Below are 55328 nucleotides of genomic sequence, written 5' to 3'. Positions count from 1 at the left end.
ACGATCCCGTCGCGCGCACCTATAGCGGCGTCTGGGATGGGACATTTAAGCAAGCCTGGACTAACAATCCTGCGTGGGTGACGTACGGCATCTGCACTGCCGACCGCTTTGGTCTCGGCAAGCGCATCAAGCCGTTCATGGTCGACAAGTGGGAGCTGTACCGAATCGCTCAGTACTGCGACCAGCTCGTGCCGGATGGTGTGGGCGGCCAGGAGCCGAGATTCCTTTGCGACATGAATCTGCAAGGGAAGCCGGACGCATGGACGCTGTTGCGCGATATCTCTGCCATTTACCGAGGCATGACCTACTGGGCTCAGGGCCAGCTTGTAATGCAGGCGGATATGCCCCGCGCGCAGGATTTCGACTACGTCTTTACCCGCGCCAATGTCATTGATGGGGAGATGAACTACGGCAGCGCTTCGGCGAAAACACGCTACACGCGCGCGATCGTCAGCTACGACAACCCGGCTAACAACTACGACACCGACGTGACTGCCTACTCCGATTTGGCGCTGCAGCGTCGTTTCGACGATAGACCTACTGAGATCAGTGCTATCGGCTGCACGCGCGCGTCTGAAGCCCAGCGTCGTGGCAAATGGGTGGTAATGAGCAACAACCAGGACAGGACTGTCACGTTCAAGACTGGCATGGAAGGCGCTATCCCCTTGCCCGGCTACATCATCCCGATCGCGGATTCACTGCTGGCTGGGCGCGAGATCGGCGGGCGTATCTCTGCCGCCTCTGGCCGTGTGGTGACACTGGACCGTGATACCTCGGCTAAGGCCGGCGACCGCTTGATTATCAACCTGCCGAGCGGCCATGCGGAGGGCCGCACTGTCCAGTCGGTGAACGGTCGGGACATTACTGTCACCACCTCATATAGCCAAGCCCCGGACGCGCAGCTTCAATGGGCGCTCGACGCCGACGACCTGGCCATCCCGCTGTTTCGAGTGTTGAGCACTAAGCGCACCACCGAAGGCGACTATGAAATCTCAGCCCTACAGTACGAGCCGAGCAAATTCGCTTACATCGATACCGGCGCGCGTCTGGAAGAGCGCCCTATCAGCGTCATCCCGATCACCGTAGTGCCGGCGCCCGCGAGCGTCACGCTGACGTCGCACTCCGCGATCGATCAGGGTATCGCTATCAGCACGATGACCATCACCTGGCCGGCCGTGAATGGCGCGGTCGCGTATGACGTGGAGTGGCGCAAGGATAACGGCAACTGGATCAGGGTGCAGCGCACCGGCACCACCAGCGTCGACATCACCGGAATTTACTCGGGCGCTTATCTGGCGCGCGTGCGCGCTGTGAGCGCCTACGACATCTCATCGATCTGGCGCAGTTCGCAGTTGACGCAGCTGAACGGTAAAGAAGGGTTGCCGCCGGCGGTGACTTCACTGACGACCGAAAGCCTGATCTTTGGTATCGGCCTGAAATGGACCTTCCCACCAGGTGCGGAAGACACCCAGCGCACCGAAATCTGGTACGGGGAAGCTCCGGACCTTGCCAAAGCGACCAAGCTGGCCGATCTGGCGTATCCGCAGTCCGACTACACCATGCAGGGCCTGAGCGCGGGCCAATCGTTCTTCTTTTGGGCGCGCCTCATTGACCGTTCCGGCAACGTAGGCCCTTGGTACCCGGTCGCTCCAACCGTCATCAACGGTCAGGCCAGCGCTGATGCCAGCGACATCCTCGATTACCTGACCGGCAAGATCACGCAAAGCGAGCTGGGCAAGGAGCTGCTGTCGGAGATCGGCAAGATTGGCGGTGAAGGGCCGGGCTCCGTCAACGAGCGAGTGGATCAGGTTCGCGATGAGCTGCAACAGGCTACTGATGGCCTGGGCCAGCGAATCACCGAGGTGAACAACACCGTCACCGAAGTCAAAAACGAGCTGCAGGAGCAAATTGACCAGATCGGCGACCTGGCCGACTCGATGCCGTACAAGCCGACCGATACATACACTGCCGGGCAAGGCGTGCTCGGCGCTGACGGAGTCATTTATCAGGCCACCCAGAACGTGCCGGTCAACACGCCGCCGCCAAACACTGCCTATTGGCTGAACGTTGGCCAGGCAGTGCAGACAGCGAATGGCCTCGCCGCGCGCGTCAGCACCGCCGAAACCAAGATCACCAGCATCGAGGGCGTGAACACTTCGCAAGCCAGTCAGATCAGCGGCCTGCAAACGTCGCTGACCGGCAAGGCGGACTCGTCCGTTGTCAGCAGCCTGTCGAGCCGCGTCACAACCGCGGAGAACAGCATCAGCAGCCAAGGCACGGCCATTACCGGCCTGCAGAACTCGGTCGCTGGGAAAGCCGACGCCTCCACCGTCCAGGCATTGAGCAACAAGGTCACGCAGCAGGGCACGGACCTCACGGCGGCTGGCACGGCGATCACCACGATAAACACGAATCTGGCGGGCGTGGGCGGGGAAAACCTCGTTTACAACCCTTCTTTTGAAAAGTTTGCCGCTGGCGCAACCGTGGCGGACGGTTGGGTTTTCGATGCCGCAGGTGGCGTCCGCGTCCCGAGCTTGCCTGTATCTGGGATTGATCCGGGTGGAGTGTGCCAGCGCATCGACTTGACCGGAATGAGCACGACGATCTGGCAACGGATATCCGGCACGGCGTTTCGCGCAGTGTCCGGCCAAACCTTTGCAGCATCAGTGTATATCCGCGCTACTGCCGGGTTGCAGATCAAGATCCAGGTCAACGCGTTCGCCGAGGCCGGAGCCGGGACGGAGACCTATCAGACTTCTCTGGTATCTGCGACCGGTGCATGGCAGCGTCTGCAAGTTGTCTTTACGTTGGCGCAGGCCACAACAGCAAGGGTGCAGGCCGCTTTCGTGGTCTACGGTTCGGCCACAATTAATGCGGGCTTTGTAGAGGTTGACCGGTATCAAATCGAGGCTGGCACCGTCGTTACGGGTTGGCGCGACAACCAGCAGATCGTCAAAGAGAGTTTGGCGGCTCAGGCTTCAGCAACCTCTGCGCTTACGGGCCGTGTAACTCAGACAGAAAACGGCTTGACCAGCATCAGCGGTCAGATCACTACGCTGAACAATAGTCTGGGGAGCGCCGGCGGCGAGAACATGCTACCAAACAGCTCCTTCGAAACATGGGGAAGCCTCGGCGACCGTCCTGTCTATTGGCAGATGGACTACAACTCTGGCGCTCCTCCAGCGCTTTCCCAGGTTGATTCGCCGTTGTCCAGTAGCGTCAAGGCACTGCGCATCGCGAAGTCCGCGCTGCTGAACGGCGATTACGTCGGCATGTACTTCTTGCCTGCCGACGGACCTCGTCCGAAGGTGGTTCCCGGCCAGTGGTACACGCTTAGTTCCTATGTTCGGATGTCTCCGGTCGCGGGTACTCGGTTCTCGATGTACATCGTCTTCGTCAACGAAGCGGGTGCTGTCGTATCGTCGCCGCAGCTCGCCGAGACAGTGATCACCGGCAGCTTCACGCGCTTAACGCTAACCGCTCAGTGCCCGGTCGGCGCCACCCGGGTACAACTCTACCCGGCACGGATGTTCAACCGATCCGGCGCAACCGTTGATGCTTGGATGGAGGTCGACAACATTCAGTTTCAGGACGGCACTGTAGCAACAGCCTATACGCCGTCGGTTCAAGCAGTAGAAAACCAAGCGTCGGCGACCTCAACGGCCGTGGCCTCGCTGCAATCGACCGTTAGCCAACAAGGCACGGCCATTACGAGCAACAGTTCCGATATCACCACTCTCAGAAACGCCGTGAACAATGCCGGGGTCGATCCAGCGCCAGGCTGTTTGTGGAATTTTGATAGCTCGGCCGAAGGGTGGGCGGGCATCGGCTCGACTCTGAGCTTTCCTGCTCCCGGGGTGGTACGTCAGACTTCCAGATCAACGGGCTGACCTTGAACGGTTCGCTTTACAGCAAAGTGAGGATCTCGCTGACGCGAAGGGCAGGGAACCCCGCCACGGACTGGGATGGTTCCTGTTACTACGCAACGAGCACGCGGACGCAGCTGGGTGAGTCCTACGTAAAGAGGATTCCCAACCCCAACATTGCGGTCGGGGCTTCGGCTGTTCTCGAGTACGACATGGCGGCGCTGACCGCAGGCGGCAACGACTGGCTGACTAGCACGATCGCATCGCTGCGATTCGATCTCGGAAACTCTAACGGCAGCGCTTTCGACGTCGACTGGATTGTTATTGGTCGAGCTGGCGTCTCTGCAAGCAGTTCCGCGCTGGACGCACTTACCAACCGCGTTACCAGCGCAGAAGGCAATTTAACGAGCACGGCCGCGCGGACAACGACGCTTGAGTCGACAATCAACAACACCGCCACTGGGCTGGCAACAAAGGCCAGCGCTTCAGCACTCGACACGCTGACAACTCGCGTCACGAAAGTTGAGGGTACAACCACCAGCAGCGCTTCCCGGATCACGTCGCTGGAAAGCACGGTAAACAATGGCAGCAACGGCCTCGCAACTAAGGCCAGTTCGTCCGCACTGAACTCGCTTCAGACGACCGTTACGTCACAAGGCGACACGATCACGTCTCAGGCCTCGCAGATCAACAACCTGAACACCGTTGTCGGCAATCAGGGAGCGGCGCTGCAAACACAGGCCAGCGTTATCGCCGATACCTCTGGCAAGGTCTCTTCCTCATACGTCGTAAAAATGGGGATCACCAGTGACGGGCGATACTTCACGGCCGGTTTTGGCGTGGGCCTGAGCAATGCCAGCGGCGCGGTGCAATCTCAGTTCATTGTCAATGCCGGGCAGTTCGCCGTTTTGAACGGATCGGCAGACTTGAACAACGGCGGGACAGTGACATCGCCGTTCATCATTGAGAATGGTCAGGTTTTCATCGCTGACGCGGTTATCAAGAAGGCGACGATCGCGAATGCGCTCATTGGCCAGGGGGTCTACTCCTCCACGTTCACCAACTATGGGCAGCCGGTGATGTCGCTGGACTTCAACACAGGGCAGATCACGATGCAGAACAAGGCCACTCAGGGTAAGTACATGCTCCTTCGGGAAGACGGCCTATTCGCGGTTTCCGGAGGTGTCGTCATGCTGGAGCTGTCGCTCTAATGGCCGGGCTGATCATTCGTAACCAGGCCGGGCAGGTGATCCTCGACATGACGATGAGGATCAGCCAGAACATGGGTTCAGTTGATACCAACGGGGCGGATGGCAGTGCAGCGCTGCCGTCACCGCCTGCTGGTAAAACAATGTACTACGTGGTCGTCCCGCTGGTTGACCTGCAGCGTGAGAAAGGAAAGAAGCCCGCTGTTACGCTATCCGGCAATACGCTGAGCTGGGCTTACTCTTTTAATCCGAATGGCTGGGGCTACTTTGCAGCTAATTGCCGGATCTTCTATGGGTATTACTAATGGCGGGGTTAATTGTAAGAAAGCCTGACGGCACGGCGTTGTTTGATACGCAGTACATCACACATGGTCTTGTAAAAAGTGCATATCTAACACCTGATGAGCGCTGGTATAGATATTACCTTCGGGCCGACAGTGCGGACCCCGATAACGGGAGAAATTATAATCCCGGCTCCGGTGTGTCCGGCGAGCAGATGTTTTCCATTACTGTTAACAACGCAATAAACCCTATTTGTTTCATCGTGGGAAAGGGACAGCTCGCAGGAACTTATCGCTCAGGAAATACAATCAAGTTTTTTTATAACGGAGGTGACCAGAATACAAAGGCTTATGTCTTCGATCTGATGTCTGACAACGTGCCAGGGAACAAGCCTTGGCTGAAAACTCGTAGAGCTGACGGCAGCATATCTTTCAATTCGCTTCAGCCACCGCTCAACGTGCTTTACTCCATCCAGACGCCAGCTCCCGCAAATCCGGATGCCTACCGCAGATGGCTGAATCCCATCGCCGGGGGCTCTTGGCAAGCTATTCAGTCGTGGGATAACGGCAAATCGCCGATCTGGCACTATGTTGCTGACGTAGCTCTACCTGCGGGCATCGAATACGCTGCATTTTTGAACTATGCGAGATTATGCAGAGCGTGGTGGACGCAACCGTCACTGCAAATTGTCGGTATGTCTGAAGGCGCCTACGGCCGAGTCGGCGGCATTAGCTTCATGTTCGGCACAGCTGCAGCGACAACCGAACTACGGGCTAATACTAATCAGTCAATCACACCAACGATTGAACAACTTGCTACTGACAGATACCCCACTGCGCTGGTCATCAGAACGGATAACTTGCCATTCCCTTTTAACTAAAGTTGTAAGACACATACCTGAAACCAAGTTGGAGAATCAAATGCCCTTTATTATCATCAACGGCAGCAACGCTTTCGATCCGAACAATCAGGTTGAATACGCGACCGCTGACGAAGCTGACGCCAAGGCCCGCGAGATCCTGCAGGCCTTCCCTCAGTCCCTAATTCGGACTGCCCAGCTGCTCAACACCTACTCCGCGAAGGTCACGATCACATCGAAGGCGGTACCCGAGACGCCCGCAGCCCCGGACCCTTCCGCCTCGGCCTAATCAGCCGCCGACCAATGCCCGCCATATGCGGGCTTTTTTACGCCTGGAGAAAACCGCATGACCGTGACCGAGAAAGATCGTGATGTGCTGGCGCGCACCCTGTGGGGCGAAGCGCGCGGCGAGGGCCTAGCCGGGATGGTGGCCGTGGCCTGGACGATCCGCAATCGCGTGGACGACGGCAGGGACAAGTCGTGGTGGGGGGAGGGTTACGCCGGCGTGTGCCAGAAGCCGTACCAGTTCAGCTGCTGGAACCGGAACGATCCGAACTATCAGTTCCTGAGCGGCGCGCGCGCAATCCCTTTCCGCGAGCTGGCGCAGTGCCGAATTGCTGCTGACCAGGTGATCGACGGCAAAGTGCCGGACCCCACCGGCGGGGCGACCCACTATTACGCGACCACCATGCCTAAGCCGCCGGACTGGGCCGCCAAGGCGAAGCGAACGCTGAAACTGGGCAACCACGTTTTCTTCCGCGACGTACCTTAATCGGCCGCCCACCGATTGGCTCTCAGCATGATTCAAATTAGGAGATGAAGATGCAATCTCAGCAATACATTGCCCCGGCGAGCCTGGCGCCGGTAACGCTCGCCGTCAAAGCAAACGGTGGAAGCGTGAAGGTCGAAAAGCAGGTGGGCGCTGATTGGGTTGTGTCTGATGTGTTCGCCCAGGACGGCGCCTGGCGTCTCGATCTTGGGTATTCGCAAACACGCTTTACGCCAGTTGGCGGCGCCGTATTTGAGATTTCGTCATGAGTCTGCTCATCAGCACTGCGGTACCTCGCCGCCGCATCCGTCGCGGTCTGGGCTTGCTTGGTGACAGTTTTAGCGCGAACTGCCACACGGTTGACCCCAAAGCGTACGGCACCGAAGCTTACGGCTACGCTGGTGCGATCGCGGCCAAGACCGGTCTGTTCCCGAGCTACCTGGACAATCAGGGGAAGGTCGGCGACCACACTGGGCAGTTTATGGCGCGGCTTCCGGCTTGTCTGACTTCTGCCACTGCCGATTTGTGGATGCTGCTATCGCGCACCAACGACAGCACGACGCCAGGCATGACGCTGGCCGACAGCAAGGCTAACGTGATGAAGGCGATCACCGCATTCCAGAACACGCCCGGCAAGTACCTGATCGTCGGTACCGGCACGCCGCGATTCGGCACCAAGGCGCTGTCCGGCCAGGCGCTGACGGACGCGATCGCCTACAAGGACTGGGTGCTGGGCTACGTCCGACAGTTCGTACCGGTGGTCAATATTTGGGACGGGTTCACACAGGACATGACCGTCGATGATCTCCATCCGAACCTGATCGGCGCCGACTTCATCCAATCCCGCTGCGTGCCGATCATCAATGCCAATTTTGAGTTCTTCGGCGTGCCGCTGCCGATGGACGCCGCCGATCTGTACTCGGCGATCCGCCCGTTCGGCTGCCTTAATTTAAATCCCCTGCTCGTCGGCACTGGTGGCGCAATCAACGCATCAGTGAACCCGGTAGCCGGTTCGGCGCTGGCGGACAGTTACAAAGCCTCGGGCTCCGGCCTGGCGGGTGTGGCGACGCGCTGGTACAAAGAGCCCGCCGCGTATGGTGAGGCTCAGTGCATTGAGCTCAGCGGAACCATGGCAGCCGCTGGCGGATACATCTACGTTCAGCCCACAGCGAACGTGACCCTGAGCAATCTGGCGGTGGGTGATGTGATCGAGATGGTGGCCGCGCCGGAAATCGTGGGCACCTCCCGGGGCATTTTGGGATGGGAAGCTGAGCTGATCATCACCAAGCCGGTCGGCGGAAGCTCGTCTCTCGTGTATTACCGCTCGATGGATAAATACCAGGAGCCGTTCACTCTGCCTGCGAACTGGAAGGGCGCGCTGGAGACTCAGCGCTGTAGTTTCGACGCGACCGAGACGGTGATCAGTTGGAGGATGGGCCTGTACCTGGCTGCAGGCATCGCGCTTGATTCGAGGGTTAAGGTCGGCCAGATCGGTATTCGAAAGGTCTGAACTTCCTTCACAGGCTGCTTTGGGGCAAGCTGGTTGCCGGTATTCCCTGACGCTGTGTAAACGCAGTTCCGACTTCACTGGCACAGGAAAAGCTTTATGGCCTACCGCCTGCTTAATTCGGCCTCTGATCCGCAACGTATCCTTCGGGCATTGCGGCTAAACCACTGCCTCGAACAGGGGCTACAAATGTGTCTGGAACGCATCTGGGCTGCGGATACTCTCATTCATTTGACCCACGCCCATGGCCGCGCGCTCGGGGTGGGCACGGGCCTCGGGCTGGTGAACGCCATTAGCCCGGCGCAGTTCACTCTGCTGGCTGAAGCCTATAGGCGGGCTTTCGAAGACCGCCTTGCGGAATTAGTCGAGCAAGCGTTACCGATAACGAAAGAGTAACGCGATTGCCTCATGCGAAAATACGAAGTTCAGCGATGGGGTTTAAAATAGTTCGTGACTGCGGTTGAGGAATCACCTACTTCGCCGACGGCGGTAAGGATTTCTTGTTTCGTCACTCCAAACTTATTTGACCAGTATTTCAACTCTGATCCATCGTCCGGGTTGATCCTAATACCATCCGTGCCCTTTGCTATTTTTGCTTTTCCATGCCAGCGCGTCTGCTATGTACATTTTTTGAATCATCCAGCATGCCCAGAGCCGCGTTCGCTTCGTAGGCGGAAGAATGCCAAACGTTCGACCTCTACGGTAGATCACCGCGATGCGGTGCGTGTTCGTCGACCGGTGGAGGGCGCCAGTCACGCAGACTCTCGCCTACAGCGCGGGAAAGTAGGTCAAACTCCTCCCTGCTGATAAGTCTGCCGGCCAGTGCTTGCGTCAGATAGGCGCCCGCGCGAAGGGTGTCCAGTTCGGCGGTCTCAAGCGAAGAAGCCGTCTGTATCTCATGGATGAAAAGTTCGGCTTGGAGCATGACAGTTTCCGATCCAGTCTGCATATCACCTCGATAATCGGTGTTCTTGCTGAAAGAACTTCGTTCGCACAGCCGCCGACATCAGCGCTGGGCGGCGATTGTGCGGATGGCAGGCCTGCACTGCAACCTAGCCGGTACGTGACTCGACGGACTGCTCAGTCACAAGGTAGAGCGTATCGATCGACGCTGGCTGCAGCGCTTTCAACCGCTCGCCTTCTGGCACGAAGCTTTCCGCCCGAATCCCGGCGCGCTCTGCATCATCGTAGTTACTGGCGCGGTTGAGGGTGGACAGCAGTTGATCGAGCTTCTGCCTTACAGCTGCGGGCATGTTGATGAGGTCGTGGTTTATGGATGGAATCACGACCGAGAATTAGTACTTCGCAACACACAAAGGAGCGGCCAGCAGGATGCGTCAACATCCAGGCTGGCCACCGAACCGCAGACTATCCCTGCAAGTCCAGCCAAGGCTCCCGCTCTGTGCACAAAGCGCGGCGAGCCTAGCACCTGTTTATCCATACAGTAAAGGCTTGCATAATGACCAACCCGATTGTTCCGTGGATGGGCGGCAAACGTCGCCTTGCAAAACCGTTGCTCGCGCTTTTCCCAGCGCATGATTGCTACGTTGAAGTGTTCGCCGGCGGCGCAGCGCTTTATTTCAAAAGGCCGGAGCCCGCAAAGGTCGAGGTCTTGAATGACATCAATGGTGAATTGGTCAGCCTGTACCGGGTTGTGCAGAACCACCTCGAGGAATTCGTACGCCAGTTCAAGTGGGCGCTCAGCTCACGTCAGATTTTCGAGTGGCAGAAGATGACCCGGCCGGAAACGTTGACTGACATCCAGCGCGCCGCCCGGTTCTTCTACCTGCAGCACCACGCCTTCGGCGCGAAAGCAACCGGCCAGACCTTCGGTACCGCCACCACTGGACGCCCGATCAACCTGCTGCGCATCGAGGAAACGCTCTCGGATGCCTGGCAGCGTCTGGCGGGCACCTACGTGGAGAACTTGCCCTGGCTGAAGTGCGCTGAAAAATACGATCGGCCCCACACGTTCCATTACATGGATCCGCCGTACTGGCAGACCCAAGGGTACGGGACGGATTTCGGACTCGACGAGTATCAGGCGATGGCCGATTTCATGCGCAGGTGCCAAGGGAAGGTGATGGTCAGCATCAATGACCACCCCGACATCCGCGAGGTGTTCGCGGGCTTTCGGATGCAGGAGCTGAGTATCAGGTACAGCACTGCAAACCCTAGAACCGGAAAAGCCGCGGTGACAGGTGAGCTGGTGATCATGAACTGGGATTAGGCTTTGACGGCTTTATCAGGTGCTCGCCCTGATTTCGGACGTTTCCAACATCCCTGCTTACCTCAAACCAGGTGAATTCCTCCGTCGGCCTGCAGCACTCCTTTGCGATCTCGGCGGCGCGCTCTGGCGTCGTTTCGGGATCCACCCATTCCCGGGCGTGCTCTGGGCTCAGCACCACCGGCCGCCGATCGTGGATGTCGACCATGCCTTGGTCGCTTTCGGCGGTGATGATCACGAAACCGTCCTGCGGGGCCGGCTCAAGCCCCTGATGCACCTCCGCCAGTGCGGCGAAAAACATCGGGCCTTCCTCTTTCAGCCTGATGAATTAGGGCTGTTTCTTCTTCGGATCGTTAGGATCCTTGACCCATTCAAACCAGCCATTGGCTGGAGCCAGGGCCCGGCCGGTCGGCCAGAGCTGCTTGAAGTACTTCCCTGTCATCACCGTTTCGACCCTGGCATTGATCGGGGCGGGGCGCTTCCCTTCACCTTTCGCCCAAAATGGCGACCATCCCCAACGCGCCTTGTCCACACTCAGGCCGTCACCGGTCGGTCTGATGATCTCGACGCGAGTCGTCGGCGCGACGTTGTATCGCTCGATCGGCCAAAGGTCGTATCCATTGATGACTAACTGCTCTGGAGCAAGCGTCTTGAGGTAGTGGTCCATTGGCTCGTAGATCGAGTAGCGTCCGCACATAAGGTCACCTGTCGCAAATCGGCTTATACAGTGTTGACCAAAATCCTCGCGCTTAGTTAACTGTACGCATATACAGTCATTTCAAGCGAAGACTTCCCATGTACGTCCTGATCACTCCGCGCCGCCAGATGGGTGTCGCAGTGCCGAAAGACCAGCTCAGCAAGCTCCCGCCGTTCAAAGGCGACGTGCAGATCGTTGAGTCTCAGTGCTCCGCCCTCGGCCGCATTACCCGGGAAGCCTTCATTTTGAACAGCGTCGGCCACGCGCGGGATGCTTTGCCAAGGCTTCTCGATGCCAGCGTGACGAGCATGGGTACCCAGGGCCTTATTATTTCCGGCATCGAGCAGATCGAAGAGGCGTTCTACTTCCAGTCGTGGTGGTGCCGCTTTGAATGACGACACGGCGCCTGACCACCTGGACCTTTCACTGGATGAGCTCCTGAACATCCGCGCGCCGGGCACTTACCTGGTGAAGGTTGAGGGCGACAGCATGGAGGGGGCGGGCATCTTCTGTGGTGACCTGCTGATTGTGGACAAGGGGATCGACGCCAAGGCCGGGCAGGTCATCATCGGCGTCGTCAATCAGCAACCGCTGGTCAAGTACCTCGCCTTTGTGAGCTGTCACACGGTGCTGCGCTCGGCAAACAGAAAATACCCCGACCGTTTCATCATGGAAGGGGACGACTTTGATATCTGGGGTGTAGTAACGCACAGCATCCGCGATCACGCGAGGAACTGAACATGGACGACGAGAAGCGCGATACGGGAAGTGCGGCGCGGCGTGAATCCGCCCTTGAACGCTGGCATGGCCACGCCGAAGCGCTGCACCGCGTAGGCCTTGTCGACGAAGAGGAGTTGCTAGAAATTCTGCTTTACGCCGATGCGGCTTACGGGCTTGTGAACGAGGAGCCGATGTGCCAAATCGCCCTTGGTGGTGCTCGAAATGAGAGGAGTGTGTGATGTCGGCAGGACGCCGTGATGGGTGTGAGCAGGTGCGAAGTGGCTTTAGAGGGGTGGTCGAGATCGACTGTGGATAACTTCGATCAGCAACCAGTCATAGCGTTTTTTGTACGTGCAATTGTACGTGAGACGTAAAAACGAAGGGCCCGCATTTCTGCGAGCCCTTGTTTTGTCTGGTGCGGCATCAAGAGTCGAAAAAGTTTTTAACTATCTGATCCGTCAGGATTTTATTTCTATGTGATGATCCGTCTATCTCTAAAACTATCCCGGCACCTGGGACTCGCTAAGCATTGGTAGAGGGGGAAGGCCAGAGTGGGACCGATTGCCCTCAGTGCGTGGCTGCCTCTCATGCTTTCCTGAATCTGGGGCGCGTTCTCCAATACGATAAGCGACAGCTAACGATGAACGGCTACCGTTGTTAGACGGCCGCTATCGGCCAACAACGGACATTCAGGCTGGAAAATAAACCCGCCACCAATCGCTTGAGCTCTCCCCGCATCAACCTCCCGCACGATGCGCTCGAATATGCCGAATCAGCTCCTCACTCGCGGCACTTTGCGATGTCGTGGCGCGGTGCAACGTAATGGCTATGGGGACCAGCTCGGGTAGCGCGGCGTCTGGTGGCAGGATGTCGAGGCCGCTGGGCAGCGTGGACTGCAACCATACGGACACCGCAAGGTCGATTCTGACCATGGTAATCGTGGCCTCCAGGCTGCCGTTTTCGAACAGGGTTTTCCAAGGCCGGTCCTGGGCCTGCAACGCGGCAATAACGGGCGAGCGAAATACGCAGGTTTCGGCGACCATTGAGACGGGTAACGGCGACCTCAGATACGCCGCGCCGCCCTTGGCACCCGCCCAGACCAGGCGCTCGATGGACAGGCATTCGCCGCTTGCCTGCTCGACTACTTCTTCGGCAATTGCCACATCCAGTTCGCCGTTGACAGTGGCTTGTATCAGCTCGGGCGAAGCGCCGCATTTTATTGACAGTTCTACCTGCGGATAGGTGGCCATAAACGCTCTGAGCGCCGGCGTTATCCAGGTGCCGGCCAGGTCATAAGGCACGCCGAGGCGCACGATGCCTTGCACGGGATTGCCGTGCAGCTCCGTCCAAAGCTGGTCGTTGAGCGCAAGCATCTGGCGCGCCTTGGCGATCAGTCGCTCGCCCAGCGGCGAGAGCCGGATGCCGGGCCGCTGGCGAATGAATAGTGACTCGCCCAGCAGCTCTTCCAGCTTGCGGATCTGCTGGCTGACGGCACCTTGGGTGAGGTGCAGGGAGTTGGCGGCGGCGGTCATGCTGCGTCGTTCGGCAACGACCACAAAGGTGCGTAGCAATACCAGATCGAAGGTGCGTAGAGCCTTGGCCATTACAGTTTGTAATCCTGAGAATTCTTAATATTAGTTTCCATACTAGAGGCAGATTGTCTATCTAGTCGATTCTCACCCAAGGAAATTTTCAGCATGCTCGACGCCTATTTGCCACTTGTTCTGTTTGTGCTGGTCGCCACCATCAGTCCCGGCGGCGCCACCACCTTGGCAACTGCTTCTGGCGCCACCTTCGGTTGGTGGCGTTCGTTTCCGTTATTGTCCGGTATCTCGTTCGGCCTGGCCAGCATGGCCGTGGCGGCTGCGCTTGGCCTGGGCGGGCTGATTCTAGCGGTGCCGGCGCTGCAACTGGCTATGAAGCTGCTGGGGTCGCTCTATCTGTTCTGGCTTGCCGTGCAGATCGCGCTGCGCGGCCAGCCCGGTAAAGCGGCCGTTACGCAGAAACCATCGCGGTTTATCGGTGGGATCGGCCTGCTCTGGCAGAACCCCAAGGCCTGGGCGATGACTCTGAGTGCCGCCGCCTCATTTGCTTCCCTGACCCACAGCGCAGAAGGCTTGGCCGTATTGCTCGGCCTCGTATTCGCCGTGTTGTCGATGGCGTCGCTCGCGCTCTGGTGCGTCGCCGGGGTAGTGCTGGCGCGCGCGCTGAAAACCGAAAGGCAGTGGCGACTGTTGAACAGGTTTCTGGGGGCTCTGCTCTTCGCTTCGATTGCGCCGCTGTGGGTGTGAACATTAGGCTGGGAGCGAGAGAAGAACACAGATTCGTTTCTTTACTCGAACCGCCCAGTACTGGTCATTTACTACCCTTCATGACTGGCCGCTCCAGGCCGGTTAGCGACCGTTGCTCCGATTAGCCATCCTTGTCCTTCCACACGTGGAGGACTTGTCATGAACATCATCGCCACCTGCAGACGTCAGCCCTGGAACAAAGGAAAACTGGTCGGGCAGAAGACCCCACTCCGACTGAGAGATATCTGGGCCATCCGAGTAAGGCTTCAAATTGCGGAAAGAACCCGAGATCTGGCTCTCTTCGATCTGGCCATCGACAGCAAGCTTCGAGCCTGCGACTTAACCAAGCTCCGCGTGCGCGATGTTGCTCATGGCGAGCACTTATCATCACGAGCCATGGTGATGCAGCAGAAAACGCAGCGGCCTGTGCAGTTTGAGATCACTGAGCAAACACGATCTGCTCTCGGGGCCTGGATACATCAGGCCCAGCTACGCAGCGAGGACTACCTTTTTCCTAGCCGGCTGCATACTTCAGACCATCTATCTACTCGTCAATACGCTCGTATCGTCAAAGGCTGGGTGAAAGCCGTGGGCCTTGATCCAGCCATGTATGGCACACACACAATGAGACGTACGAAGGCATCACTGATCTATCGCAGGACGAAGAACCTGCGGGCGGTTCAGTTGCTGCTCGGCCATACGAAGCTGGAGAGCACTGTTCGATACCTTGGGATTGAGGTCGATGACGCCCTGGAGATGGCGGAACAGACTGAGGTTTGACCATGCATAGCGACGGTCGAAGTCAGACCGTCGCTAACCGGCCAAAGCGGTCATCTGGCCCTGATCATATAAGCACGCATGTGCTGAAACATTACCCCTAGCATGGAAACATCCTAGAAGGCCCGTTGGCAGCCGGGATTAGGCGCCGAGTACGGTCGCCCCCTAATCCCGAGTGGGGAGCTGCTAAATCCACAACATTTACCGGGCCGGTTACTCGACAGCCTTGACCATATCTTCGATGACTTTCTTGGCGTCACCGAAAACCATCATGGTCTTGTCCAGGTAGAACAGTTCGTTGTCCAGACCGGCATAGCCGCTGGCCATCGAGCGCTTGTTGACGATAATGGTCTTGGCCTTGAAGGCGTCCAGAATCGGCATGCCGGCGATAGGCGACTTCGGATCGTTCTTCGCCGCAGGGTTGACCACGTCGTTGGCGCCGAGCACCAGCACCACGTCGGCCTGACCAAACTCGGAGTTGATGTCTTCCATCTCGAACACCTGATCGTAAGGCACTTCGGCCTCGGCCAGCAGGACGTTCATGTGGCCAGGCATACGACCGGCCACCGGGTGGATCGCATACTTAACGGTCACGCCCCGATGAGTCAGCTTCTCGGTCAGCTCTTTAAGCGCGTGTTGCGCGCGTGCCACCGCCAGCCCGTAGCCCGGCACGATGATCACGGTGTCGGCATTGGTCAGCAGGAACGTTGCGTCGTCAGCCGAACCGGATTTCACCGGGCGGGCTTCCTTGCTGCCTGCTGCTGCGCCCGCATCTGCCGCGCCACCGAAACCACCGCCGATCACGTTGAAGAACGAGCGGTTCATGGCCTTGCACATGATGTACGACAGGATCGCACCCGACGAACCCACCAGGGAGCCTGCGATGATCAGCATCGAGTTGTTCAGCGAGAAGCCGATACCGGCCGCTGCCCAGCCCGAGTAGCTGTTGAGCATCGACACGACCACCGGCATGTCCGCGCCGCCAATCGGAATGATCAGCAGCACACCGATCACGAACGCCAGGATCAGCATGACGCTGAAGGCGAACAGGCTGCCGGTGAACATGAACATCAGTCCGAAGAACAGCGTGGCAAGACCCAGGATCAGGTTCAGCTTGTGTTGACCGGGAAACTGTACCGGTGCGCCCTGAAACAGGCGGAACTTGTACTTGCCCGACAACTTGCCGAAGGCGATGACCGAACCGGAGAAGGTGATCGCACCAATCGCCGCGCCGAGGAACAGCTCCAGACGGTTGCCAGTCGGGATCGAGTCGCCCAGATGCGCGACGATGCCCAGCGACTGAGGTTCGACTACTGCCGCGATAGCAATGAACACCGCTGCCAGACCGATCATGCTGTGCATGAAGGCGACCAGCTCTGGCATCTTGGTCATTTCGACCCGCTTGGCCATGATCGAGCCGGCAGTGCCTCCGACCAAAAGGCCTACGATGATGTAGCCGATACCGGCGCTGGCGCCGTCGGTGGACAGCGCAGCCAGCTTGAACACCAGGCCAATCGTGGTCAGCACCGCCAGGCCCATGCCGAGCATGCCGAACAGGTTGCCGCGACGGGAGGTGGTCGGGTGCGACAGGCCTTTGAGGGCCTGGATGAAACAGATCGCCGAAACGAGGTACAGCAGGGTGACGAGGTTCATGCTCATTACTTCGGCACCTCAGTTTTGGCTGGGCTCTTATTAGGAGCAGCCTTTTTCTTGAACATTTCCAGCATGCGGCGGGTAACCAGAAAACCACCAAACACGTTAACCGCCGCGAGTGCGACGGCGAGGGTGCCCATGGTCTTGCCCAGTGGGGTGACGGTCAGTGCAGCTGCCAGCATGGCGCCGACGATGACGATCGCCGAGATGGCGTTGGTCACGGCCATCAACGGGGTGTGCAGCGCAGGGGTGACGTTCCAGACCACGTGATAGCCGACGTAGATCGCCAGCACGAAAATGATCAGGTTATAAACGCCGTGGGAGATCAGCATGTCTTCCATTGTTTTTATCCTCAGCCGTTCTTGCGGACGATCAGACCGTCGCGGCACATCAGGCACGCAGCGACGATGTCGTCTTCGAGGTTGATCTCGAACTGACCTTCCTTGGTGAAGACCAGCTTCAGGAAGTCCAGCAGGTTGCGTGCATAAAGAGCAGAAGCATCGGCAGCGACCAATGCGGGCAGATTGGTGTGGCCGACGATGGTCACGCCATGCTCGATCACTACTTGATCAGCCACGGTCAGCGGGCAGTTGCCGCCCTGGGCCGCGGCCAGGTCGATGACCACCGAGCCGGGCTTCATCTGCGACACGGTTTCGGCACTCAGCAGCACCGGCGCCTTGCGGCCCGGAATCAGCGCGGTAGTGATCACGATATCCGCCTGCTTGGCGCGTTCGTGAACGGCAACGGCCTGACGCTGCATCCAGCTGGCAGGCATCGGACGCGCGTAACCGCCCACGCCGACCGCTGCTTCGCGCTCTTCGTCAGTCTCGTAAGGCACGTCGACGAACTTGGCACCCAGCGACTCGATCTGTTCCTTCACCGCAGGGCGAACGTCGGACGCTTCGATCACTGCGCCAAGACGTTTGGCCGTGGCGATGGCTTGCAGACCGGCAACGCCTGCACCGAGGATCAGCACGCGGGCAGCCTTCACGGTCCCGGCAGCGGTCATCAGCATCGGCATGAAGCGCGGATAGTGATGCGCGGCCAGCAGCACCGATTTGTAACCGGCGATGTTTGCTTGCGAGGACAGAACATCGAGACTCTGCGCACGGGAAGTCCGTGGTGCGGCTTCGAGGGCGAAAGCGGTAATCCCGCACTCGGCCATCTTGGCAATGATCTCGTTGTTGAAGGGGTTAAGCATGCCGATGACGACAGTACCGGCCTTGATCAAAGCCAGTTCACTGTCGCTGGGCGCGACGACCTTGAGGATCAGCTCGGCGCCGAAGGCATCGGCAGCGCTGCCGATTGAAGCACCTGCCGCTTCATAGGCACTGTCCGTGACACTGGCGGTAATGCCGGCGCCTGACTGGACGGTGACCTTATGACCCTGGCCAATGAGCTTTTTGATGGTTTCCGGCGTTGCAGCAACCCGAGTTTCACCTGTACAGATCTCCCGTGGGACTCCGATGTTCACGTCCAGCTCCCTCATTGATGTCCGAGTAAATCAGTCCCGACTTCAAACGAAGTCAGGAGGCACACTGTGCCGTCTTCAGGCCATGCGCCCATAAGGGCTACGTCTGAAACGTCTGAAAGACACGAAGACAGCGTTGCGGCAGGACACAGACTTTGCACGGAAAAACCCTGCCGATGAAGCGCGGGTTCACGTTGCAAGCTATAGGCGATAGCTATGGAGAGAACGCCTTGTATAAAGCCAGATGTGCCGACCGACACTGGAAAGGGCTAACGGGAGATGCTCTGTGACGCTTATCCAGTCACTGACGTATGCTCCGCATCTGCCGTTGGAGCTGAGTTCGCCACATGGCGCTCAGACTCGACTAGTGTTGCCAATGGACTTCGCGTCATCTGTTTGTCGTGTTACAAGCTCACCGGCTCGCCCGAGGTCACTGCCTCGCGCCATGGACTGCGCTGATGCAGTCATTACTCAACGCCAAACGGTTGATGGTTTCCAATGACGTTACAGCAGCTCACCTACTTCCTGACCGCCATCGAGCATGGCACTTTCTCCAAGGCCGCCGAGAGCCTGAACATCGCCCAGCCTTCCCTGTCCGAGCAGATCCTGCGCCTGGAAGAGCATCTGGGCACCCACGTGTTCATTCGTACCAACCGTCGCTTGGTGCTCACCGAGGCCGGACGGCGATTGCAGCCGTTTGCCCAAGGGATGGTGACCTCTGCCCGCCAAGGTTACGAGGCTGTACAGGCCGTGCGGGAACTGACCGGAGGAGTTGCCAGCTTCGGGACGTTCGGCACCGCGCACCTCTACTTCCTGACCGACCTGATCGAGCAGTTTCGCACCCAGCACCCCGATATGCGCATCAAGATCGTAGGCTACAACTCCTCGGAGATCGCCGAGCTGGTCAGCCAGGGCGAAATCGAGGCGGGCCTGGTGATGCTGCCGATCAAACAGCAGAATCTGGCTGTCAGCGAGCCCGTATGGTCAGCGCAGGTCGGCTATATCAGCGCGAACCCCGATCACCTGACCGGCCCCAAGACCATCAGTGATCTTGCCGTCGCCCCGCTGATCCTGACCGAGGCACGCTGGCGAACGGCAGACCCAATCCGCCGACTACTGGCTCAACTGGCTGCCAAAGGCGGCGAAGTGCTCGACCCGATCATTGAAGTGGAGCACCAGGTCACAGGTTTTGAACTCGCGGCAAGAGGGCTCGGGGATGTGATCGCCACACGCCCCATTCTTCACCAGACAGGTTTCGCCGACCGGCTCGGCTGGGTGCCGATTACCCCCCCCATTTTTGAGGTATTTGGTTTCATTCATCGCCATGACACGCCGATTTCTCCGCCTACTCGGGTGCTGATCAACCTGATGCGCAGCCATTTGAGCCGCATTCAAGCGCTGTATGCGCATCTGGAGGCGCAATAGCCATAGGGATGACCTATAGGAAACACTCTGTTTCACCCATTCATCCCCCATTCGCCGAGCTGGATACTCCAGCCACGGACGCCAATAACAGGCGCTTCCAACGTTCGATGAATGGGGAGTCAACAATGTCCACTCAATTCCATTACTGCATTATCGGAGCAGGCGCTGCAGGCCTGGCTGCGCTCAAGACCATGATCGATGCCGGTTTCAGCGTGGACTGTTTCGAGAAGTCCGCCGACATCGGCGGGCACTGGAACACCGACTACGATGCACTGCACCTCATTACCCCGAAGAGCAGCTCCTGCTTCGATGGCTTTCCCATGCCTGCTGACTACCCGGTGTATCCAAGCCGGGATCAGGTCAAGGCGTACATGAATGCGTACACCGACACGTTCGGCCTGCGCGAGAAAATCACCTTCAACACCGAGGTGCGCAGCCTGCTGCCCCTGGGCGAAAAAGGCGAAGCCGGCTGGGAAGTCACCCTGGGCGACGGCACCATCAAGCGCTATGCGGGTGTACTGGTTGCCAACGGCCACCTTTGGGACTGCAAAGTGCCTGAGGTGGTCAAGGGTTTCACAGGAATCTCGATCCACTCCGGCGAGTACCGCAACGTCAAGCAGGTCGAGGGAAAGGTACTGGTCGTCGGTTTCGGCAACTCCGGTTGCGATCTTGCGGTTGACGCCGCTCAGGCTCGCCTGGACACCACGATCGTCATCCGTCGTGGCCAGCTGTTCCAGCCCAAGACCATTTTCGGCGTACCGCGTGGCGAGCTGCCTTTCCTGGGGCAACTGCCGCCCGAGCAGCAGAACATGGTGATGAACATGCTCATCATGGCAACCGTGGGTTCCCACAAGAACTATCCCGGACTGCCTGCGCCTGAATCCTACGATCTGGACGAGCAACCGCCTGTGGTCAACACGTTGCTGCTGTATTGGATTCAGCACGGCCGGATCAAGGTCGCCCCAGGCATCGAACGCATCGCGGGCAAGACCGTTACGTTCAGCGACGGCAGCCAGGGTGACTACGACACCATCGTCTGGGCCACGGGTTTCCACACGCGCTTCCCGTTCCTGGACGAAAGCCTGCTGGAGTGGCGTGAAGGTGCTCCGCTACGCACGGCGGCAATGACCTTGCCCACCAGCCTGGAAGGCCTGTTCTACATCGGCATGGGCGCGCCGCGCGGTCCGCAATGGCCGGTCTACTGCGATCAGACCCGGCTGGTGATGCGCTTCCTGAAACTGCGCGCCAGCGGCATGAAAGGCCTGGCTGCGAAGTTCGCCAGACTGCAGCCAGCAGAATCGCGGATCGACATCATCAAGCGTGAATGGCTGGCCAACTACCAGGAGACCCAGAGTCAACTGGATGTGCTGGAACTCGCGCTGCAACCTGCCACCCCGATTGCTCAACTGGCCTGACTGGAATACTCACCATGAACAACGCACCCCACTCAAGCGTCATCATCACCGGCACCTCATCGGGTATGGGCCAAGCCGTCGCTCAGCGCTTTCAGGATGAAGGCTGGCATGTCGTCGCCGTAGACCTGACCCCCAGCAAACAGGCTGGCAGTGCGCTCTTCACCCCGGTCGTTGGCGACATCACTCGCGAAGGCGAGCTGACCAGTGCCGTTGATGCCGCACTGGATGGCAAAGCCCCCCTGCGTGCAATCATCAACGCGGCCGGCATTTTCCCGACGTCATCGCTGGAGAGCTACAGCGAGGGGCTTTACCGCAAGATTTTCGATATCAACGTGTTGGGTTCGCTGAACATAGCCCGCATCGGCACCCGCCACTTGAAAGCGGCCGGCGGTGGCGCGATTGTATTCTTCGCCTCGGTTGACGCCTTCACCGTTTCCAAGAATCAGCTGCTGTACAGCGCCTCGAAAGCGGCAGTGATTTCCATCACCCGCTCGCTGGCGATCGAACTGGCGGACGACAACATCGTGGTCAACGCCCTCGCGCCTGGCTGGGTAGACACCGAGGGGACCCGGGCCGGTGGCCGTATTGATGCGGCAATTGCGTCGATTCCGCTGAAGCGCGCAGCACGCGTTGAAGAGATCGCTGACTGGGTCTGGCAACTGAGCGCCAAGCCGTCCTATGTGACGGGCGAGTCGTTGTGTATCGCTGGCGGCGTTTTCATGCGCTAGTGCGCGCCGACATCCGCTAAATCGCCTGACCAAGGCCCGGGCCGGCCGGATCTATAGCCCATGAGTGAAAGATTCAGCCAGCCACTCCTTCCTCTAAAGAGATTCGACATGACCAGCAAAACAGCAGCACGCCAAAACATCTCTTCCGGCGGTCAGTACGAAGCCGTGTTCGGTTATTCGCGCGCCGTGCGCGTCGGCAACCATTTGCACATTTCGGGCACTTGCGCGTCACCGGATTACGAACACAGCAACGCCTTTGAACAAGCCCAGGCCATTCTCGTCACCGTGAAAAAAGTGCTGGTCGAAGCCGGCATGAGTGTCGAAGACGTAGTCCGCACCGTGGTCTACCTGCGGGATATCAACGACGCATCCACGGTTGCCAAGGCCCACAGCGAAGTATTCGACGGCATTCGTCCCGCCAGCAGCCTGATCCAGGTCGACTCGATGCTGCGCCCATGGCAGAAGGTCGAGATCGAAACCTATGCGATCGTTGCCGACTGACCCTTGTTCTCCCTCGGCCGCGAGTTAGTCGCGGCTTTTTTTTGCGCACGCTCTTGCGTCCCGACATCCGCCCTCGGGGCCTTCTGTGCGGCATGCCAACAGTAAGAAAAAGTGCAGTTTGCGCTGCCTTCGTCCTTATCCAGCGAGCACTGAAGCGCAACGCTGGCAGTGTTCGCACATTGTGCGTTGAGTGATTCACCCACCTTTCGGAGATCTACAATGACAACGACCGACTCACTGTTAACCCCTACTCATGACTGGCTCGGCCTGAAGGGCAAGGTCTGCGTCGTGAACGGCGCAGCCAGCGGAATTGGCGCGTCGATCGCCACCGCTCTGGCTCAGGTGGGGGCTCATGTCGCGTTGCTTGATCGCAACGTTCAAGGCTGCGAAATGCTGCAAGAGACGCTGGCCCACCTGCCAGGCCGACGTCTGAGCCTGACGTGTGACATCTCCGACGAAGCCCAGGTAAAAGCCGCCGCGCAAGCCGTGGCCCTTGAACTCGGGAGCACAGACTGCCTCATCAATGCCGCCGGCATCCTTCGTTCAGTGAACCTGGCCGAGATCGAGTTGGCCGACTGGAATGCGCTGCTGGCGGTCAACCTCAACGGCTATCTGTTGTGCGCACGCGAGTTCGGCCGTCAGATGCGCACCGCAGGTGCAGGCAGCATCGTGCACATCAGCTCCATCGCAGCCCACAACCCACAGCCCTACAGTGGCGCGTACACGCCTAGCAAAGCTGCGGTATCGGCGTTGTCGCAGCAGATCGCAGTGGAATGGGGACCGCACGGCGTGCGCAGCAACTGCGTTGCGCCGGGGATGATCCTGACCGCCCTAACTGCGCCTTACTACGATCATCCCGGTATCACCGAAGCCCGCGAAGCGTTCACCGCGACTCGCCGCATCGGCAAGCCAGAGGACATTGCCAACGCGGTGCTGTTTCTCCTCAGTGAACGCGCTTCCTATGTCACCGGCAGCGAGATCGAAGTCAACGGAGGCCTTTCGTGCATGCTGATGGGCAAGATCCCTCGCCCGGGTTTCGCTGCAACCCCCGCCACTTGAGTCTCAGACCAGCCCCAGGCTCTTGCGGGCCTGGGCAATGTTCGCCGGCGTGATACCGGCGAACAGGCCGGCACTGCTCTTGGCCACGCCAGTGCATTGCGCGACACCCACCATGGCCTCCAGATACTTGAGCGCCACCGTCGACGAATCCATCACCGGCACCTGCGTCCCCTGAACAAGGCGATAGCCTGCGCGGCGCAACAATGGACCGTAATAAGCACACCCCACCAGGATGACGTCGGCCCCATCGGCGATGCACTCATGTGCCACCGCCTCGAGCCTTGGAATCAGACGCTCCGCTGGCGCGTGAACGGCCTCAAGCAGCAGGCCTGCGTCCGAAAAGGGCTGAATCGTGCGGACCGGACGAGCAATGCAGCGGTCGCCCAAGCCATAGCCAATGATGTCGCGCTCGATTGCCCCGGCGGTTTTGTCTGACACCGTAATCACTGCAAAACGCTGCCCGATCGCCAAGGCCGCGAGCATCGATTGCTCTCCTACCGAAGCGACCGGGATGTTGAGCATTTCCCGTGCTTCCCATAGCGGGTCATTCCAACAACCGAGGTACACGCCGTCGTAGCCGTCGGCTTCAGCCTTGAGGGCCGCCTCGACCATCAAAACCGAATTCAAGTGTTCGGCATACAGCGAACGGGTGAAACCACCACTGCCTTCAAGGAAGCGGAAGTCCAATTGCACCTCCTTCGCGACCGAAGCGCTGACAGTTTGGTGAATGGTCTGCCACAAGGGTTCAAGCGCGGGATTACGCGCCGTAGGATGAATCCAGCACAGTTTCATGATCGGGTTCCTGTCAGGCAAAGAAAAGCCGGCAATTCGCCGGCTTGGGGTGATAAGTCGTTTGATCAAGGCATCGGTTTGCCCGTACGGTCCTCGACCAGCATGATCGCAACCAGACCGACCACAGCGGCAGTGATCAGGTAATAGGCCGGGATCATGGTGTTTCCGGTTTCTCCAATCAGCCAGGTGTTGATCAGCGGTGCAGTCCCGCCGAACAGCGAAACCGACAGGTTATAGCTCAAGGCAAGCGCGCTGAAACGAACCGGCGCCTTGAACAGCGAGACCAGCGTGGCACCCATTGCGCCCTCGAAGATCAGCTGGGCCACCAGCAGGCCCAATACCGCCGTGTACACCAACACTGTGTTATGCGTCTGGAGCATCTTGAAAGCAGGGATAGCAAAGGCGATCAGCAGGATGCAGCCGAATGCGATCAGGCGCTTGCGGCCAACGCGATCCGCGAGCAGTCCCGAGAACGGCACCAGGACCAACATGCACAGCGTGCCGATCATGCCCAAGGTGCTGCCGAAGCTAGCGCTATAACCCAGTTCGTTGGTGAGATAGCCGGGGATATAGCCCAACACCACGTAGTAGCAGACGTTGTAAATCGCAACCAGACCCAGGCTCTTCACCAGTTGTGGCCATTCCTCGACGAGCATCGACATGAGGCTGCGTTTGTTGGCCATCTGCGTACGTTCGTTTTCCTGCATCTCTTTGAAGATCGGGGTTTCTTGAAGGTTCAAGCGCAGGTACAAGGCGATCACGCCGAGTAAGCCGCCGATCACGAACGGAACGCGCCAGCCCCAGGCACGCATGGTTTCCTCACCCAGGCCCAGCATCAAGGCACTGACCACAGCACCGCCGAGCAGGAACCCGGAAAGAATCCCAACCTCCAGCCAGCTCGTCAGGAAGCTGCGACTTTTATCGGGCGCATGCTCAGCAATAAAAATGACTGAACCGCCATATTCGCCCCCTGTCGACAGCCCCTGGAGCATCCGCATGCAGACCAGAAGAACGGGCGCCAGGATACCAATGCTCTCGTAAGAAGGGATCAAGGCAATGCAGAACGTGGCGATCGCCATCAAGGCGATGCTCAATGTCAGGGCAGCGCGGCGGCCGAACCGATCCCCAATGGGACCAAAAACCAGGCTGCCCAGAGGCCGCATGAGAAAGCCCGCTGCGAAGGTCGCATAGATGGCAATCAACTGAGTCGTGCGGCTTTCGCTGTGGAAGAAGATGTCGCCGATCAACACTGCCATTGACGAGTACAAGGCGAAGTCGAACCACTCCACCATGTTGCCCAGCGTCACGCCGAGAACCGCTTTATTCAGCGGCTTGGTCCGGTTGCCACTGATGTGATCGGCATGGGGCGCGCTGGACCCTGGAGCATTTATAACGTCGGGTGTAGCTGTAGAAGTACCGTTCATAGTGCACGCCTCTGAAATTATTGTAGTACGTGGCAGTGTGAGGAGCGGGTGCTAGTCAAACTATGCATCCGTGCGGTCGAAACGGCGGGATCGAGTCGTGGCTGCGATCTTCCGCGGGATATTTCGATCCGATGAAGCAAGTGCTATCGGAGGACCCGATCGCGCATTGTTGCGCTGTTCTTGCAAAGGGATGAACGCCGTGTGGCCATTGCCATGCATAGGACGAGCCTATACCTGGCCTCCCGATCAGCTCCCGATCGGCTCTCAGATATGAGATTGTTCTGAAGAGCAGACAGTGCGTCCGCGATGGGGTGCCCAAGCAGAAAGGAAGTGCCCCATGCATGACCTGATCGACCTATCTATCGCGGCTCACGGCGGGTTCGAGCGTTGGGATCGGATATGCCAGATATCGGCAACTTTTGCCCCAAGTGGTCTGGGGCTGAGGCAGCGGGGGCAAGAAGCTTTTGCACTGATGCCAGCCCGGGTAACGGTGAACACCGGTGTGCAAAAAACCATCTCGAGCCGTTCCTGGCGTAAGGGCGGTGTGGGGTATTCGTGTAACGTGCGTTAGCGCCTACGGCGACACGTTATTCAATTGCCGTTTGCTACCTGGTAGTGAGAGCGCAAATGCCGTGAAATGGCCGATGGCGAAAGGCAGCCTTCGGCCAATTTCTGCCATACTTGACCGGCAGCTTTGGGTCGATTGCAGCCGGTCCTGATTATCAGGATCTCATCCCCCTCCGAGCTTGAAAACCCAAGACTTTTCTAGACGTCGCGCTAGCAGCCGAACCGTCAGCACGTAGTAATACTGCGTTGCCTGACTGTGTTCGCTCAAGCAATTCTCAAGAAACCACACCACATGCTTCTTTTGCCAATTCCAAGGGTTTTCCCGGTGCCAGCGCTCTGCGATTGCAGCCTGAATGATTTTTGCCTGGCGCACATGACGTTGTCGCGTTGCTTGCGAACCGATCAGCACACCAGCCAGGAACAGTTCCATATCGAATGACTTGCTCACGTCCGTCCTCCGATGTAGGCAGCGACCACATCGATCCGACCGTGCCCTAGCTCATAGCTGACTTGCTTCCGCGCTTCACGATCGAGGCGCGGATTCAGCTGGTAACATTCACCACCGTTAATAGGTGCGCGATGTTGGGTGATCTGCTCGTAGCGCTCACACGCGTATGCGGCTCGTAGCTCATGGAAGCCTTTGAGGTTGTGTGCATGAATGGTGTCGCGTGCAGGACGGACGATTTCCTGCAGAATGGTCGCGTAGCTTTCGTTCGGAACAATCAGGTTGCGGCTACCAGCAGGCGACACTAGCCTCGCAAACTCAAGCGCGCCACGAATATGGTCGTCCACCGTTATCCAGCGATGTGCTGATGCACCGGCGCGACCGCCTTTGGTGCCATCCTGAATGTTGATCTTGGCTAAGTTTTCAGCCTCGCGGCTCAACCGTGGCAGGTCAGCCAAGATGGCCTCACGCAAACGCATACCGGTGGCTCGTGCCAGCTGCACGATCGCCGCGGCCCTTAGATGTTGGCGGCTGCAAAGTGCCTTGACTATTCGCTGTATGTGTTCGCGATCTTGGCCCTGCGGCACCGATCGACGAACCCCGGTTCGTTGCATACCCAACGCCATGTTCGGGCTTGGCACTTTCACATACTGATCACCGCGAAGCGCTGCCATTGTCCTATTAACGCTGGATAGCCGGTTTTGCGCAGTGCTGATAGCTAGGTTGCCGTGCTCAACCTGGCCACGAAGGTATGCGGCATAGTTGGACAACACCTTGCGATCAATCTGTCGCGCATCATTGACCCCAGGTCCCGCTTCAGACCGACACCACTTTACGAATGCCAGCCACCGATCACTGTGCGCTTTGACCGTGCCGTAGTGGCCACCGCCGAACATGTCTTTGAGCGCCTGCGGTCCTGCATAGCTCAATTGCCTGCCGTAGCCGAAATTGCGGCCATTGCGCCTACCTACTAATGCCATGTCGCTCACCTCCTACCCGTTTCTCCCAGTTCTCGCCCCACGTCATCCCGCCAAGAATGTTGAGTGTTATCAGGGATCAAGGCCCCTGCGGCCTGTGGGGATGTCCTTAACGCTGGACTGGCGGCTCCTTACGACCGGGAGCATGGGCATCTCATGATCTGGCCTCCTGAGCACCGTTACCGGTGGGCGGGTGTAGGCTGCGTTGTCTGACGAAACCAGCGCCGCGAGATCCTGAGTCGGGTGAAGGCAGCTATGCGATGACAGGGGCATGCCTGGCTGTCAGCCAGTTGCAGTCCATTCCATGGTCTGCGGCACCATCATCGACATCGCTGTTGCTGGTGACTTCGGTGTTTGTCACGCCGATTGTCACGAGGAGGATTGCGGCAAAGCCCCGTTCTATATGGGCTGCAGCAGTGGTTTGAGCGCCCGTCTCTTTCCCGGAGAAAGAGACGGGCAAAGGGTTGGCGCACGCGAAATGGCCAAGCGGGTAGGTTGCTGCTGGGCAGAAGGGTAGGGTGGTTGCCGCAGTGGCAACGATGTTGAGTAGGCATCCATCACATGGGTAGTGACCGTACGAGCTACCGGACGCGAATCGTACTTGGGATGAACCGCCTCACGAGGGGCGTGACCTTTCAGGTTTCTGGCCACATTTTGCTGCTTCGGCAGCGCTTGCAATTTCTGGTTTACGCCTGTGGACAAAAGTCGTCAAGCGGCCTGAATTCAGATAATTAGCGCCTGTGGATAAAACTATCCCCCGGTGGACAATGTTGGTTTTCCACAGACGCTAAGCTGTGCCAGCTGTTTTTCTCTACGGTTCGGTCCTTTTAAACGGGGCGGCTTTGCAGCCCCGTTTAAAAGGACCCGCGCGGAGGAGCTTCATGCGGCGCGGCGTGTAACTTCACAGCGGGTTTGTGGCGGTGGGGCGGCGGGCTACTCGGCCCACCTGGCACTGCGAATGTGCGTGACGTTCTCACCCGACTGCTTGGCAAATTCATGCGGCGTCACATGGTCCGCGCGGTTCGCCTCCAGAAACCGGCTCCACCAAGTCATGATCATCCGGCGCTCCTCAAGGAACTCGGCCTTGTGGATATACGCGGCGCGCACGTTGTTGCGTTCCTTGTGGCTCATCTGCCGCTCGATAGCCGTCTCCGACCACAACCCGGACTCGATCAGTGCGCTACACGCCATGGCGCGAAAGCCGTGGCCGCAGATGTCCGCCCTGGTGTCATAGCCCATCGTCCTCAACGCAGCATTCACCGTGTTTTCGGACATCGGTTTCCACGGCTTGGCGTCGCCGGCAAACACCAGGTCGAATTGGCCGGTGATCTTGTGGATCTGCTCCAGCAAAGTCACCGCTTGCGGGGATAAGGGTACAAGGTGAATGTCTCCAGCCATTTTTGTACCCCGTGTGGAAAAGGGTACGCCGTCCAGCGCTGGGCGGGTGTCGGGGATCTCCCAAATGCTTCGCTTGAGGTCAAATTCGTTCCAGCGAGCGAAGCGCAATTCACTGGAGCGCACGAACACGTGCAAGGAGAGCATCACCGTCAGTCGCGTGAGGGCCCTGCCGCGATAAGTGTCTATCAGTTCCAGCAGTTCTGGCAGGCGAGCCAGTGGCAGTGCTGGCCTATGTTTCACGCGGGGGGCCTTTATTGACCCTTCGAGATCGTGCGCTGGGTTCTGGGTGATCAGCCGGAGCCGTTTGGCTTCCCGCATGATGCTCTGGAGGTAGTTTTGTACCCTTAAGGCAACGTCGATCGTGCCGCGCTTCTTGATGACCTCAAGCGGCGTCATCAAGTCATGGGTATCCAGTTCGACGATGGCTCGGGCGCCAATCAAGGGGAAGACGTGAGTCTTGAGCCGGCTCAGTACGGTTTTGGAGTGCCCGGGCGCCCACTTGGCAGACATTTCCTTGTGCCAGTCCAACGCTACGTCTTCGAATGTGCGGCCGTTGATAGCAGCCGTGGTCTTGGCGTCACGCTTTGACTCAATGGGATCAATGCCATTCGCCAGCTGCCTTTTCGCCTCAAGCCGTTTCCGTCGTGCATCGGCGAGGGTTATCACAGGGTAGTTGCCGAAAGAGGTCAGGCCCTCTCGCCCGTCAGGCTTCACATAGCGAAAACGCCAGCCCTTGCGGCCATTCGGTTGAACGAGGAGGTAGAGCCCGTCGCCATCGAAGAGCTTGTAGGCGCGGTCTGTAGGCTTTGCCGAGCGGCAAGCGGTGTCGGTAAGAGGTGCGGTTGTACGCGACATAAGGGTACTCCTTATTATCGAATTGAAATCTACCCTAATCTTTACCCTTAAAAGCGCTGGCTGCCACCGGAATCCGACGGAACGCCAAAACGAAAAAACCCGCCAGAAGGCGGGTTTTTCAAGGGTTCCAGAGATTTTGAAAGCCTTCTCTGGAACCTCAAATGGTGCCGGCACCAGGAGTCGAACCCGGGACCTACTGATTACAAGTCAGGGAGTCAGGTGTAACTCGACCAGTTTTCTTCAAGCCAAGTCACGACATTTACCTGTGACCTTGTAGTTGAAGGAAGGCCGGTATGAATCATCCTCTCTGCCTTCTGAGCGTTGGCAAGATCAAGATTGTGTTTTTGCGCAAACTTGTTCAAAAGATAAAGCATCTCGTGCTTCTCATTCCTATTGAACAGGCTGTGATCTGGGTCGCCGGTGAGCTTAGGATCGTCTCCCGCAGTCGTACCAGCATGGTATGTGTATGTAAGGCCACTAGCGCTTATTACAGCCATGATTACAGTCCTTTGTTAGGTTGGGATTCAATAGCGTAGCCGCTGTTTAGAATCTGTCAAAAGGGCGGAGCAAATGTGTGTATCTTTGATATCGCTTTGCTGGAAGCCCTTCTTGCAAAGGCCTCACCGGGCTCAGGATTCTTAATAGTATTGCGCTTCTGAGCATCAGCTATGGATTCGCAGCGTGTTTCAACGGCGCGCCAATCAGTCACCCGAGGGGGGAGGGTGCCCTAATTGCATGAAATAAAGTTGCTCCGTGCATAGCATTGAGCCCTCTGGAGAAGCGGCGTGGGGGAAAAGTGCTCGGTTTCAATCAGCTCATTGGGGATTTGAAGGCCTTTGCGGCGGGTGCGGAACACAGATTTGGCTCCCCAAACAGGCGTTGGCGCATCTAGCTGGCATTCCGAAGCTGACCGACTTATTTCGTTGCTGTGGTAGGGCAGGCATGAATGCTCCACCAGCCGCGGCTTAGGGCTGGACCGCTAGTTTCTTGGAACGTCTTTGCGTACAAAAGGCTCCTAGGAATGAGGCCCCAGTTGAAGTATCGTAGCGCGGCTGTTGAGTCAGTCGAGGCTTGATGGTGTCAGACGAAGGCCAAGGACAGGCAGCGTAACCCTGCTGATCCTAACGGACTCTCGCTTCACAGGGAAAAAATCCGAGCCGGGATTGCCAGTAGGGGATGGAACAATGAAGAGAGAACGCTTGGATGTAATGATGCCGCCGATTCGCGATGACGAGTCTGGTTATAAGTATCTCAGCAAGCTTTCACATGAAATACTGTCGAATCCTCAGCATTCTTATTACTTTGATTTCTCAAAGTGTTCAACTATAAGTCACAACGGGTTGGTAGTAATCGGCGGAATTTGCGATTACCTAAAGCAATATGAAGCTAAAACTAAAATGTTCAAAGGCCTAGGTCTGCCCAGCTTCTTCTCTACACAGAAAGTCGCCTTTAAGCTTGATGGCATTAACCTAGTATTGATGGACAGGTTGCGGGAGCTAGGATTTTGGCATTATGTTAGTCCTGATCATGGTGTAATTACTACGTCTGACTACATCGGATATCGCCAGCATGAGACAGTTCTAGAAGATGTTGAGATAATAAATCATCTCCGTGATAACTGGCTCGAAAAATTATCCGTTTCGGAGATTCTAAAAGCAGAGATTGTGAGTAGTATATACGAGATATTTGTCAATGCTTATGGACATGGATTGAAAGAGAATCCGAATAATCAAAGTGTAATATCGTGCGGATATTATGATTCGAAGGACAAAACCTTATCTCTATCAGTTTTGGACTTTGGTGGTGGTATTGTCGAGTCTGTGCAGCGGCATATACCAGGCTTAGAAGGGTCAGCTGCTTTTAAATGGGCTCTAGAAATCGGAAACTCGACTAGAACAGATAGCGCGCCCGATCTTCCACGGGGTTTGGGCTTTGGGATTCTGCGTGACTTTGTACAGGTGAATGGCGGGGTGTTGCGGGTCTGTAGTGATGCTTATATGGCAACTGTAGGGGCGGACGGAACCTACGTAACGAAGTCGACACCAGGTAGGTTTGCGGGAACTCTAATCAGTATTACAGTAAACTGCGATAAAAAACATTATCGGTTGAAATCAGAGATTAGCGAGCATACGCCAGCTTATTTTTGAGGAGATATAGATGAAGGTTATAACAGTTAAAGACATTGTTGGCGCAAATGCTATTTCAATGAACTCCGGCGGCAAGCTTAAGGCCGCTATAACCCGCCTTTGGGAATTAGAGGAAAAGATCGAACTCGATTTTAATGGTGTCGATATCTTTGCCTCTCCATTCTTCAATGCTAGTATCGGTGCCTTACTCAAAGACAAGGACATAAAAGATCTTCAACAGAAGCTTGTGTTTGAAGGGATTTCAGATCATGGTCGGAGATTGCTTAATTTAGTTATTGGAAATGCACTAAGGTTTTATTCGGATACTGGGGGGAAAACCGGGTTGGGCCTCGATGCTGCTAGGAAGGATGACTAATATGTTTTTGGATATAAGGAATAACGAGCCTAGCAAGGATGCAGTATATTTTGTTGATACTAACGTATGGTATTGGACAACTTATGCTGCATCTAAGAAGTTTCTTGGTAACGCGCCGCAAGATTATCAAATTGAATTTTATCCCGGTTTTATCGAAAAGGCGCTGGCCCATAACGCAACTCTTCATTACACATCCCTCACTCTTGTCGAGCTCACCAGCTTAATCGAGCGCTCTGAGTTTGAAATATTCAAAGCCTTTAACGGTGATCCTAAGTATAAAATTAAGCAGTTCAGAAAAGATAACGCCCAGCGCAAAGCCGTACTAGCGGAGATTGACTCGGCTTGGGAACAAATTCAGGCGATGGCCTCAGAGCTCCCTACGTCGCTCCCTAACGGTAGCTCTGCCGAGCTAATCAGTATAATTAACGCTCATCCTGTAGATGGTTACGATGCATTGTATGTAAAGATTATGAGCGACCATAAAATCGCCAACATCATAACGGATGATAAAGATTTTCGAGCCGTGACCGGGTTGAACTTGTATGGTTGTTACCCGAATTAATTTTTTCGTAAGCTGCCAATTATTTTGCGGGAGGGTACTGCTTTCCGAAAGTTGCTGAAATAAGCCTTTGAAGTACGGCGAGCAAATAAGTTTGTAATGTCTTTTTGTAGTGTGAATGCGGGTGTTTCTAGAACTGCTCACAACGCGTCGCCAGCCCTAATATATTAAAATGGGTGTGATACATTCACTGAATTCAATGACGAGCCCCTTAAACTTGTCGTACGCGTTAGGCGCCACAGCCTTTATAAATGCCCACCTCTATGAATAGGGGGCGATTTTTCGCTACATCTGAGGTGATGGCGATCTGTACTGCGCCTACGGCAGCTGTGTTGGATCAGACCGGAGTTTGAGCAGGGTCACCGCTTTGGCCCCATTCGTAAGCGTGAGAATGACCTGTAGACCGTACTGCAGCGTTTCCTCAACCGCAGGCTGGTTAGGGCTTCGCGATCGTTGGAAAAGCTCTTGGGAGTGACGAAGCCCGCGACTACAGCTCCCGACCTCATGCGTAGTCGTAGAATATCCGTTCCGAAACTCAACTGCCGCCCCTCGGAGAATACGTTCTGTAGCCTAATGGTTTCAAAAAAGTATGGGAACGCCAATCGCCACTGCACGGGCGGCCCGCTTGATTTCTCGTAACCCTCTTCAAAACCGCCGGGGGGCGCGGGGGAATTTTGGGGGAATGAGTCCCCCGAATGCTGTGGAACCATGTTGTGTTATGCTTTACTGAAAGCCCCGCAGTTCAAGGGATATAGCGCCTGTCCCTAATATCCAGTGAGGTTATAAACGGATTCGAAATCCGTTGTACTGGCGACAGTACCTAGGGTTCAAATCCCTATCTCTCCGCCATTATTTGAAAAGCCCCAGAAGCTATGCTTCTGGGGCTTTTTCGTTTCTGGCGTTTGGAAAGAGATACGGAGGGTGACGCTCATACCGCCTCGGGCTTTGCGTCACTGCTGAGATGTAAGCGGTTTGCATTGCTCTCGCCCTCGATAAAACCTCGGCCATTGCTTGGTAGCGAATGATTTTGCGCGCCGGCGCCGGCGCCTGCGCTTGCGCTAGAGATGTTTATGCTTGAGGGCGACCTGTGGGCACCTTCTGATTCGTACGCTGAATGCGGTTTGAAGGCTGGTACACGGGTAATAACGTAGGTAAGGTTTCATTTCTGACGTTTTGAAAAGCAGGGAGCTTTTATGTCATTTGATGCGTTTATGAAGGTTGATGGGGTTGAGGGTGAGTCGCTGGACAATGGGCACAAAGGCTGGATCGAGCTGCTTTCCTATCACTACGATGCCATGCAGTCCATCAGTCAGTCTGCCAGTTCCAATGGTGGCGCATCTGCTGGGGGCGTGTCGCTTGGTGATTTTCAGATCAGCAAATACATTGATCGAGCTACCCCAAAGCTTTTTGAGCTTTGCTGCCGAGGCTCACACATTTCGACAGTCACTATCCGAATTCACCGTGCAGGGACTGAGAAATTCAAGTATCTAGACATCGTGCTTGAAGAGGTTCTTATTTCGACTGTAAGCGGCCAAAGTGCAGGACAATCAGGATTCCCTATAGAAATAGTTACACTCAATTACGGACGTATCAAATTTGAATATACGCAGCAAAGACGCGCAGATGGGGGCAGTGCCGGTATTGTGTCTGGAGGTTGGGACAGGACTGCTAATAAGCCCTTTGCGTGAAGGAAGTGCAACATGTTTGACTTTGATGATGGAGATTTTCGCGTAGCCCTTAGCTTCGCACAGATGTCGGCCATCTTAACGCAAGAGTCGCTTTCGCCCGCTGAGATCATGTCAAATCGCATCTTTGGAAGTCTTCGGTTGGTAGGCGGAATTATTGAGCTTGCTGGTTCTGGTGTTTTGTGTGCGTTACCAGAGCCAACGATGATTTCAAAAGTAGGTTGCGTTGCAATGGGCGTCCACGCTTCCGATCAATTGGCAGCTGCGTCAAACCAAATTGTGACGGGGCAAGAAACTAACTCTTACGCCTTCAAAGCAGGAGCCAATACTGCTGAGGCTTTGGGCGCGTCTCGCAGCACTGGGCAGGTTATAGGTTTAGCTACAGAGTTCGCAGTTCCACTTACTACTGCTTCGCTTTATAACGCTTTCAGGGTTTCGTCTGTCCGTGCGGGTCGGATATCTGTCGCGACAAGCGAAAAGCCACTGCAAGCCTCAAAAAAACTTGGCGGTGGACATACAATATTTAAACACGTTGGAAAAGATATAGAGTATTTAAAAACACGGTTTGTTTCTAAGAAAGTTGTAGTTTCATCTACGTTTTATGATTTTGAAACAGCGGAGTGGGTAGTCAGTCAAGCGATTAAAAAAAATAGGCTTAGGATTTTAATGCAATCCAAAGCCAGGCTTGTTCTTAAAGAAAAACAATATGATATTTTTGCTACTCTAGAAAAGCCTATTGGTTGGGGAGTGAGAAGAGAAGCGCCTAACGTTGCGATTGAGATGTCTAAAGTAACAGTGAGAATTAAATTTGTTGAATATAACCATATGCCTTATTTCATAATAACTGCTTTCCCAACGTTATGAGGTTTTAATTGTGGCGTACAGATTAATAACTGAGTTCATTTACGAAGTGGGAGAAGGTGTAGGCGAATTTCTTACCGATGATGAGAAGGCGCTGTTCAAACGAATAGAATTAGATGAGATAGTTAGGAGATACATAGATGATCGAAATTTGTTGAACGTATTTTTTTTAAAAAGACAGATAAAAAGCTATATTGCAAACCATATGACCCCAGAGGGTCTAGAATATGTAGATCCTCCGTTTGGACAGGAAACTTCTTTCGTTGAGGATTATTTCGAAGGTGATTTATATTTTTTTCTGAAAAATGTTTTGAGCTTGCTTGATAAAGAGTTCAAAAATCGCCTGCGTAATAAATTATTAAGGAATGCCGGTGGCTAGTGGGCTGAATGGGCAGTTAGTCAGGTCTTAAAGGCTAATAGACTAAAAATCCAAATGTTGTCCAAAGTTAGATTTTTACTTAAAGAGCAGCGCCTTGTTTTGGTAATGGATCTAAACGAAATAATTGGCAGCGTTGTCCTGCGTTCAGCTCCAGAAAAATTAGTCAGCATGAGCAAAGTGAGGGTTGTTATTCAATACGAAGAATATAACTTTATGCCTGCTTATATTGTCACTGCTTTTCCCATTCCGTGAGGATAAATGAGACAATATAACAGTCTTATCAAATTTCTGCTTGAGCTTGGTACAGCTATTCAGGATTACCTTCCTGAAGATCAGCGTACCAGCCCTATGTCGCTGACGGAGTTTCTTGAATGTTGGACGGACAAGAAGTCTTGCTACGAAGTCGGTGTATTACGAAGTGATATTAAATCATATCTTCGTAAGCATGCTCAGGGGGATTACTCGGTTGATGAGTTGTTCTTTTACTACGACATCGGTTTCGTAGAAGAGCGATTCGGTTGTGAGGATCCAGAATTGTTAGCTCAAATTCTGGGCATGCTCGACGTGCATATTGAATTGAGAAGAAAAAAAGCTTAAAAAAAATATTTCGGTTGGTTTGGTTTTAAATAAGAAGGGGCATGAAGATTTGGGCGTCTGCGAAAGGTTCTGACGGTAATGGCACTCTTGAGGACGGTCGGCTAAAATTTTTCTTCGTCTGGCAAGTCCTGAAGATGACGCGAGAAAACCTCTCTGAATTATGCGCTCTGACCGTCTTCAGTGCCCATTCCCCCGCTGATTGCCTTGGTGATTGGGCAGGGTTCGGAACAGTCTGGCTTCCCAGTTGAAGTGGTCACCCTGAATTACTGTCGTATCAATTTCGAGTACTCACAACAGCGGCATGCAGACGGTGGCAGTGCGGATACCGTTTCTGGTGGTTGGGACAGGACCGCTAACAAGCCATTTGCGTAAGGAGCGCGCCCTATGTCGGACAATGGGTCGTTTTCAGGTAGCTTGAAATCTGAGAACCTCAGTCGAAGGCTCCGGCCCTGAATACAGTGTCACTTATTCGCAACCCCTAGAGGTATCCATGCGCGGCTATATGGAACTCATCGACTTCATGAAGCATCTGGCTGACGGGATACTCGATTATCTGCCTGAGGATCAGAGGGTAGGACAGCTCACAGTGGATCAGGTAATAGAGGAATGGATGCAAGGGAAGTCGTATTTTGCAGCACGTTCCCTCAGGAATGATCTCAAAAGCTATATAAGTCTTTATAAGTCCGGAGACTATTCCGTAGATGAAATATTGTCGTGGTACGATCTTTCCTTCATCCCAGAAAGGTTTGGCTGTGAAGAGTGGGAATTGTTCACGAGCATATTGTGTTCAATCGATTCTCATATTGAAAGAAAACGAAAACACTTCCTGGCCAAGCGCTTTGGCTGGCTAGGTCACCGCTAGGTCAAGTCAGCGCGGGGATGTGGCAACTACCGCGCAAACGTACCCGGCACTTTACTTTTCCCAACCCCCGCCTACTATCGATCTCACGCCCACTAGCGGTACAAGATCGCTCCACGCCCCATCCCCCAATCCCTTCATCCTTCCAGCAATCAGAGAAGCCATGATCACCATCCGAGAGCTCAACGATTTCATCAGCAACCCTGAACTCAATGACTCGATCGCCCAGATCTGGACGTTGATCGGCAAGCATTTCGAGCAGGCGCAGGGCACGTTACCGGCTGAGCGGGCGATGCCGCGCAAGGAGTTGTCGTTTCATGATCATGTGCGGCTGTTGGGTTACCTGGCGCTTCTGGTCGAAGGCATTCCGGGCGACGTGGTCGAGATTGGTGTCTGGAAGGGCAAGTCGCTGGTGCTGATGAATGAAGTCTGCAACCGCGAGCGCCGCATTATCGGGATTGATCCCTTTGAACTGCCCAATCAGTTTGAAGAGTTCAGTTATTACCAGGAGAACCTGTTCTCGAACGCCCTGGTGCTGAGGGGCTATTCGGAGTTGTGCGCCGAGCGTTTCTACAATCTGTCACCGAAGGTGGCGCTGTTGCACATTGATGGCGGCCACGCCGGGCGCAATGTACTGCTGGATTTTCTGCTCTATTCGCCAAGCGTCGTAGCAGGTGGGTTTATCGTGTTCGACGACTACGGGGACTTTCAGCACTCACCGGAGGTAGGTCCGGCGGTCGATTTGCTTCGCGCGACTGGCTATTTCAAAGGATTTAACGTGATCGGGTGTGTGCATGGCTTTGAGGCGAGCTATGTGATTCAGCGAGCGGGATAGCGCCAAACGCCTTCAGTAAAAAAGGCAGCGGGCGTATCGGCCTGGGGGGCAAGCAATCAGGCCCACTCCGCCCAATGCACCGCCGTCAATCCATACCGCCTGGCATGGGCGATGAGCGCGATCAGCTCTTCCCGGGTCTTGGACAGATTGTGCAGTACGCCGATGCCTGCGTGCAGGCAGGCGTAGTACCAGGCATCGGCTTCGTTCAGCGTTGAATCGGGTTGGAGGAATACTCGGTGCTCGCCCAGAAAGCGGTAGTGGATGCGAAATGTGCGCTGGCCTGACATTAATATCTCCGGTTTGATATCAATGTGACTGCAATGGCTCATCGCCAGTTCAATGTGTAAGGCTTTTAGTATCTTGACCTGAGGTGACCACGGCCCAAATGCCAATGCTCAAAACGGGCAATCCGCTGGACCGTCGTTTTCACTGTGACCCGTCGGGCCCTGACTGTTCCTGATGCAGGGCCATTTCCTGACCGGTCCGACGACTTCCGGCCATCATTTCGCAATCGATGGGCGACAAAATGTCGCAATCGTTTTCAGGCGAGTAAGATAGGCACCCTGTTTTTACCCCCCTATTTCTTCGGACGGATCCTGCGTTGAGCGTCGTGTACATCGACCTCCGGGGCATCGTTTCGACAACGTATTGATAGAGCAAACAGAGAAAAGGCGATCACTGCAAATGACCAAGACCTCGCGACCTTTATATATTTCCTATGCCGGCCCTTCGTTGCTGGAGATGCCGCTGCTCAACAAGGGCAGTGCGTTCACACCGCAAGAGCGCATCGATTTCAACCTGGTCGGCCTGTTGCCGCAGAATGTCGAAACCATCGAAGAGCAGGTCACCCGCGTTTACAACCAGTACCGGCAATGTGCGAGCGACCTGGATAAACACATTTATCTGCGCTCGATTCAGGACAACAACGAAACCCTGTTCTTCCGCCTGCTGGATTCGCACCTCGACGAGATGCTGCCGATCATCTACACCCCGACCGTGGGTCAGGCGTGTCAGGAATTCTCGAAAATCTACCGCACCCATCGCGGGCTGTTCATCTCCTACCCCGAGCGCGATCGCATCGACGATATCCTGCGCAGCGCGACGAAAGATCGCATCAAAATCATCGTGGTGACTGACAGCGAGCGCATCCTCGGCCTGGGCGACCAAGGCATTGGCGGCATGGGCATTCCGATCGGCAAGCTGTCGCTCTACACCGCCTGTGGCGGCATCAGCCCGGCCTACACCTTGCCGATCGTGCTCGATGTGGGCACCAACAACAAAGAGCTGCTGGACGACCCGATGTACATGGGCTGGCGCCACGAGCGCGTCACCGGCAAGGAGTACGACGACTTCATTGCGCTGTTCATCGAGGCGGTGCAGAGTCGCTGGCCGGACGTGCTGTTGCAGTTCGAGGATTTCGCCCAGACCAACGCCATGCCGTTGCTGGAGAAGTATCGCGATGAATTGTGCTGCTTCAACGATGACATTCAGGGCACCGCGTCGGTTGCCGTGGGTACCTTGCTGGCGGCGTGCAAGGCCAAGCACGAAACCCTGGGCCAGCAGCGGGTGGTGTTCCTGGGCGCGGGTTCGGCCGGTTGCGGGATCGCCGAGCACATCATTGCCGCCATGGTCATCGAAGGCCTGAGCGAAGCCGAAGCGCGCAAGCGCGTGATGATGGTCGACCGCTTCGGGTTGCTGACCGACAGCATGGACAACCTGCTGGACTTCCAGAAGAACCTCGCGCAGAAGTCCGCCGACGTGGCGGGCTGGTCGAGCGGCGAGGGTTCGCCCGAATTGCTGGACGTGGTCGCCAATGGCAAGCCGACGGTACTGATCGGCGTGTCCGGCCAGCGCGGTCTGTTCACCGAGCAGGTCATCCGCGAGATGCACAGGCACTGCGCCAAGCCCTTGGTCATGCCGCTGTCCAACCCGACCTCTAAGGTCGAAGTCACGCCGCAGGAAGTGCTGACCTGGACAAACGGCGACGCGCTGGTCGCGACCGGCAGCCCGTTTGCCCCGGTCACCGTAGGCGATCGTACGTTCCATATCGCGCAGTGCAACAACTCCTACATCTTCCCGGGCATCGGTCTGGGTGTTGTGGCGTCGAAAGCCACGCGCATCACCGACAAAATGCTGATGGCAGCTTCCAATGCGCTGGCGGAATGCTCGCCGATGGTGACGGGCAAAGGTGACGCTGTCCTGCCGCCGCTGAAAGAGATTCAACAGGTGAGCAAGAAGATCGCATTGGCCGTCGCCAGGCAGGCCCAGGCTGAAGGCGTGGCCCTGGAAACCACCGAAGAAATGCTCGTCGAAGCCATCGAGCGTAACTTCTGGATGCCGAACTACCGCAGCTACCGTCGCAGCGCGGTGTAAATACTCCCGTCACTGACGGCAAGCGCTTCAAACCGGACCGCCCCATGGAAACATGCGGCGGTCTTTTGTTTTGTGGCGAAAAACTTCAGGATGGGCCCTGCATAAAAACAAAAAATATCAGCGAGGGATGCATGCAAACGGACGTTAGTCTCCATGACTACATCATCGTCGGCGCAGGCCCGGCGGGCTGCCTGCTGGCCAATCGGCTGTCGCAGAATCCTGCTCACCGGGTCCTGTTGCTCGAAGCCGGCGGTCAGGACAATTACCCCTGGATTCATGTGCCGGTGGGCTACCTCTACTGCATCGGCAATCCGCGCACCGACTGGTGCTTCAAAACCGAAGCGGAGCCCGGCCTCGGCGGACGCGCCCTCAACTACCCTCGCGGCAAAGTACTGGGCGGGTGCTCGTCCATCAACGGCATGATCTACATGCGCGGCCAGTCACGGGACTACGACGGGTGGGCGGAGCAGGGCAACACGGGCTGGGGCTGGAAAGACGTCCTGCCGATCTTCAAGCGCTCGGAAAACCACTACGCCGGCGACTCGGAACTTCACAGCGCGAAAGGTGAATGGCGCGTCGAGCAGCAGCGTCTTTCATGGACGTTGCTGGATGCGTTCCGTGAGGCGGCGGCGCAAACCGGAATCCCGTCGATCCCCGACTTCAATGGCGGCGACAACGAAGGGTGCAGCTATTTTCAAGTCAATCAGCGGCGCGGTGTGCGCTGGAACGCTTCCAAGGCATTTCTCCGGCCGGCGTTGAAACGCCCGAACCTGACGGTGATTACAGGCGCGGAAGTGTCGCGCGTGGCGTTCGAAAACAGTCGCGCCAGCGGGGTGATTGCTCGCGTCAATGGGCAGGAACAGACGCTTCGCGCCCGGCGGGAAATCATCCTCTGCTGCGGCGCCATCGGATCGCCCATGGTCCTGCAACGCTCAGGCATCGGGCCGCGGCCATTGCTCGAAAAGCTCGGTATCGGCGTTCGGCATGAGCTGCCCGGCGTCGGCGAGAATTTGCAGGATCACCTGCAGTTGCGCCTGATCTACAAGGTCAGAAACGGCCAGACGCTGAATCAAATGGCCGGCAGTGTGTGGGGCAAGATGAACATGGGCCTGCGTTACGCCCTCAATCGCAGCGGTCCGTTGGCGATGGCGCCGAGTCAGTTGGGTGCTTTTGCGCGCTCGGGGCCGGAGCAGGCAAGCGCCAATCTCGAATACCACGTGCAGCCCTTGTCCCTTGAGCGCTTCGGCGAACCGCTTCACGGGTTTCCCGCATTCACTGCGTCCGTGTGTGATTTGCGCCCGCAGAGCCGTGGCACGGTGGAAATCCGTTCGGCGCTGGCCGATGCCGCGCCGATCATCAGGCCGAATTACCTGAGTCACGAGACCGACCTCAAAGTGGCTGCGGACGCGATTCGCCTGACCCGTCGCATCGCCGCCGCGCCTGCGCTGGCTCGCTTCGAGCCGGTTGAGTACCTGCCCGGCGCGAGCCTGCAAACCGAGGAAGAACTGCGCGAGGCGGCCAGCGTCGTCGGCACCACGATCTTTCACCCGGTCGGCACCTGCAAGATGGGGCAGGGCCGCGACGCCGTAGTCGACGAACGCCTACGGGTGCACGGCATCACCGGCCTGCGCGTGGTGGACGCGTCGATCATGCCGAGCATCACCTCCGGCAACACCTGCTCGCCGACCGTGATGATCGCCGAGAAGGCGGCGCAGATGATTATTGAGGATGCAGCGGAGCAGACCCGTTCGGCATAAAGCTTGACCGGCTACTGAAGGCCTGGCTGATTTCCTGCGGCTTGCACCGCAGGAGCCTATTCAACAAGCGACAATCCCACCCCACCAATCGTTCTCATCCTTTTCACAAAAAATTGATGGCCCGATGCCTAAAGTTCGCGGCATCGGCGGGGTTCCTCCCGCGTTTATATTCTCATTTCCAGCCAAGCAGACTTTTATGCTGAACGTCAAAGCAGTTCGTCCCGAGCTTGTGACATTGCTTGCCAGTGCCTTTTTGTTGATCGGGTTTAACCTGACCCTCTGGCAGCACGTATTTGCAATTACCGATTCTGACGGTAAGGGCCTGTTGTTGCGCGGTGCTTTTGCGCTGATGGTGTTCTGTGTATTTAATATTTTTTTCACGCTGTTAGCGTTCAAGCGTGTATTGAAACCGGTGTTGATCGTTATCTTTTTTGTCAGCGCCGGTGTGGCTTATTTCATGAGCCAGTATGGCGTGATGATTGATTCGGGTATGTTCCGAAACTTCGCTGAAACCAATGTCACCGAAGTGCGCGATCTGCTCTCTTTGAAGTTGCTCGGTTATTTATTCTTTTTGGGTGTCGTGCCTTCGGTGATTCTTTTCAAAACACCGATTGCCTATCGCCGCTGGCCCCGTGAGTTGCTCAGCAAGGCGCTGGTATCTATCGTGTGCGCTGTCGCCATTGGCGGTGTGGCGCTGTTGAATTACCAGGGGCTGTCGTCGCTGTTTCGCAATCATCACGAGTTGCGCCTGATGGTGGTGCCGAGCAATTACCTGGCGGCGTCCGTGGGTTACTTGAGCGAGCAGGTCAAGTCTGCGCAGCGGCCGTTCGTGAGTATTGGTCAAGACGCCAAACTTGCCAGCGACTGGCAGCAGCACAAGCGCAAGTCGCTGACCGTGCTGGTCGTGGGCGAAAGTGCGCGGGCCGAGAACTTCGGCATCCTGGGCTATAACCGCGACACCACGCCACAGCTGAGCAAGGAGCGTGGCTTGCTCACGTTTACTGACGTGCATTCCTGCGGCACGGAGACGGCGGTGTCGGTGCCGTGCATGTTTTCCAACATGGGCCGCAAGGATTACAACGCGACGACCGCGCGCAATGAAGAAGGCGTGCTCGATGTGCTGAAACGCGCCGGGCTCGATGTCATCTGGCGGGACAACCAATCGGGCTGCAAAGGCACCTGCGACCGGGTGACGATGCAGGACGTCAGCAACTTCAAGGATCCGGCGTTGTGTGCCAACAACGAGTGCCGCGATGAAATCCTGCTGCAGGGGCTGCAGCACTTCATCGACACACTGGACAAAGACACCGTGCTGGTATTGCATCAGATGGGCAGTCATGGGCCTGAGTACTTCAAGCGTTATCCCAAAGAATTCGAGAAGTTCACCCCGGTGTGCGAAAGCAATGCCCTGAATAATTGCTCACGGGAAAGTATCGTCAACGGTTACGACAACACGTTGCTGTACACCGATCATGTGCTGGCGTCGCTGATTGATATTCTGCGCAGCAATCAGGGCAAAGTAGACACGGCCATGGTTTATCTCTCCGACCACGGCGAGTCGTTGGGTGAATACAACCTGTTCCTGCACGGCACGCCTTATATGCTGGCGCCCGATCAACAGAAACATGTCCCGATGATTGCCTGGTTTTCCGATAGCTACCAGCAGTCGTTTGCCGTGGATACCCACTGTCTGCAAAAAGAGCGGAACGCGCCGCTCAGTCAGGACAACTTGTTCCATTCGATGCTGGGCCTGTTGCAAGTGCGGACAAGCGTCTATAACCCGGCGCTGGACATGTTCGCGGGCTGTCGGGGGATTTATACGGACGGGGTACTGGCCAATGAGTGAGCCCCTCAGCAAAAAGGTTCACGTCGAAGAATACGTGCGCCAGCATGAACATACCCTCAGCCGACGCCTGAGTCTGTGGCGCGATGCGCAGCTGGCGCGCAAAGCGTTGCGGGATGCGGGCGAGCCCGGACTGGTGCTGGACTTGCCGTCGGGATCCGGGCGTTTCTGGCCGGTGCTGGCCGAACATGCCAATCGGGTGATCCTCGCGGCCGATCCTTCAACCGACAGGCTGGCGTTCGCCGAGGCACAGTCATCCAGCGAGGTGCGCAAGCGCATCCGCACGTTCCAGAGTTCGGCGTTCTCCATCGGCCTGTCCGCCAACGCGGTGGACTGCATCTTCTGCATGCGGTTGTTCCATCACCTGGGCGACAGCGAAAAACGCGGTGCAATTCTCGACGAGTTTCATCGAGTGACCCGCGACACGGCCATCGTCGCGCTGTGGGTCGACGGCAATGTGAAATCGTGGCGTCGCAAACGTCAGCAAGGTCGATTGGAGGTTGGTGTGTCCGCCCCCCGTAATCGATTCGTGGTGTGCCGCAGCGACATCGAATCCGAGTTCGCGCGGGCGGGTTTCAGGATCGTCGATCATCACGACTTTCTCCCCGGCTACGCCATGTGGCGCGTGTATGTGCTGCGCAAGGCCGGCCAGTGATCAGTGATCGGATGGACGGTCGTCGCCACGGCGGCTATTTGCGCGCTTCAAAGATGAAGTTGTTCGAGACTTGCAGGACGGATGCCCGGTAACCGCTTGTAGCGATATATACTGCGCGCCATTCTTCGAGGGAGAGCCGTGTGGCCATCGATATTCACTGGATTCGCGACGACCATAGCCTCGCCGAACATTGCGCACAGTGGCAGACACTGCCCTACGTCGCGCTCGACACCGAATTCATGCGGGTCGACACCTTCTATCCCATCGCCGCGCTGTTGCAGATCGGCGATGGTTCAAGCGCCTACCTGATCGACCCGTTGCTGATCAGCGACTGGAAGCCTCTGGCCGCGCTGCTGGAAAACCCTGACCTCATCAAAGTCGTTCACGCCTGCAGCGAGGACCTCGAGGTGCTGCTGCGCCTGACCGGCAGCCTCCCGGCGCCGCTGTTCGACACGCAACTGGCGGCGGCCTATCTGAACCTCGGGTTCTCGATGGGTTATTCGCGTCTGGTCCAGGAAGTGCTGAACATCGATCTGCCCAAAGGCGAGACGCGTTCGGACTGGCTGCAGCGTCCACTTTCGGAAACCCAGATCAGCTACGCCGCCGAAGACGCCGTGCACCTGGCCGAGGTGTACAACCTGCTGCGTCCGCGTCTGTCCGATGAAAAGTACGCGTGGGTGCTGGAGGACGGTGCTGAACTGGTCGCCAATCTGCGCCGCGAAACCGATCCTTATGACGCTTACCGCGATGCCAAGCTGGCGTGGAAGCTGTCCCGTGCGCAACTCGCCGTGCTGCGTGAGCTCTGCGCCTGGCGCGAGCAGCAGGCGCGCCTGCGTAATCAGCCACGCAACCGCATCCTGCGCGAACATTCGCTCTGGCCGCTGGCAAAGTCCCAGCCAGACAACCTCGCCGCGCTGGCGAAAATCGACGACATGCACCCCAAGACCGTGCGTCAGGACGGCGAGTTTTTGCTCGACCTGATCAAGAAAGCCGGCAGCGTGTCGCCGGATCTGTGGCCGCCCGCGTTGCCGGAGCCGCTGCCGATCGAGGCCTCTAACGTGCTCAAGAGCTTGCGTGTCATTGGCCAGCAGCAAGCCGAGGGCCTCGACATGGCCCCGGAATTGATGCTGCGCAAAAAGACCCTCGAAGCCCTGCTCAAGACCGGTTACCCAGACGGTCCCTATAAACTGCCCGATTCGCTGCGTGGCTGGCGCCGCGAATTGATGGGCCAGATGCTGCTCGACAGCCTGGCCAACGCCGGAGAACAGCCTTGAAACGTATTTGCTCCATCTACCGCAGCCCGCGCAGGAACGAAATGTACCTGTATGTCCTCAAGAGCGACGCCCTGGAGCGTGTGCCCGAGGAATTGCTGACCGCGTTCGGCAAGCCGCAGCACGCCTTCAATCTGGTCCTGTCGCCGGAACGCGCCCTGGCCCGTGAAGACATTCATGCGGTGCTCGCCAATCTGGACAAGCAGGGTTACCACCTGCAGATGCCACCGGCTGAAGACGATTACATCGAGCACTTGCCCGAAGAGCTGCTGCGCCGCAACGATCCGATGTGATCGATTTCTGACCCTGCAATCCACCGCAGGGGTACACCGGACCGTTGCACGCGTCAGACCTGACCGGCTCAACCGAGCGCGGTCCGGCACGCTGCGCGGTCGCATGCCCCGTTTATTCGAGTTTTGAATCCATGCGCGTTCTGATCGCCGAACACGATTACCCCGTTTACACCGAACTGCTCCGCCAGACGGCTCCCGAGATCGAAGTGCTGAGCAGCGGTAACTCCGCCGAACTGTCGAAAATGGCCGCCGAGGCGCCGATCTGGCTCGGTCAGCCCGACCTGCTGGCGAATCTGCTGCGCCAGGGCCACAAACCGAAATGGCTGCAATCGACCTGGGCCGGCATCACGCCGCTGCTGGCTGACGGGCTATACCGCGATTATCAACTGACCCGCGCCGTCGGCATCTTCGGTCAGGTGATGGCCGAGTTCGTGCTGACCTACATGTTGGTACACGAGCGTGAAGTGCTGGCGCGGTTGGTCAGTCAGGTCGAGCGCAAGTGGGACAACCGCATGGGCCGCAGCCTCTCGGGGCGCAAAGCGCTGATCGTCGGGACGGGCGACATTGGCCGGCACGTCGCCCAGTGCCTCGTGCCGTTTGGCGTCGAGCTGTATGGCGTTGCGTCAAGCGCGCGGACTGAAGCGCCGTTCCTTGAAGTGGCTGCGCTGGAGGACTTGCCGCGTCTGGTGGCCGAGGTCGATTTCGTCATCAACCTGCTGCCCAACACGCCGCAGACCCACGACCTCTACAACGCCAAACTGTTTGCCTGTTTCAAGCCCTCGGCGCTGTTCATCAACGTCGGTCGGGGTACGGCGGTGGTTGATGCGGATCTGGTCGAGGCGCTGAAAGAAGGGCATCTGGCGGGGGCGGTCATTGACGTCTGCCGGCAAGAGCCACTGCCCCAGCGTCACCCGTTCTGGACGGCGTGGGGCCTTTTGCTCACCGGTCACAGCTCGGCACCCACTTCGCCGCCGGCGATGACCCAGCTGTTTGTGGACAACCTCAAGGCCTATGCGGCCGGCGAGGCGTTGCGCGGAGAAGTGGATTTCGCGAAGGGGTATTGAGCACTTCCCGGCTAACGCCGGACCCGCTGACACAGTGCGTACTTAGTGGGACCGGCTTCAGCCGGGAAGGGGCCAGTGTGTACGCCATCCATTTTGTGGAGTGGCCCCCGACGCCTTCCCGGCTAAGGCCGGTCCCACTCAAACAGCGCGCTTATTCCTGCCCTTACAAACTGAAATCCCCCTCGGCCGCCAATTCAGTCAGCGGCCGACGCGGGCTCGGCGTTTCCCGGGCCTGAAGGTATTCAGCCAGCGTCGATTTATCCCCCAGCTTGCCGACCGCCACGGCCGCATGCACCGCGTAATTCTCTGGAATCTTCAGTGTGTTGCGAGTCAGTTCCTGATCGAAACCGGCCATGCCGTGGGTGTGCCAGCCGCTGATGCTCGCCTGCAGCGCCAGATATCCCCACGCCGAACCCGTGTCGAAGGTGTGCCACAGCGCCGGGGTTTCTTCGGTCGCGCCGGGGGCGGTGAAGGTGGTTTTGGAAATAATGATCACCAGCGCCGAGGCATGCTGCGCCCAGCCGCGATTGAATTCATTCAGCAGGCCGAGGAAGCGCTCCCAGTTTGGCGTGTCACGGCGAGCGTAGAGAAAACGCCATGGCTGTGAGTTGTAGGCCGAAGGCGCCCAGCGCGCGGCTTCAAAAAAGCTCAGCAGGGTTTCCTGCGGGATGCTCTCGCCGCTGAAAGCGCGTGGCGACCAGCGCTCGATGAATTGCGGGTCGATGGCGTACTCGGCAACACGGGGATTGGCGCTCATGGATTTGATCCTGAAAGAGAGATAAACCGCTCGCCTGTAGCAGACGGCGTGATCATTCAGATGGGCCGTTGACGGCAGGCATCGTCGCAAGGGGGGTTGGTCAGCGCGGGCAATGGCAGACCTGCCCGCGAGGGCCTAACGCTACTGCGCCGCTTCGTTGCTGGCAAGCCTGCGCATTGCGTGGTTGAAGCCGCTTCCATCTGCCGCGCGCATTGACCGACAGTCGCCCGTGCTTGGCCCAACTCACTTGTACCTCTAGACTGGCGGCCTTTCATTGCCCCACAGCTGTTTGCGCGAGAACCATGGCCGCCATCGTAGAACCCTTCTGGATACGCAAAACCCTTGAGCAGCTCGATGCAGTCGAGTGGGAGTCGCTGTGTGACGGCTGCGGTTTGTGCTGCCTGCAAAAGCTCGAGGACGAGGATGACGGCAGCGTTTACTACACGCGCATCGCCTGCAAGCTGCTGGACCTGAACACCTGCGCCTGCACCGATTACCCGAATCGCCGGGCCCAGGTCCCGGACTGCATTCAGCTGACACCCGGACAGGCCGATGAATTCAAGTGGTTGCCGCCCACCTGCGGCTATCGGCTGGTCAGCGAGGGCAAGGACTTGCCGCTCTGGCACCATTTGGTGTGCGGGGACCGGAAACAGGTGCACAAGCAGCGTATTTCTCAGTCCGGCCGAATGCTCGGCGAAGGCAGCGTGCCCGAGGACGACTGGGAGGATTATCTGATTTTTCGCGCGGGCTAACGCAAAAAGCTCGTGAGGCTGTCGGTTCAGCCGTCACGAGCTTGCTTGCGATGCAGCGTCGATCAGACGCCTTTCGGACCTTTCAACGCGTCGACGCCAGTGTCGACAGCGTCTTCTACAGCGACTTCAGCCTTGGTTTTCAGCTTGCTCAGTTCGGCGCCTGCTTCTTCGATGCGCGAACGGGCTACGTCCATTTCGCTGCGGCTTTTGTCGATGAGCGCCTTGGCCGAGCAGTGGCCAGTGATGCCACGGGCCAGTACGGCGCCGCCGATTGCCAATTCCACCAGACCAAAGATCCCGCCGCGGCGCAGGCCTTTACCCATCATCAGTACACCACCTGCCAGCGAGCCGATGCGCTCCCAGCCCTGTACGTTCTGCTGCGGGTAATCGTGCAAAGGTCGTTCGATGCGTTCAATGATCGGGGTGTCGCTCATGATGCGTTCTCCGTGGAAGATAGGGTCCTTAAAGCTGACTGTCACAAGCGCAAACTGTTCAATGCGTTTTGTCAGCGCGCGGACGTCAGCTGCGATCGGTTTCCCGTCCGAACTGCGGGCCAGAGCGGGTGTTGATGCCTTTGGCCATGCGGTCGTAAAGCACGACGTTGACCGTCGCCGCGAGGTTCATGCAGCCCGTCGTGGGGATGTACACCACGTCTTCGCACCAATCGCGGATCTCTTTATCCAGCGAACCGTCTTCCGGCCCGAAGATATAGATGGCCCGATCAGGGTGGGTGTACTCCGGCAACGCACGTGCGCCCTCGACCAACTCAACGGCCACCGGCACGCAGCCCAGCGGGATGATCTTTCTCAGGTCATCGATGCCGATCAGCGGGATGTCCTGGTGGATCTTCTTGGTGTCGGTAACGAAATCGCGGGCACGCTCGTAGCGCTTGCCGGTGTAGAACACCGACGCCACGCCATAACAGCCTGCTGCGCGCATCACCGAACCGACGTTTTCCGGGGACTTGGGATTGAACAAGCCGATGCAGGCATAGCGTTTGTTGGCCACGGGGGAGGGTGCTCATCAGAGAAAGCGCGGGATTATAGGGGAAAGAGGCAGCTTTAAGCTTTAAGCGGCAAGCCACAAGCCACAAGCCTGGCAAGCGGTGATCGCTTAAGCGCCGCCGTGCCCTTGCTTGCAGCTTGCCGCTTAAAACTTGCAGCTCAACGCCTCAATCCTTCTTCATCAACCCGGCCAGCGCGGCGAACGGGTTGTGAGTCGCCTTGGCGGTTTTCGGGCTGCTGGTCGAGCTTTCCGAAAAGTATTGCTGGTCGGTGTAGCGCGAGTGTTCGTTGTCGTGGCAGTACAGGCACAGCAGCTCCCAGTTGGAGCCGTCCTGGGGATTGTTGTCGTGGTTGTGGTCGCGGTGGTGAACGGTCAACTCGCTGAGGCGTTTGCCGGCAAATTCCCGGGCGCAGCGGCCGCAGACATGGGGGTACATGCGCAGGGCTTTGTCGCGGTAACCCATTTCGCGGTCACGCTGGTTGTCGGCGAGGATGCGGTCCAGTTTGGAAGTATTGGTTGGCGTGTTGGCCGAACTCATGGCGTCACCTGTTTCGTGTTCTGTTGGCGATGGAGAGCAATGCAGGCAAGTCTAGCGCTTTGCCCGTCGATCAGCCCTTGAGTTTTTCAGCGATCCAGATGGTATGTCGTGTGCCCTTGTTGCCATGGGCGTAGACCTTGACCTCTTCGGCCTTGAAACCGGCCTTGCGCAGCTTGTCGCTGAAGGCTGCGTCGGCGCTGGCGGACCACACGGCCAGCACACCTTTGGGGCGCAGTGCGCTGGCGCATGCCGCAAGACCGCCGGCCGAATACAGCCAGCTGTTGGACTTTTGCGTCAGGCCCTCAGGGCCGTTGTCGACGTCCAGCATGATCGCATCAAAGCCCTGAGGCTCGGCTTTCAGCACCTGAGCGACGTCCTGTACCACCACCTTGGCGCGTGGATCCTGCAACGGATTGCCCGATTTCTCACCCAACGCGCCGCGGTTCCACTCGACGACGCCGGGTACCAGCTCGGCGACCACTACTTCGCCGTTCTTGCCCAGGTGCTTGAGTGCCGACGCCAGGGTGAAGCCCATGCCCAGTCCGCCGATCAGCACCCGCGGGTTGAGGCGGGACGCGACCTTCTTGCAGGGGATTTCGGCCAGGGCGTCTTCGGAGCCGTGCATGCGCGTGTTCATCAACTGGCCGCCGTCGCCGCCCTGAATCTTGATGACAAAATCCTCGCCGTACTCGAACAGGCACAAGGCGCCGCCGTTATCGGGGATCGGAGTGGTGTCGAGCAGAACAAAACGTTTCATGGATAACTCGTCAAAAGGGTCGGGCCGCATACAGCGCAATTTGTCAGAGCGCGATGGGTTGCGCAGGAGTAGCCTGAGCGGTAAGTGAAAGATTGGCAGGGGAGGCCAACGATGAAGTGCTCCATTCTACTGACGATTGTCATCACTGTGCTCGGCGTGTCGCAAGCGTCTGCCGAGAGCCTGCAACCTGTTTTGAACACGCCCGAGCCCATGGCGGCGTCCGCCGGTTCGCCCGGCACCGCAACGCCAACGCCGTATCCGCAAGTGGCACCGCCGGGCGTTCCCCATGCAGGCGGGCAGGGCAACCCGCCGCTGCTGCCGAAGATTCCCCAACCAGGTCCGCCAAAGGACGATGAGCCGTTGCCGGGCTTGCAGCCGTCCGCCAAGCCGAATCCCTGAAGGCCGTTCTGCTTAATCCTGCTGGGCGACTACCTGACCGTCCATCATGCGCAGCCGTTTCGACATCGCCACCGCGATCGCGCGGATGATCTTCGCCGCGACCTTCGGCGCTTCGTTGAGCATCTTGTCCAGCGAGTCCTTGCCCAGGTTCAACAGATCGCACGAGGACGCGGCAACGCAGGTAGCCGAGCGGCGTTCGCCGTCCAGCACGGCCATTTCGCCAAACGCCCTGCCACTGCGCAGAATCGCGGTCTCCACCGGATGGCCGTCACTGTTGAGCTTCTGCACCGACACCGTGCCCGAATGAATGATGCACATGAAGGTGCCCGCGTCGCCTTCGTTGAAGATCGCGTCACCTTTTTCAATGTTGCTGATGCTGAAGTATCCCGCAGCCGCGGCAAATTCCGCGGGCGTCAGGGCGATGAACAGACCGCAGTCCATCAGCATGTCGCGGATTTCTTTGTTGAGTAATGTAGACATGGCGAGTTCTTGTTGAGTGTTCAGGGAGATTGCGTGAAGCACTGACTGGCGTGAGAGCCGCCCCGGACTTTACAGCGTCCGGGGCTTGCCATGTGACACACCGCCTGCGCAGATTTCGTCAGGCCAGTTTCAGCACTTTCAGAATAAATCCGTATTCGAGTGCTACGTCACGTAATCCCTGATAACGCCCGCTCATGCCGCCGTGGCCTGCGCCCAGTTCGGTCTTGAGCAACAGCAGGTTGTCGTCGGTTTTCAGATCACGCAGTTTCGCCACCCACTTGGCGGCTTCCCAATACTGCACACGGCTGTCGTTATAGCCCGCGATCACCAGCATGGCCGGATACTGCTGCGCCGTGACATTTTCGTAAGGGGCGTAGGCCTTGATCCGCGCGTGAACATCGGGCTCTTGCGGGTTGCCCCATTCGTCGTACTCGGTGACGGTCAGCGGCAGATCGGGATCGAGCATGGTGTTCAGCACATCAACGAACGGCACTTCAGCGATGGCCGCCTTGAACAGCTCCGGACGCTGATTGACCACTGCGCCAATCAACAGGCCGCCGGCACTGCCGCCACTGATGATCAGTTGCCCGGCAGTGGTGATGTTCTCCGCGATCAAGTGTTCGGCGCAGGCGATGAAGTCGCTGAAGGTGTTCTGCTTGTGCTCCTGCTTGCCGTTGCGGTACCAGGCCTCGCCCAGCTCACCGCCGCCGCGCACGTGAGCGATGGCGAAAGCGATGCCGCGATCAAGCAAACTCAGCCGTGCGTGAGAGAACCACGGGTCCAGGCTTTCGCCGTACGCGCCATAGCCGTACAGATACAGCGGAACGGTCTGACCGGCCAGCTCGCGTTTGACCACCAGGCTGATCGGCACTTGCGTACCGTCGGCGGCTGTCGCCCACAACCGCTGGCTGACGTAGGCATCGGCATCGAACACACCCAGTACGGGCGTTTCCTTGAGTACGATTTGTTCCCCGGTCGCCAGCGACAATTGCCACACCTGCGGCGGACGATTCAGCGACTGATAGCGCAGGCGAATTTTGTCGCTCTCGAACTCAAGGGTGTCCTGCACATACAGGTTGTACGCCGCATCCGGCAGTTGCACGCGATAGGCCGGCAGCCCTTGGGGATGGACTTCGACGATCGGCAAGCCGCCTTCGCGCAGGCTCAAGGTCAGGCCTTTGGCGTTGAGACTGAAGCCGTCGAGCATGACCGTGTCGCTGTGGGCAATCAGGTTCTGCCAGTCGCCACGCTCCGGGATGCCATCGGTTTTTTCAGGTGCGTGGTACAGCGCAAAGTTGATGCCCTCCTGATTGCTGCGGATGACCCAGCTCCATTCGCCCTCAATCAGGCCGTGGTCCACTGAGTATTCGTGACCTTCGCTGCGCAGCGCCATGCACACGAACTTCTGCTGGGGTGTGTCGGCGTCCAGCACCCAGGCCTCGCTGGTGGTTTTGCTGTCCAGCCCCACGATCAACTGCCGCTCCGAGCTGCTGCGGTAGCAATGCAGGAAGAAGCGTCCGTCCGGCTCGCTGAACACCAGCTCGGCGGATGCTTCGCCCAGCTTATGACGGTACAGCTTGTGCGGACGATGGGTATCGTCCAGCTCGCCGAAGAACAGCGTCTGGCTGTCGTTGGCCCAGGTCATGCTGCCGTCGCAGTCTTCGAACGGCAGGCTGCTGACCATGCCGCTGCTCAGCTCTTTGACGTACAGCTGATAAACCTCTTCGCCGCTGGTGTCGAGGCTGTAGGCCAGGCGTTGATGGTCGGGGCTGATGCTGAACGCGCCGAGGGAGAAGAAGCCTCCGCCGGCCAGTTCGTTGGGGTCGAGCAGCAACTCTTCAGCGCTTTCGTCGAGGGTCTGGGAGTCATCGGCCGGACGCGGGCAACGATAGTGACGGGCGTATTCGTCGCCCTCGGTGGTGCGCGTGTAATAAAGATACGGACCCCAGGGGGAGGGCAGTGACAGGTCGGTTTCAAGGATGCGACCCTTGATTTCCTGAAACAGGGTTTCGCGCAATGGCTGCAGGTCGGCGAGCTGCTGTTCCTGCCAGGCGTTCTCGGCCTTGAGGTAATCGAGCACTTCATCGGTGTCGCGGTTTTGCAGCCAGGCGTACGGGTCGGCGCCGTCAGCCTTGCGGGCGACGGGGGCGCTGGAAGTATGTGGGGCGGAAGGCATGCTGGGCTCTCTCACGTGGGCTCATCTGAACGGGATCGGTCGCGCTGCCCGGTACGGGACACGCGGCAGACCGATAACTGAAGCCGGGGAAGCCGGGCTGGTGAAAAGTCGTTATCATAAGCGCCTCTTTACCTGCCTTACCACGGACGTCATGACCGACAACGACTATCTGATTGCCTGGGGCCTCTACGCGTTCGCCGCGTTGGGCTGTCTGTTGGTGTGGTTCAAGCTGACCGGCTGGATGTGGCGCTACCTGCGCGAACCCCTGCGCGTGATCGGCGCCGTGCTGTTGTTCTGCCCGACCATCGTCGATCCGGCCAAGGATCAATACGCCCCGGCGCTGGCGATCAGCGTGCTGGATCTGGCGCTGAAAGTCGGCAACAACGTCTGGCGCGCCGTGCTCGACCTCTCCACCTACGGCGCCATCGCCCTGGGGCTCTACCTCATCTTCGCCTTGATCCGCTTGCCGTTCCTGCGCAAGAAAAAAGCCCGTCTGGCCCACGCCCAAGCGGCCGCTGCTCAGGCTGCCGCCGAGCAAAAGGAACACGACGAGCCTTATGCCGATCAAGGGGCAGGGCGCTTGGCCAGCCAGTCGTCTACTTCAACGCCAGTGGCTGCGTCAACGCCGGGGCCAAGCGGCCGTTATCGCGTCGAACCCAAGCTGTGATCGTGACCAGCGTCTTCCTGGACGCGTGCGTCAACGCACCGAGACCTGATCATGTGTGAACTCCTGGGCATGAGTGCCAATGTCCCGACCGACATCGTGTTCAGCTTCACCGGGCTGATGCAGCGCGGTGGTCGCACCGGTCCGCACCGCGACGGTTGGGGCATCGGCTTCTACGAAGGCCGAGGCTTGCGCCTGTTTCAGGACCCTGCCGCGAGCAGCGAGTCGGAAGTCGCGCAGCTGGTCCAGCGTTACCCGATCAAAAGCGAAGTGGTCATCGGCCACATTCGTCAGGCCAACGTTGGCAAGGTCTGCCTGTCCAACACCCATCCTTTCGTGCGTGAACTGTGGGGG

At 57.6% G+C, this 55328-nt stretch carries 59 protein-coding genes and 4 pseudogenes (2 of these 63 cut by a window edge); 42 read left to right on the top strand and 21 right to left on the bottom strand.

Annotated features, from left to right (window positions below):
* From QWI20_RS06745 to QWI20_RS06705, 9 genes and pseudogenes are all read left to right on the top strand, one after another.
* Nucleotides 1–2186 (top strand): annotated as a pseudogene (locus QWI20_RS06745) (host specificity protein J); its annotated part reaches 778 nt to the left of the window's first position; the annotation flags it as partial.
* Nucleotides 2187–4078: 1892 nt separating this feature from the next.
* Nucleotides 4079–5077: a DUF1983 domain-containing protein gene (locus QWI20_RS06740; RefSeq protein ID WP_369304775.1), complete on the top strand. Its 999-nt coding sequence runs from the start codon at nt 4079–4081 to the stop codon at nt 5075–5077.
* Nucleotides 5077–5379 carry a hypothetical protein gene (locus tag QWI20_RS06735; protein WP_369304774.1) on the top strand — a complete coding sequence of 101 codons (303 nt, stop codon included), beginning with the start codon at nt 5077–5079 and terminating at the stop codon, nt 5377–5379. The genes QWI20_RS06740 and QWI20_RS06735 overlap by 1 nt, the downstream gene beginning before the upstream one ends.
* Complete coding sequence (locus QWI20_RS06730; protein ID WP_369304773.1) at nt 5379–6236, top strand: hypothetical protein; 858 nt, start codon at nt 5379–5381, stop codon at nt 6234–6236. Before QWI20_RS06735 ends, QWI20_RS06730 begins: the two co-directional genes overlap by 1 nt.
* Nucleotides 6237–6276: 40 nt before the next feature.
* A complete protein-coding gene (locus tag QWI20_RS06725) occupies nt 6277–6504 on the top strand; it encodes a hypothetical protein (protein ID WP_369304772.1) in 228 nt (75 codons plus the stop codon).
* Between the two features lie 57 nt (nt 6505–6561).
* Complete coding sequence (locus tag QWI20_RS06720) at nt 6562–6987, top strand: cell wall hydrolase (protein ID WP_369304771.1); 426 nt, start codon at nt 6562–6564, stop codon at nt 6985–6987.
* Between the two features lie 50 nt (nt 6988–7037).
* Complete coding sequence (locus QWI20_RS06715) at nt 7038–7253, top strand: hypothetical protein (protein ID WP_369304770.1); 216 nt, start codon at nt 7038–7040, stop codon at nt 7251–7253.
* Entirely contained in the window at nt 7250–8494 is a 1245-nt protein-coding gene (locus tag QWI20_RS06710; protein ID WP_369304769.1) for an SGNH/GDSL hydrolase family protein, read from the top strand. The genes QWI20_RS06715 and QWI20_RS06710 overlap by 4 nt, the downstream gene beginning before the upstream one ends.
* Nucleotides 8495–8590: 96 nt before the next feature.
* Nucleotides 8591–8887, top strand: coding sequence for a hypothetical protein (locus tag QWI20_RS06705; protein ID WP_369304768.1), 297 nt, complete (start codon nt 8591–8593; stop codon nt 8885–8887).
* Between the two features lie 29 nt (nt 8888–8916).
* On the opposite strand, the gene QWI20_RS06700 is transcribed toward QWI20_RS06705, so the two are convergent.
* The gene (locus QWI20_RS06700; protein WP_369304888.1) at nt 8917–9054 is read right to left on the bottom strand and encodes a DUF3606 domain-containing protein; all 138 of its coding nucleotides are present in this window, start codon (nt 9052–9054) and stop codon (nt 8917–8919) included.
* A 489-nt stretch (nt 9055–9543) separates the two neighbouring features.
* Nucleotides 9544–9744, bottom strand: coding sequence for a hypothetical protein (locus QWI20_RS06695; protein ID WP_369304767.1), 201 nt, complete (start codon nt 9742–9744; stop codon nt 9544–9546).
* Between the two features lie 206 nt (nt 9745–9950).
* Here QWI20_RS06695 and QWI20_RS06690 point away from each other — a divergent pair, with 206 nt between their 5' ends.
* The gene (locus QWI20_RS06690; protein WP_369304766.1) at nt 9951–10721 is read left to right on the top strand and encodes a DNA adenine methylase; all 771 of its coding nucleotides are present in this window, start codon (nt 9951–9953) and stop codon (nt 10719–10721) included.
* On the opposite strand, the pseudogene QWI20_RS06685 reads toward QWI20_RS06690, so the two are convergent.
* Nucleotides 10705–11415, bottom strand: a pseudogene (locus QWI20_RS06685) (SOS response-associated peptidase). The gene QWI20_RS06690 and the pseudogene QWI20_RS06685 sit on opposite strands and share 17 nt — an antisense overlap.
* Before the next feature lie 98 nt (nt 11416–11513).
* Between QWI20_RS06685 and QWI20_RS06680 the strand changes: the two are divergent.
* From QWI20_RS06680 to QWI20_RS06670, 3 genes are read left to right on the top strand one after another with little or no spacing between them, the layout of a single operon-like run.
* Nucleotides 11514–11810 (top strand): hypothetical protein, encoded by a 297-nt coding sequence (locus tag QWI20_RS06680; protein ID WP_133773017.1) that lies wholly within the window; start codon nt 11514–11516, stop codon nt 11808–11810.
* Entirely contained in the window at nt 11803–12153 is a 351-nt protein-coding gene (locus QWI20_RS06675) for a LexA family protein (protein WP_369304764.1), read from the top strand. The genes QWI20_RS06680 and QWI20_RS06675 overlap by 8 nt, the downstream gene beginning before the upstream one ends.
* Before the next feature lie 2 nt (nt 12154–12155).
* Nucleotides 12156–12374, top strand: a complete 219-nt coding sequence (locus QWI20_RS06670) for a hypothetical protein (protein WP_369304763.1) — start codon at nt 12156–12158, stop codon at nt 12372–12374.
* 498 nt (nt 12375–12872) lie between these two features.
* On the opposite strand, the gene QWI20_RS06665 is transcribed toward QWI20_RS06670, so the two are convergent.
* Nucleotides 12873–13739 (bottom strand): LysR family transcriptional regulator, encoded by an 867-nt coding sequence (locus tag QWI20_RS06665; protein WP_369304762.1) that lies wholly within the window; start codon nt 13737–13739, stop codon nt 12873–12875.
* A 93-nt stretch (nt 13740–13832) separates the two neighbouring features.
* Between QWI20_RS06665 and QWI20_RS06660 the strand changes: the two genes are divergently transcribed.
* Together QWI20_RS06660 and QWI20_RS06655 are read left to right on the top strand one after the other, a co-directional pair.
* Nucleotides 13833–14426 carry a LysE family translocator gene (locus QWI20_RS06660; protein ID WP_369304761.1) on the top strand — a complete coding sequence of 198 codons (594 nt, stop codon included), beginning with the start codon at nt 13833–13835 and terminating at the stop codon, nt 14424–14426.
* 159 nt (nt 14427–14585) lie between these two features.
* Nucleotides 14586–15206 (top strand): tyrosine-type recombinase/integrase, encoded by a 621-nt coding sequence (locus tag QWI20_RS06655; protein WP_369304760.1) that lies wholly within the window; start codon nt 14586–14588, stop codon nt 15204–15206.
* Nucleotides 15207–15416: 210 nt separating this feature from the next.
* On the opposite strand, the gene QWI20_RS06650 is transcribed toward QWI20_RS06655, so the two are convergent.
* The 3 genes from QWI20_RS06650 to QWI20_RS06640 are packed head-to-tail and all read right to left on the bottom strand — an operon-like array spanning nt 15417 to nt 18330.
* Complete coding sequence (locus QWI20_RS06650; protein WP_369304759.1) at nt 15417–16862, bottom strand: NAD(P)(+) transhydrogenase (Re/Si-specific) subunit beta; 1446 nt, start codon at nt 16860–16862, stop codon at nt 15417–15419.
* Nucleotides 16862–17197, bottom strand: coding sequence for an NAD(P) transhydrogenase subunit alpha (locus QWI20_RS06645; RefSeq protein WP_299611303.1), 336 nt, complete (start codon nt 17195–17197; stop codon nt 16862–16864). Before QWI20_RS06645 ends, QWI20_RS06650 begins: the two co-directional genes overlap by 1 nt.
* Before the next feature lie 11 nt (nt 17198–17208).
* Nucleotides 17209–18330: a Re/Si-specific NAD(P)(+) transhydrogenase subunit alpha gene (locus tag QWI20_RS06640; protein WP_369304758.1), complete on the bottom strand. Its 1122-nt coding sequence runs from the start codon at nt 18328–18330 to the stop codon at nt 17209–17211.
* A 495-nt stretch (nt 18331–18825) separates the two neighbouring features.
* Here QWI20_RS06640 and QWI20_RS06635 point away from each other — a divergent pair, with 495 nt between their 5' ends.
* The 5 genes from QWI20_RS06635 to QWI20_RS06615 all read left to right on the top strand — a co-directional run bounded on the left by QWI20_RS06635 (nt 18826) and on the right by QWI20_RS06615 (nt 23455).
* Complete coding sequence (locus QWI20_RS06635; protein ID WP_369304757.1) at nt 18826–19752, top strand: LysR family transcriptional regulator; 927 nt, start codon at nt 18826–18828, stop codon at nt 19750–19752.
* 125 nt (nt 19753–19877) lie between these two features.
* A complete protein-coding gene (locus QWI20_RS06630) occupies nt 19878–21167 on the top strand; it encodes a flavin-containing monooxygenase (protein ID WP_369304756.1) in 1290 nt (429 codons plus the stop codon).
* Nucleotides 21168–21181: 14 nt separating this feature from the next.
* Nucleotides 21182–21895: an SDR family NAD(P)-dependent oxidoreductase gene (locus tag QWI20_RS06625; protein ID WP_369304755.1), complete on the top strand. Its 714-nt coding sequence runs from the start codon at nt 21182–21184 to the stop codon at nt 21893–21895.
* Nucleotides 21896–22003: 108 nt separating this feature from the next.
* Nucleotides 22004–22396, top strand: a complete 393-nt coding sequence (locus QWI20_RS06620) for a Rid family hydrolase (protein WP_369304754.1) — start codon at nt 22004–22006, stop codon at nt 22394–22396.
* Nucleotides 22397–22615: 219 nt separating this feature from the next.
* Nucleotides 22616–23455: an SDR family NAD(P)-dependent oxidoreductase gene (locus QWI20_RS06615; RefSeq protein ID WP_369304753.1), complete on the top strand. Its 840-nt coding sequence runs from the start codon at nt 22616–22618 to the stop codon at nt 23453–23455.
* A gap of 3 nt (nt 23456–23458) precedes the next feature.
* Here QWI20_RS06615 and QWI20_RS06610 read toward each other — a convergent pair whose 3' ends face one another.
* The 6 genes from QWI20_RS06610 to QWI20_RS06585 all read right to left on the bottom strand — a co-directional run bounded on the left by QWI20_RS06610 (nt 23459) and on the right by QWI20_RS06585 (nt 30410).
* Nucleotides 23459–24247, bottom strand: coding sequence for an aspartate/glutamate racemase family protein (locus QWI20_RS06610; RefSeq protein WP_369304752.1), 789 nt, complete (start codon nt 24245–24247; stop codon nt 23459–23461).
* A 65-nt stretch (nt 24248–24312) separates the two neighbouring features.
* The gene (locus QWI20_RS06605) at nt 24313–25671 is read right to left on the bottom strand and encodes an MFS transporter (protein ID WP_369304751.1); all 1359 of its coding nucleotides are present in this window, start codon (nt 25669–25671) and stop codon (nt 24313–24315) included.
* Nucleotides 25672–26401: 730 nt separating this feature from the next.
* Nucleotides 26402–26686 (bottom strand): hypothetical protein, encoded by a 285-nt coding sequence (locus tag QWI20_RS06600; RefSeq protein WP_369304750.1) that lies wholly within the window; start codon nt 26684–26686, stop codon nt 26402–26404.
* Nucleotides 26683–27663, bottom strand: coding sequence for an integrase domain-containing protein (locus tag QWI20_RS06595; RefSeq protein WP_369304749.1), 981 nt, complete (start codon nt 27661–27663; stop codon nt 26683–26685). The genes QWI20_RS06600 and QWI20_RS06595 overlap by 4 nt, the downstream gene beginning before the upstream one ends.
* Before the next feature lie 930 nt (nt 27664–28593).
* Nucleotides 28594–29913 carry a tyrosine-type recombinase/integrase gene (locus QWI20_RS06590; RefSeq protein ID WP_369304748.1) on the bottom strand — a complete coding sequence of 440 codons (1320 nt, stop codon included), beginning with the start codon at nt 29911–29913 and terminating at the stop codon, nt 28594–28596.
* Nucleotides 29914–30128: 215 nt separating this feature from the next.
* The gene (locus tag QWI20_RS06585; protein WP_369304747.1) at nt 30129–30410 is read right to left on the bottom strand and encodes a hypothetical protein; all 282 of its coding nucleotides are present in this window, start codon (nt 30408–30410) and stop codon (nt 30129–30131) included.
* A 687-nt stretch (nt 30411–31097) separates the two neighbouring features.
* On the opposite strand from QWI20_RS06585, the gene QWI20_RS06580 reads away from it, so the two are divergent.
* The 11 genes and pseudogenes from QWI20_RS06580 to QWI20_RS06530 all read left to right on the top strand — a co-directional run bounded on the left by QWI20_RS06580 (nt 31098) and on the right by QWI20_RS06530 (nt 38190).
* Nucleotides 31098–32060 carry an ATP-binding protein gene (locus QWI20_RS06580; RefSeq protein ID WP_369304746.1) on the top strand — a complete coding sequence of 321 codons (963 nt, stop codon included), beginning with the start codon at nt 31098–31100 and terminating at the stop codon, nt 32058–32060.
* A 10-nt stretch (nt 32061–32070) separates the two neighbouring features.
* Nucleotides 32071–32415, top strand: coding sequence for an STAS-like domain-containing protein (locus QWI20_RS06575; RefSeq protein ID WP_369304744.1), 345 nt, complete (start codon nt 32071–32073; stop codon nt 32413–32415).
* A gap of 1 nt (nt 32416) precedes the next feature.
* The gene (locus QWI20_RS06570) at nt 32417–32977 is read left to right on the top strand and encodes a type II toxin-antitoxin system VapC family toxin (protein ID WP_369304743.1); all 561 of its coding nucleotides are present in this window, start codon (nt 32417–32419) and stop codon (nt 32975–32977) included.
* Between the two features lie 1190 nt (nt 32978–34167).
* Entirely contained in the window at nt 34168–34662 is a 495-nt protein-coding gene (locus QWI20_RS06565; protein WP_369304742.1) for an Hcp family type VI secretion system effector, read from the top strand.
* A gap of 12 nt (nt 34663–34674) precedes the next feature.
* Nucleotides 34675–35523, top strand: a complete 849-nt coding sequence (locus QWI20_RS06560; protein WP_369304741.1) for an RNase A-like domain-containing protein — start codon at nt 34675–34677, stop codon at nt 35521–35523.
* Nucleotides 35524–35533: 10 nt separating this feature from the next.
* Nucleotides 35534–35899, top strand: coding sequence for a hypothetical protein (locus tag QWI20_RS06555; RefSeq protein ID WP_369304738.1), 366 nt, complete (start codon nt 35534–35536; stop codon nt 35897–35899).
* A gap of 15 nt (nt 35900–35914) precedes the next feature.
* Nucleotides 35915–36151: pseudogene (locus QWI20_RS06550) on the top strand (RNase A-like domain-containing protein); the annotation flags it as partial.
* Nucleotides 36152–36157: 6 nt separating this feature from the next.
* Entirely contained in the window at nt 36158–36496 is a 339-nt protein-coding gene (locus QWI20_RS06545; RefSeq protein ID WP_369304737.1) for a hypothetical protein, read from the top strand.
* Between the two features lie 195 nt (nt 36497–36691).
* Nucleotides 36692–36868, top strand: a pseudogene (locus tag QWI20_RS06540) (Hcp1 family type VI secretion system effector); the annotation flags it as partial.
* Between the two features lie 118 nt (nt 36869–36986).
* The gene (locus tag QWI20_RS06535; protein ID WP_369304735.1) at nt 36987–37358 is read left to right on the top strand and encodes a hypothetical protein; all 372 of its coding nucleotides are present in this window, start codon (nt 36987–36989) and stop codon (nt 37356–37358) included.
* A 160-nt stretch (nt 37359–37518) separates the two neighbouring features.
* Nucleotides 37519–38190, top strand: a complete 672-nt coding sequence (locus tag QWI20_RS06530; RefSeq protein WP_369304734.1) for a class I SAM-dependent methyltransferase — start codon at nt 37519–37521, stop codon at nt 38188–38190.
* 56 nt (nt 38191–38246) lie between these two features.
* Here the strand turns inward: QWI20_RS06530 and QWI20_RS06525 are convergent, their stop codons facing one another.
* The gene (locus tag QWI20_RS06525; RefSeq protein ID WP_369304733.1) at nt 38247–38477 is read right to left on the bottom strand and encodes a DUF6555 family protein; all 231 of its coding nucleotides are present in this window, start codon (nt 38475–38477) and stop codon (nt 38247–38249) included.
* A 397-nt stretch (nt 38478–38874) separates the two neighbouring features.
* On the opposite strand from QWI20_RS06525, the gene QWI20_RS06520 reads away from it, so the two are divergent.
* From QWI20_RS06520 to QWI20_RS06490, 7 genes are all read left to right on the top strand, one after another.
* Nucleotides 38875–40563, top strand: a complete 1689-nt coding sequence (locus QWI20_RS06520) for an NAD-dependent malic enzyme (RefSeq protein WP_369304732.1) — start codon at nt 38875–38877, stop codon at nt 40561–40563.
* A gap of 131 nt (nt 40564–40694) precedes the next feature.
* Nucleotides 40695–42320: a GMC family oxidoreductase gene (locus QWI20_RS06515; protein ID WP_369304731.1), complete on the top strand. Its 1626-nt coding sequence runs from the start codon at nt 40695–40697 to the stop codon at nt 42318–42320.
* 196 nt (nt 42321–42516) lie between these two features.
* On the top strand, nt 42517–44166 hold the full coding sequence (locus tag QWI20_RS06510; RefSeq protein ID WP_369304730.1) for a phosphoethanolamine transferase: 1650 nt from the start codon (nt 42517–42519) through the stop codon (nt 44164–44166).
* Entirely contained in the window at nt 44159–44818 is a 660-nt protein-coding gene (locus tag QWI20_RS06505; RefSeq protein WP_369304729.1) for a class I SAM-dependent methyltransferase, read from the top strand. The genes QWI20_RS06510 and QWI20_RS06505 overlap by 8 nt, the downstream gene beginning before the upstream one ends.
* A gap of 140 nt (nt 44819–44958) precedes the next feature.
* Entirely contained in the window at nt 44959–46092 is a 1134-nt protein-coding gene (gene rnd / locus QWI20_RS06500; protein ID WP_369304728.1) for a ribonuclease D, read from the top strand.
* Complete coding sequence (locus QWI20_RS06495) at nt 46089–46382, top strand: YcgL domain-containing protein (RefSeq protein WP_122537448.1); 294 nt, start codon at nt 46089–46091, stop codon at nt 46380–46382. The genes rnd and QWI20_RS06495 overlap by 4 nt, the downstream gene beginning before the upstream one ends.
* Before the next feature lie 131 nt (nt 46383–46513).
* Nucleotides 46514–47446, top strand: a complete 933-nt coding sequence (locus tag QWI20_RS06490) for a D-2-hydroxyacid dehydrogenase (protein ID WP_369304727.1) — start codon at nt 46514–46516, stop codon at nt 47444–47446.
* Between the two features lie 163 nt (nt 47447–47609).
* Here QWI20_RS06490 and QWI20_RS06485 read toward each other — a convergent pair whose 3' ends face one another.
* Entirely contained in the window at nt 47610–48203 is a 594-nt protein-coding gene (locus tag QWI20_RS06485; protein WP_369304726.1) for a nitroreductase family protein, read from the bottom strand.
* Nucleotides 48204–48505: 302 nt separating this feature from the next.
* Between QWI20_RS06485 and QWI20_RS06480 the strand changes: the two genes are divergently transcribed.
* Nucleotides 48506–48955: a YcgN family cysteine cluster protein gene (locus tag QWI20_RS06480; protein WP_369304725.1), complete on the top strand. Its 450-nt coding sequence runs from the start codon at nt 48506–48508 to the stop codon at nt 48953–48955.
* A 62-nt stretch (nt 48956–49017) separates the two neighbouring features.
* Here QWI20_RS06480 and QWI20_RS06475 read toward each other — a convergent pair whose 3' ends face one another.
* The 4 genes from QWI20_RS06475 to QWI20_RS06460 all read right to left on the bottom strand — a co-directional run bounded on the left by QWI20_RS06475 (nt 49018) and on the right by QWI20_RS06460 (nt 51255).
* Nucleotides 49018–49389: a DUF2892 domain-containing protein gene (locus tag QWI20_RS06475; protein ID WP_369304724.1), complete on the bottom strand. Its 372-nt coding sequence runs from the start codon at nt 49387–49389 to the stop codon at nt 49018–49020.
* An 85-nt stretch (nt 49390–49474) separates the two neighbouring features.
* On the bottom strand, nt 49475–49963 hold the full coding sequence (locus QWI20_RS06470) for an RNA methyltransferase (protein WP_369304723.1): 489 nt from the start codon (nt 49961–49963) through the stop codon (nt 49475–49477).
* Between the two features lie 163 nt (nt 49964–50126).
* Nucleotides 50127–50498 (bottom strand): YajD family HNH nuclease, encoded by a 372-nt coding sequence (locus QWI20_RS06465; RefSeq protein ID WP_074890657.1) that lies wholly within the window; start codon nt 50496–50498, stop codon nt 50127–50129.
* A 70-nt stretch (nt 50499–50568) separates the two neighbouring features.
* A complete protein-coding gene (locus tag QWI20_RS06460) occupies nt 50569–51255 on the bottom strand; it encodes a spermidine synthase (RefSeq protein ID WP_237259135.1) in 687 nt (228 codons plus the stop codon).
* A gap of 111 nt (nt 51256–51366) precedes the next feature.
* On the opposite strand from QWI20_RS06460, the gene QWI20_RS06455 reads away from it, so the two are divergent.
* Entirely contained in the window at nt 51367–51654 is a 288-nt protein-coding gene (locus tag QWI20_RS06455; RefSeq protein WP_369304721.1) for a hypothetical protein, read from the top strand.
* Nucleotides 51655–51666: 12 nt separating this feature from the next.
* Here the strand turns inward: QWI20_RS06455 and QWI20_RS06450 are convergent, their stop codons facing one another.
* Together QWI20_RS06450 and QWI20_RS06445 are read right to left on the bottom strand one after the other, a co-directional pair.
* Nucleotides 51667–52134 carry a Crp/Fnr family transcriptional regulator gene (locus QWI20_RS06450; protein ID WP_369304720.1) on the bottom strand — a complete coding sequence of 156 codons (468 nt, stop codon included), beginning with the start codon at nt 52132–52134 and terminating at the stop codon, nt 51667–51669.
* A 118-nt stretch (nt 52135–52252) separates the two neighbouring features.
* The gene (locus QWI20_RS06445) at nt 52253–54310 is read right to left on the bottom strand and encodes a S9 family peptidase (protein WP_369304719.1); all 2058 of its coding nucleotides are present in this window, start codon (nt 54308–54310) and stop codon (nt 52253–52255) included.
* A 151-nt stretch (nt 54311–54461) separates the two neighbouring features.
* On the opposite strand from QWI20_RS06445, the gene QWI20_RS06440 reads away from it, so the two are divergent.
* Together QWI20_RS06440 and QWI20_RS06435 are read left to right on the top strand one after the other, a co-directional pair.
* Nucleotides 54462–54977: an MFS transporter gene (locus tag QWI20_RS06440; protein WP_369304718.1), complete on the top strand. Its 516-nt coding sequence runs from the start codon at nt 54462–54464 to the stop codon at nt 54975–54977.
* Between the two features lie 51 nt (nt 54978–55028).
* Nucleotides 55029–55328, top strand: the 5' end (the start) of a protein-coding gene (locus tag QWI20_RS06435; RefSeq protein ID WP_192170911.1) for a class II glutamine amidotransferase. It continues 474 nt past the right edge of the window; only the first 300 of its 774 coding nucleotides appear in the window; its start codon is at nt 55029–55031; its stop codon lies beyond the right edge, outside the window.

This window comes from Pseudomonas sp. W2-17 (genome assembly GCF_041060445.1).
In the GTDB taxonomy this organism is placed as follows: Bacteria; Pseudomonadota; Gammaproteobacteria; order Pseudomonadales; family Pseudomonadaceae; genus Aquipseudomonas.
Note: the sequence above shows the minus strand (reverse complement) of the source record. Positions and strands in the feature narration are given on the sequence as shown.

What these genes read in the sequence shown, in the direction of transcription:
- QWI20_RS06740 (WP_369304775.1), top strand. Translation starts at nt 4,079, where the DNA reads ATGGCGGCGCTGACCGCAGGCGGCAACGACTGGCTGACTAGCACGATC.
- QWI20_RS06735 (WP_369304774.1), top strand. Translation starts at nt 5,077, where the DNA reads ATGGCCGGGCTGATCATTCGTAACCAGGCCGGGCAGGTGATCCTCGAC.
- QWI20_RS06730 (WP_369304773.1), top strand. Translation starts at nt 5,379, where the DNA reads ATGGCGGGGTTAATTGTAAGAAAGCCTGACGGCACGGCGTTGTTTGAT.
- QWI20_RS06725 (WP_369304772.1), top strand. Translation starts at nt 6,277, where the DNA reads ATGCCCTTTATTATCATCAACGGCAGCAACGCTTTCGATCCGAACAAT.
- QWI20_RS06720 (WP_369304771.1), top strand. Translation starts at nt 6,562, where the DNA reads ATGACCGTGACCGAGAAAGATCGTGATGTGCTGGCGCGCACCCTGTGG.
- QWI20_RS06715 (WP_369304770.1), top strand. Translation starts at nt 7,038, where the DNA reads ATGCAATCTCAGCAATACATTGCCCCGGCGAGCCTGGCGCCGGTAACG.
- QWI20_RS06710 (WP_369304769.1), top strand. Translation starts at nt 7,250, where the DNA reads ATGAGTCTGCTCATCAGCACTGCGGTACCTCGCCGCCGCATCCGTCGC.
- QWI20_RS06705 (WP_369304768.1), top strand. Translation starts at nt 8,591, where the DNA reads ATGGCCTACCGCCTGCTTAATTCGGCCTCTGATCCGCAACGTATCCTT.
- QWI20_RS06695 (WP_369304767.1), bottom strand. Translation starts at nt 9,744, where the DNA reads ATGCCCGCAGCTGTAAGGCAGAAGCTCGATCAACTGCTGTCCACCCTC.
- QWI20_RS06690 (WP_369304766.1), top strand. Translation starts at nt 9,951, where the DNA reads ATGACCAACCCGATTGTTCCGTGGATGGGCGGCAAACGTCGCCTTGCA.
- QWI20_RS06680 (WP_133773017.1), top strand. Translation starts at nt 11,514, where the DNA reads ATGTACGTCCTGATCACTCCGCGCCGCCAGATGGGTGTCGCAGTGCCG.
- QWI20_RS06670 (WP_369304763.1), top strand. Translation starts at nt 12,156, where the DNA reads ATGGACGACGAGAAGCGCGATACGGGAAGTGCGGCGCGGCGTGAATCC.
- QWI20_RS06665 (WP_369304762.1), bottom strand. Translation starts at nt 13,739, where the DNA reads ATGGCCAAGGCTCTACGCACCTTCGATCTGGTATTGCTACGCACCTTT.
- QWI20_RS06660 (WP_369304761.1), top strand. Translation starts at nt 13,833, where the DNA reads ATGCTCGACGCCTATTTGCCACTTGTTCTGTTTGTGCTGGTCGCCACC.
- QWI20_RS06655 (WP_369304760.1), top strand. Translation starts at nt 14,586, where the DNA reads ATGAACATCATCGCCACCTGCAGACGTCAGCCCTGGAACAAAGGAAAA.
- QWI20_RS06650 (WP_369304759.1), bottom strand. Translation starts at nt 16,862, where the DNA reads ATGAGCATGAACCTCGTCACCCTGCTGTACCTCGTTTCGGCGATCTGT.
- QWI20_RS06645 (WP_299611303.1), bottom strand. Translation starts at nt 17,197, where the DNA reads ATGGAAGACATGCTGATCTCCCACGGCGTTTATAACCTGATCATTTTC.
- QWI20_RS06635 (WP_369304757.1), top strand. Translation starts at nt 18,826, where the DNA reads ATGACGTTACAGCAGCTCACCTACTTCCTGACCGCCATCGAGCATGGC.
- QWI20_RS06630 (WP_369304756.1), top strand. Translation starts at nt 19,878, where the DNA reads ATGTCCACTCAATTCCATTACTGCATTATCGGAGCAGGCGCTGCAGGC.
- QWI20_RS06625 (WP_369304755.1), top strand. Translation starts at nt 21,182, where the DNA reads ATGAACAACGCACCCCACTCAAGCGTCATCATCACCGGCACCTCATCG.
- QWI20_RS06620 (WP_369304754.1), top strand. Translation starts at nt 22,004, where the DNA reads ATGACCAGCAAAACAGCAGCACGCCAAAACATCTCTTCCGGCGGTCAG.
- QWI20_RS06615 (WP_369304753.1), top strand. Translation starts at nt 22,616, where the DNA reads ATGACAACGACCGACTCACTGTTAACCCCTACTCATGACTGGCTCGGC.
- QWI20_RS06610 (WP_369304752.1), bottom strand. Translation starts at nt 24,247, where the DNA reads ATGAAACTGTGCTGGATTCATCCTACGGCGCGTAATCCCGCGCTTGAA.
- QWI20_RS06605 (WP_369304751.1), bottom strand. Translation starts at nt 25,671, where the DNA reads ATGAACGGTACTTCTACAGCTACACCCGACGTTATAAATGCTCCAGGG.
- QWI20_RS06595 (WP_369304749.1), bottom strand. Translation starts at nt 27,663, where the DNA reads ATGGCATTAGTAGGTAGGCGCAATGGCCGCAATTTCGGCTACGGCAGG.
- QWI20_RS06590 (WP_369304748.1), bottom strand. Translation starts at nt 29,913, where the DNA reads ATGTCGCGTACAACCGCACCTCTTACCGACACCGCTTGCCGCTCGGCA.
- QWI20_RS06585 (WP_369304747.1), bottom strand. Translation starts at nt 30,410, where the DNA reads ATGGCTGTAATAAGCGCTAGTGGCCTTACATACACATACCATGCTGGT.
- QWI20_RS06580 (WP_369304746.1), top strand. Translation starts at nt 31,098, where the DNA reads ATGAAGAGAGAACGCTTGGATGTAATGATGCCGCCGATTCGCGATGAC.
- QWI20_RS06575 (WP_369304744.1), top strand. Translation starts at nt 32,071, where the DNA reads ATGAAGGTTATAACAGTTAAAGACATTGTTGGCGCAAATGCTATTTCA.
- QWI20_RS06570 (WP_369304743.1), top strand. Translation starts at nt 32,417, where the DNA reads ATGTTTTTGGATATAAGGAATAACGAGCCTAGCAAGGATGCAGTATAT.
- QWI20_RS06565 (WP_369304742.1), top strand. Translation starts at nt 34,168, where the DNA reads ATGTCATTTGATGCGTTTATGAAGGTTGATGGGGTTGAGGGTGAGTCG.
- QWI20_RS06560 (WP_369304741.1), top strand. Translation starts at nt 34,675, where the DNA reads ATGTTTGACTTTGATGATGGAGATTTTCGCGTAGCCCTTAGCTTCGCA.
- QWI20_RS06545 (WP_369304737.1), top strand. Translation starts at nt 36,158, where the DNA reads ATGAGACAATATAACAGTCTTATCAAATTTCTGCTTGAGCTTGGTACA.
- QWI20_RS06535 (WP_369304735.1), top strand. Translation starts at nt 36,987, where the DNA reads ATGCGCGGCTATATGGAACTCATCGACTTCATGAAGCATCTGGCTGAC.
- QWI20_RS06530 (WP_369304734.1), top strand. Translation starts at nt 37,519, where the DNA reads ATGATCACCATCCGAGAGCTCAACGATTTCATCAGCAACCCTGAACTC.
- QWI20_RS06525 (WP_369304733.1), bottom strand. Translation starts at nt 38,477, where the DNA reads ATGTCAGGCCAGCGCACATTTCGCATCCACTACCGCTTTCTGGGCGAG.
- QWI20_RS06520 (WP_369304732.1), top strand. Translation starts at nt 38,875, where the DNA reads ATGACCAAGACCTCGCGACCTTTATATATTTCCTATGCCGGCCCTTCG.
- QWI20_RS06515 (WP_369304731.1), top strand. Translation starts at nt 40,695, where the DNA reads ATGCAAACGGACGTTAGTCTCCATGACTACATCATCGTCGGCGCAGGC.
- QWI20_RS06510 (WP_369304730.1), top strand. Translation starts at nt 42,517, where the DNA reads ATGCTGAACGTCAAAGCAGTTCGTCCCGAGCTTGTGACATTGCTTGCC.
- QWI20_RS06505 (WP_369304729.1), top strand. Translation starts at nt 44,159, where the DNA reads ATGAGTGAGCCCCTCAGCAAAAAGGTTCACGTCGAAGAATACGTGCGC.
- QWI20_RS06490 (WP_369304727.1), top strand. Translation starts at nt 46,514, where the DNA reads ATGCGCGTTCTGATCGCCGAACACGATTACCCCGTTTACACCGAACTG.
- QWI20_RS06485 (WP_369304726.1), bottom strand. Translation starts at nt 48,203, where the DNA reads ATGAGCGCCAATCCCCGTGTTGCCGAGTACGCCATCGACCCGCAATTC.
- QWI20_RS06480 (WP_369304725.1), top strand. Translation starts at nt 48,506, where the DNA reads ATGGCCGCCATCGTAGAACCCTTCTGGATACGCAAAACCCTTGAGCAG.
- QWI20_RS06475 (WP_369304724.1), bottom strand. Translation starts at nt 49,389, where the DNA reads ATGAGCGACACCCCGATCATTGAACGCATCGAACGACCTTTGCACGAT.
- QWI20_RS06465 (WP_074890657.1), bottom strand. Translation starts at nt 50,498, where the DNA reads ATGAGTTCGGCCAACACGCCAACCAATACTTCCAAACTGGACCGCATC.
- QWI20_RS06460 (WP_237259135.1), bottom strand. Translation starts at nt 51,255, where the DNA reads ATGAAACGTTTTGTTCTGCTCGACACCACTCCGATCCCCGATAACGGC.
- QWI20_RS06455 (WP_369304721.1), top strand. Translation starts at nt 51,367, where the DNA reads ATGAAGTGCTCCATTCTACTGACGATTGTCATCACTGTGCTCGGCGTG.
- QWI20_RS06450 (WP_369304720.1), bottom strand. Translation starts at nt 52,134, where the DNA reads ATGTCTACATTACTCAACAAAGAAATCCGCGACATGCTGATGGACTGC.
- QWI20_RS06445 (WP_369304719.1), bottom strand. Translation starts at nt 54,310, where the DNA reads ATGCCTTCCGCCCCACATACTTCCAGCGCCCCCGTCGCCCGCAAGGCT.
- QWI20_RS06440 (WP_369304718.1), top strand. Translation starts at nt 54,462, where the DNA reads ATGACCGACAACGACTATCTGATTGCCTGGGGCCTCTACGCGTTCGCC.